At 49.8% G+C, this 57,671-nt stretch carries 47 protein-coding genes and 1 pseudogene (1 of these 48 running past the window's edge); 26 read left to right on the forward strand and 22 right to left on the reverse strand.

The window, feature by feature from the left end; translation table 11 throughout:
* Positions 1–506: 506 nt before the first annotated feature.
* Positions 507–827: an ATP-dependent Clp protease adapter ClpS gene (clpS, locus tag BZG80_RS03995; protein WP_021022427.1), complete on the forward strand. Its 321-nt coding sequence runs from the start codon at positions 507–509 to the stop codon at positions 825–827.
* A 45-nt stretch (positions 828–872) separates the two neighbouring features.
* Entirely contained in the window at positions 873–3,128 is a 2,256-nt protein-coding gene (gene clpA / locus BZG80_RS04000; RefSeq protein ID WP_077575859.1) for an ATP-dependent Clp protease ATP-binding subunit ClpA, read from the forward strand.
* A gap of 94 nt (positions 3,129–3,222) precedes the next feature.
* Here clpA and infA read toward each other — a convergent pair whose 3' ends face one another.
* The 7 genes from infA to ald all read right to left on the reverse strand — a co-directional run bounded on the left by infA (position 3,223) and on the right by ald (position 10,783).
* Positions 3,223–3,441 (reverse strand): translation initiation factor IF-1, encoded by a 219-nt coding sequence (infA, locus tag BZG80_RS04005; protein WP_021022425.1) that lies wholly within the window; start codon positions 3,439–3,441, stop codon positions 3,223–3,225.
* A 129-nt stretch (positions 3,442–3,570) separates the two neighbouring features.
* Complete coding sequence (locus tag BZG80_RS04010; RefSeq protein WP_077678790.1) at positions 3,571–4,296, reverse strand: arginyltransferase; 726 nt, start codon at positions 4,294–4,296, stop codon at positions 3,571–3,573.
* A complete protein-coding gene (gene aat, locus BZG80_RS04015) occupies positions 4,293–5,006 on the reverse strand; it encodes a leucyl/phenylalanyl-tRNA--protein transferase (RefSeq protein WP_077678791.1) in 714 nt (237 codons plus the stop codon). The genes BZG80_RS04010 and aat overlap by 4 nt, the downstream gene beginning before the upstream one ends.
* 15 nt (positions 5,007–5,021) lie before the next feature.
* Complete coding sequence (gene cydC, locus BZG80_RS04020) at positions 5,022–6,740, reverse strand: heme ABC transporter ATP-binding protein/permease CydC (protein ID WP_077678792.1); 1,719 nt, start codon at positions 6,738–6,740, stop codon at positions 5,022–5,024.
* Positions 6,733–8,502, reverse strand: coding sequence for a heme ABC transporter permease/ATP-binding protein CydD (gene cydD, locus BZG80_RS04025; protein WP_021022422.1), 1,770 nt, complete (start codon positions 8,500–8,502; stop codon positions 6,733–6,735). The genes cydC and cydD overlap by 8 nt, the downstream gene beginning before the upstream one ends.
* Before the next feature lie 77 nt (positions 8,503–8,579).
* The gene (gene trxB, locus BZG80_RS04030) at positions 8,580–9,539 is read right to left on the reverse strand and encodes a thioredoxin-disulfide reductase (protein WP_077460191.1); all 960 of its coding nucleotides are present in this window, start codon (positions 9,537–9,539) and stop codon (positions 8,580–8,582) included.
* A 119-nt stretch (positions 9,540–9,658) separates the two neighbouring features.
* Positions 9,659–10,783: an alanine dehydrogenase gene (gene ald, locus BZG80_RS04035; protein ID WP_021022420.1), complete on the reverse strand. Its 1,125-nt coding sequence runs from the start codon at positions 10,781–10,783 to the stop codon at positions 9,659–9,661.
* Between the two features lie 166 nt (positions 10,784–10,949).
* Here ald and lrp point away from each other — a divergent pair, with 166 nt between their 5' ends.
* From lrp to serS, 5 genes are all read left to right on the forward strand, one after another.
* A complete protein-coding gene (gene lrp / locus BZG80_RS04040) occupies positions 10,950–11,444 on the forward strand; it encodes a leucine-responsive transcriptional regulator Lrp (RefSeq protein ID WP_077460192.1) in 495 nt (164 codons plus the stop codon).
* Between the two features lie 224 nt (positions 11,445–11,668).
* Entirely contained in the window at positions 11,669–14,527 is a 2,859-nt protein-coding gene (locus BZG80_RS04045; RefSeq protein WP_077678809.1) for a DNA translocase FtsK, read from the forward strand.
* Positions 14,528–14,543: 16 nt separating this feature from the next.
* On the forward strand, positions 14,544–15,173 hold the full coding sequence (gene lolA, locus BZG80_RS04050; protein WP_021022417.1) for an outer membrane lipoprotein chaperone LolA: 630 nt from the start codon (positions 14,544–14,546) through the stop codon (positions 15,171–15,173).
* A gap of 71 nt (positions 15,174–15,244) precedes the next feature.
* On the forward strand, positions 15,245–16,507 hold the full coding sequence (locus BZG80_RS04055) for a replication-associated recombination protein A (RefSeq protein WP_077678810.1): 1,263 nt from the start codon (positions 15,245–15,247) through the stop codon (positions 16,505–16,507).
* Between the two features lie 187 nt (positions 16,508–16,694).
* Positions 16,695–17,981: a serine--tRNA ligase gene (gene serS, locus BZG80_RS04060; RefSeq protein WP_077460193.1), complete on the forward strand. Its 1,287-nt coding sequence runs from the start codon at positions 16,695–16,697 to the stop codon at positions 17,979–17,981.
* Positions 17,982–18,106: 125 nt separating this feature from the next.
* Here serS and BZG80_RS04065 read toward each other — a convergent pair whose 3' ends face one another.
* Both BZG80_RS04065 and metG read right to left on the reverse strand, forming a co-directional pair.
* Complete coding sequence (locus BZG80_RS04065) at positions 18,107–18,961, reverse strand: hypothetical protein (RefSeq protein ID WP_077678793.1); 855 nt, start codon at positions 18,959–18,961, stop codon at positions 18,107–18,109.
* Between the two features lie 243 nt (positions 18,962–19,204).
* Positions 19,205–21,241 (reverse strand): methionine--tRNA ligase, encoded by a 2,037-nt coding sequence (metG, locus tag BZG80_RS04070; protein ID WP_021022413.1) that lies wholly within the window; start codon positions 21,239–21,241, stop codon positions 19,205–19,207.
* Positions 21,242–21,399: 158 nt separating this feature from the next.
* On the opposite strand from metG, the gene apbC reads away from it, so the two are divergent.
* The 5 genes from apbC (at position 21,400) to BZG80_RS04095 (ending at position 27,418) form a co-directional block, all read left to right on the forward strand.
* Positions 21,400–22,512: an iron-sulfur cluster carrier protein ApbC gene (gene apbC, locus BZG80_RS04075; RefSeq protein WP_077678794.1), complete on the forward strand. Its 1,113-nt coding sequence runs from the start codon at positions 21,400–21,402 to the stop codon at positions 22,510–22,512.
* A 141-nt stretch (positions 22,513–22,653) separates the two neighbouring features.
* Positions 22,654–23,298 carry a uridine kinase gene (gene udk, locus BZG80_RS04080; protein ID WP_077460248.1) on the forward strand — a complete coding sequence of 215 codons (645 nt, stop codon included), beginning with the start codon at positions 22,654–22,656 and terminating at the stop codon, positions 23,296–23,298.
* Between the two features lie 149 nt (positions 23,299–23,447).
* Entirely contained in the window at positions 23,448–24,035 is a 588-nt protein-coding gene (gene dcd, locus BZG80_RS04085; RefSeq protein WP_021022410.1) for a dCTP deaminase, read from the forward strand.
* A 99-nt stretch (positions 24,036–24,134) separates the two neighbouring features.
* The gene (locus BZG80_RS04090) at positions 24,135–26,303 is read left to right on the forward strand and encodes an AsmA family protein (protein WP_077678795.1); all 2,169 of its coding nucleotides are present in this window, start codon (positions 24,135–24,137) and stop codon (positions 26,301–26,303) included.
* A 53-nt stretch (positions 26,304–26,356) separates the two neighbouring features.
* Positions 26,357–27,418: a metal-dependent hydrolase gene (locus BZG80_RS04095; RefSeq protein WP_077678796.1), complete on the forward strand. Its 1,062-nt coding sequence runs from the start codon at positions 26,357–26,359 to the stop codon at positions 27,416–27,418.
* A gap of 57 nt (positions 27,419–27,475) precedes the next feature.
* On the opposite strand, the gene cobO is transcribed toward BZG80_RS04095, so the two are convergent.
* Positions 27,476–28,066, reverse strand: coding sequence for a cob(I)yrinic acid a,c-diamide adenosyltransferase (cobO, locus tag BZG80_RS04100; protein ID WP_077460199.1), 591 nt, complete (start codon positions 28,064–28,066; stop codon positions 27,476–27,478).
* Between the two features lie 154 nt (positions 28,067–28,220).
* Here cobO and BZG80_RS04105 point away from each other — a divergent pair, with 154 nt between their 5' ends.
* Entirely contained in the window at positions 28,221–28,709 is a 489-nt protein-coding gene (locus BZG80_RS04105) for a low molecular weight protein-tyrosine-phosphatase (RefSeq protein ID WP_077647408.1), read from the forward strand.
* 131 nt (positions 28,710–28,840) lie between these two features.
* Here BZG80_RS04105 and BZG80_RS04110 read toward each other — a convergent pair whose 3' ends face one another.
* Entirely contained in the window at positions 28,841–29,599 is a 759-nt protein-coding gene (locus BZG80_RS04110; RefSeq protein ID WP_077575847.1) for a DNA repair protein, read from the reverse strand.
* A gap of 366 nt (positions 29,600–29,965) precedes the next feature.
* Here BZG80_RS04110 and cysB point away from each other — a divergent pair, with 366 nt between their 5' ends.
* The 3 genes from cysB (at position 29,966) to BZG80_RS04125 (ending at position 33,152) form a co-directional block, all read left to right on the forward strand.
* On the forward strand, positions 29,966–30,940 hold the full coding sequence (gene cysB / locus BZG80_RS04115; protein ID WP_021022404.1) for an HTH-type transcriptional regulator CysB: 975 nt from the start codon (positions 29,966–29,968) through the stop codon (positions 30,938–30,940).
* Positions 30,941–31,012: 72 nt separating this feature from the next.
* Positions 31,013–32,302: a methyltransferase gene (locus BZG80_RS04120; RefSeq protein ID WP_158011525.1), complete on the forward strand. Its 1,290-nt coding sequence runs from the start codon at positions 31,013–31,015 to the stop codon at positions 32,300–32,302.
* Between the two features lie 124 nt (positions 32,303–32,426).
* Positions 32,427–33,152, forward strand: a complete 726-nt coding sequence (locus tag BZG80_RS04125) for a sulfite exporter TauE/SafE family protein (RefSeq protein ID WP_077460202.1) — start codon at positions 32,427–32,429, stop codon at positions 33,150–33,152.
* Positions 33,153–33,214: 62 nt separating this feature from the next.
* On the opposite strand, the gene tyrP is transcribed toward BZG80_RS04125, so the two are convergent.
* Positions 33,215–34,387: a tyrosine transporter TyrP gene (tyrP, locus tag BZG80_RS04130; RefSeq protein ID WP_077678798.1), complete on the reverse strand. Its 1,173-nt coding sequence runs from the start codon at positions 34,385–34,387 to the stop codon at positions 33,215–33,217.
* 225 nt (positions 34,388–34,612) lie between these two features.
* Here tyrP and BZG80_RS04135 point away from each other — a divergent pair, with 225 nt between their 5' ends.
* Complete coding sequence (locus tag BZG80_RS04135; protein WP_236719548.1) at positions 34,613–35,866, forward strand: CinA family nicotinamide mononucleotide deamidase-related protein; 1,254 nt, start codon at positions 34,613–34,615, stop codon at positions 35,864–35,866.
* Positions 35,867–35,913: 47 nt separating this feature from the next.
* On the opposite strand, the gene yfaE is transcribed toward BZG80_RS04135, so the two are convergent.
* From yfaE to ubiG, 5 genes are all read right to left on the reverse strand, one after another.
* Entirely contained in the window at positions 35,914–36,204 is a 291-nt protein-coding gene (gene yfaE, locus BZG80_RS04140; protein WP_021022400.1) for a class I ribonucleotide reductase maintenance protein YfaE, read from the reverse strand.
* Positions 36,201–37,334, reverse strand: coding sequence for a class Ia ribonucleoside-diphosphate reductase subunit beta (gene nrdB / locus BZG80_RS04145; RefSeq protein WP_077678799.1), 1,134 nt, complete (start codon positions 37,332–37,334; stop codon positions 36,201–36,203). Before nrdB ends, yfaE begins: the two co-directional genes overlap by 4 nt.
* A gap of 53 nt (positions 37,335–37,387) precedes the next feature.
* A complete protein-coding gene (gene nrdA, locus BZG80_RS04150) occupies positions 37,388–39,676 on the reverse strand; it encodes a class 1a ribonucleoside-diphosphate reductase subunit alpha (protein ID WP_077460203.1) in 2,289 nt (762 codons plus the stop codon).
* 395 nt (positions 39,677–40,071) lie between these two features.
* Complete coding sequence (gph, locus tag BZG80_RS04155) at positions 40,072–40,728, reverse strand: phosphoglycolate phosphatase (RefSeq protein WP_077678800.1); 657 nt, start codon at positions 40,726–40,728, stop codon at positions 40,072–40,074.
* A 25-nt stretch (positions 40,729–40,753) separates the two neighbouring features.
* On the reverse strand, positions 40,754–41,464 hold the full coding sequence (gene ubiG, locus BZG80_RS04160; RefSeq protein ID WP_021022396.1) for a bifunctional 2-polyprenyl-6-hydroxyphenol methylase/3-demethylubiquinol 3-O-methyltransferase UbiG: 711 nt from the start codon (positions 41,462–41,464) through the stop codon (positions 40,754–40,756).
* A 310-nt stretch (positions 41,465–41,774) separates the two neighbouring features.
* Between ubiG and gyrA the strand changes: the two genes are divergently transcribed.
* From gyrA to pyrF, 9 genes are all read left to right on the forward strand, one after another.
* Positions 41,775–44,453, forward strand: coding sequence for a DNA topoisomerase (ATP-hydrolyzing) subunit A (gyrA, locus tag BZG80_RS04165; protein WP_077646067.1), 2,679 nt, complete (start codon positions 41,775–41,777; stop codon positions 44,451–44,453).
* Positions 44,454–44,717: 264 nt separating this feature from the next.
* Positions 44,718–45,800: a 3-phosphoserine/phosphohydroxythreonine transaminase gene (gene serC, locus BZG80_RS04170; RefSeq protein ID WP_077575840.1), complete on the forward strand. Its 1,083-nt coding sequence runs from the start codon at positions 44,718–44,720 to the stop codon at positions 45,798–45,800.
* 158 nt (positions 45,801–45,958) lie between these two features.
* Complete coding sequence (aroA, locus tag BZG80_RS04175) at positions 45,959–47,242, forward strand: 3-phosphoshikimate 1-carboxyvinyltransferase (protein ID WP_077678801.1); 1,284 nt, start codon at positions 45,959–45,961, stop codon at positions 47,240–47,242.
* A 222-nt stretch (positions 47,243–47,464) separates the two neighbouring features.
* On the forward strand, positions 47,465–48,148 hold the full coding sequence (gene cmk, locus BZG80_RS04180) for a (d)CMP kinase (RefSeq protein WP_077460208.1): 684 nt from the start codon (positions 47,465–47,467) through the stop codon (positions 48,146–48,148).
* A 103-nt stretch (positions 48,149–48,251) separates the two neighbouring features.
* On the forward strand, positions 48,252–49,922 hold the full coding sequence (gene rpsA / locus BZG80_RS04185) for a 30S ribosomal protein S1 (protein ID WP_021022391.1): 1,671 nt from the start codon (positions 48,252–48,254) through the stop codon (positions 49,920–49,922).
* Positions 49,923–49,994: 72 nt separating this feature from the next.
* A complete protein-coding gene (ihfB, locus tag BZG80_RS04190) occupies positions 49,995–50,279 on the forward strand; it encodes an integration host factor subunit beta (RefSeq protein WP_021022390.1) in 285 nt (94 codons plus the stop codon).
* A 299-nt stretch (positions 50,280–50,578) separates the two neighbouring features.
* Positions 50,579–50,866: a LapA family protein gene (locus BZG80_RS04195; protein ID WP_021022389.1), complete on the forward strand. Its 288-nt coding sequence runs from the start codon at positions 50,579–50,581 to the stop codon at positions 50,864–50,866.
* 3 nt (positions 50,867–50,869) lie between these two features.
* Positions 50,870–52,039: a lipopolysaccharide assembly protein LapB gene (gene lapB, locus BZG80_RS04200; RefSeq protein ID WP_021022388.1), complete on the forward strand. Its 1,170-nt coding sequence runs from the start codon at positions 50,870–50,872 to the stop codon at positions 52,037–52,039.
* Between the two features lie 87 nt (positions 52,040–52,126).
* Entirely contained in the window at positions 52,127–52,825 is a 699-nt protein-coding gene (gene pyrF, locus BZG80_RS04205) for an orotidine-5'-phosphate decarboxylase (RefSeq protein WP_077678802.1), read from the forward strand.
* A gap of 159 nt (positions 52,826–52,984) precedes the next feature.
* On the opposite strand, the pseudogene BZG80_RS04210 reads toward pyrF, so the two are convergent.
* The 5 genes and pseudogenes from BZG80_RS04210 to sapA form a co-directional block, all read right to left on the reverse strand.
* Positions 52,985–53,686, reverse strand: a pseudogene (locus BZG80_RS04210) (peptide ABC transporter ATP-binding protein); the annotation flags it as partial.
* Positions 53,687–53,783: 97 nt separating this feature from the next.
* Entirely contained in the window at positions 53,784–54,791 is a 1,008-nt protein-coding gene (locus tag BZG80_RS04215) for a peptide ABC transporter ATP-binding protein (protein WP_021022385.1), read from the reverse strand.
* Positions 54,791–55,678, reverse strand: a complete 888-nt coding sequence (gene sapC, locus BZG80_RS04220) for a putrescine export ABC transporter permease SapC (protein WP_021022384.1) — start codon at positions 55,676–55,678, stop codon at positions 54,791–54,793. The genes BZG80_RS04215 and sapC overlap by 1 nt, the downstream gene beginning before the upstream one ends.
* Entirely contained in the window at positions 55,665–56,627 is a 963-nt protein-coding gene (locus tag BZG80_RS04225; RefSeq protein ID WP_021022383.1) for an ABC transporter permease, read from the reverse strand. Before BZG80_RS04225 ends, sapC begins: the two co-directional genes overlap by 14 nt.
* A 3-nt stretch (positions 56,628–56,630) precedes the next feature.
* Positions 56,631–57,671 carry the 3' portion of an ABC transporter substrate-binding protein SapA gene (gene sapA / locus BZG80_RS04230; RefSeq protein WP_077575836.1) on the reverse strand. 579 nt of this gene lie beyond the right edge of the window, so the window shows 1,041 of its 1,620 coding nt (coding positions 580–1,620); the start codon falls outside the window, past its right edge — the gene reads right to left on this strand; it ends in the stop codon at positions 56,631–56,633.

The raw sequence follows: 57,671 nt of genomic DNA on the forward strand, positions 1-57,671 counted from the left end.
ATAATATTTTGTTTGAGAATTATAATATTTTGTTTGAGAATTTTGTTTTTTTGTTGTGATTTGACGTTGTTTGCCGGCGCGGTATCGAGTTTACGAATGCGTGTTAGCGCCAAATGCGTAAACATGAAGGTTTATTGAATAATTGTAAGAAGAAAGAACACAGGATAAGCGAACATATGATCCTGCTTGCGTGGTGATAGCCCATCGGGTAGGTGTATGTCTGCCTTTTTTTTTGTGCACGCATACAGGCACCCGGTTGGTAACACATTTTCATGGGCTTTGGCATAGTCAGTGAACGAATTTGCGTGTTTCACCCTATATATATGTGCAACGATAAAGCACTACCATGATTAACAATTGCTCAGACAAACGATGTTCGCATTGAAAAGGTTGCTGGAATACAATCTGTAGCTTAACTTTAAAGACAGGTGGACGGGATTCGTGGATGGCAGTGCTGCCCCGCCACACAATGAGCCTTGATACCCTAACAATGCATTGAAGTGGTTATGAGTAATTGGAATCAATGGGGTTTGCCTGACGCAGAGCTTGAGGCGTCAGAAAAAACTAAGTTACAACCGCCATCGATGTACAAGGTGGTGCTCAACAATGATGACTACACTCCCATGGAGTTTGTTATCGAAGTGCTCCAGACGTTTTTTGCCATGGATGTGGACAAAGCGACACAAGTCATGCTGGCGGTGCACTATGAAGGAAAAGCGGTCTGCGGTGTGTTTACTGCCGAGGTCGCTGAAACGAAAGTGGCACAGGTAATGATGTATGCCAAAGAGCATGGCCATCCGCTACTGTGCACGATGGAGAAAGCGTAAGCTGCTTCATCACGCTTTAGCGCGGTTTTTGAGGGAGGTGCCTTTATGCTTAACAAAGAACTTGAAGCAAGTTTGAACGGCGCGTTTGCACGTGCGCGTGAAAAACGCCACGAATTTATGACGGTGGAGCACCTGCTTCTCGCGTTAATCGAAAATGCGGCGGCGCATGAAGCGCTGGTGGCATGCCGAGCTGATCTGGAGGCGCTACGCAAAGAACTCGACGCGTTTATTGAACAAACCACACCGCTGATCCCGGCGGATGATGAGTCGCGAGAAACACAACCCACGTTGAGCTTCCAGCGCGTCTTGCAACGGGCCGTGTTCCATGTTCAGTCATCGGGGCGCAGCGAAGTCAGTGGTGCGAACGTGCTTGTCGCTATCTTCAGTGAGCAAGAGTCGCATGCGGCTTATTTGTTGAAGAAAAATGATGTCAGCCGCTTAGACGTGGTGAACTATATCTCCCACGGCACCACCAAAGACGACAGTGAAGATCTTCCCAGTAGCGATATGGGGACAGAAGAAGCGGGCGCCGACCCAGGTGAAGATCGCTTAGAAAACTTTGCTACCAACCTAAACCAGTTGGCGCGCGTCGGTGGCATAGATCCCTTGATTGGTCGTGACAAAGAGCTTGAGCGAACCATTCAGGTGCTGTGCCGTCGTCGCAAGAACAATCCATTGCTGGTGGGGGAAGCCGGCGTGGGAAAAACAGCGATTGCCGAAGGGCTGGCGTGGCGCATTGTCGAAGGCCAAGTGCCCGATGTCATTAAAGACTGCGTCATCTATTCGCTAGATATTGGCTCGCTCTTGGCGGGGACCAAGTATCGCGGTGATTTCGAGAAACGCTTTAAATCAATTTTAAAGCAGCTTGAGAAAGAAGATCATGCCGTACTTTTCATTGATGAGATCCACACTATCATTGGCGCGGGTGCGGCAAGTGGCGGCCAAGTCGATGCTGCAAACTTGATCAAGCCGCTACTGAGCAGCGGTAAGTTACGTTGTATTGGTTCGACAACCTACCAAGAGTACGGCTCTATCTTTGAGAAAGAGCGTGCATTGGCGCGTCGCTTCCAAAAAATTGATGTGTTGGAGCCGTCTATCGACGATACCACCAAGATCTTGATGGGCTTGAAACCGAAATACGAAGCTCATCATGAAGTGCGGTATACCAACAAAGCGATTCGTGCGGCGGTTGAGTTGTCGGCAAAATACATCAATGAGCGCCACCTTCCTGACAAGGCGATTGACGTGATTGATGAAGCGGGCGCGCGATGCCGAATGGCACCTGCGAGTAAGCGTAAAAAAACCGTCAACGTGCCTGATGTTGAAACCATGATTGCAAAAATGGCACGGATCCCGGAGAAGTCGATATCTTCTTCCGATAAAGATGTGCTGCAGTCGCTAGACGACAAACTTAAGATGTTGGTGTTTGGGCAAGATACTGCGATCACGGCATTGTCAGAGGCGATTAAACTCAGTCGTGCCGGCTTGGGTGATGATAACAAACCCGTGGGGTCGTTCTTGTTTGCTGGGCCAACAGGTGTGGGCAAAACAGAGGTGACCGTGCAGCTTGCGCGTGCCATGGGCATTGAACTCCAACGTTTTGATATGTCCGAATACATGGAGCGTCACACCGTCAGCCGCTTGATTGGTGCACCACCAGGTTATGTTGGCTACGATCAAGGCGGCCTGCTGACGGATGCGGTGATTAAGCATCCTTACAGTGTGGTGCTGCTTGATGAGATCGAGAAAGCGCATCCTGACGTGTTTAACTTGTTACTCCAAGTCATGGATAATGGCACACTGACTGACAACAATGGCCGCAAAGCCGATTTCCGTAATGTTATCTTGGTGATGACAACCAACGCCGGGGTGGCGGAAACGGTACGTAAGTCCATCGGTTTGATTCAGCAGGATCACAGCCATGATGCAATGTCGGAAATTAAAAAGGTATTTTCACCTGAGTTCCGTAATCGTCTCGACAATATCATCTGGTTCAATCACTTGGATGAGCAGGTCATTTTGCAAGTGGTGGATAAATTTATTGTTGAGCTGCAAGCGCAACTGGATGCTAAAGGTGTTTCACTCGAAGTGACATCGGAAGCCAAACAGTGGTTGGCAGAAGAGGGCTACGATAAGTCGATGGGTGCGCGACCGATGGGGCGTGTGATTCAAGATAATCTGAAAAAACCATTAGCGAACGAACTGCTCTTTGGTTGTTTGGTCAATGGAGGAACGGTTCGAGTGGTATTGAAAAATAACCGCTTGGACTTCCAGTTCAGTGATCAAATGGAGCCCGCGTAACGGCAGTTGCTCACGTAAGTGTTCATTAAAGCAAGCGTTCACCAAAAGCAAAACCCGGCCTGAGAGCCGGGTTTTTTTGACCGCGTTCGGAGGATTAACGCGAACGGAAAACGATGCGACCTTTCGACAAATCGTAAGGGGTCATTTCAACAGTGACTTTGTCGCCGGTCAGGATGCGGATGTAGTGCTTACGCATCTTGCCTGAAATGTGGGCAGTCACCACGTGACCGTTTTCTAGTTCTACGCGGAACATAGTGTTAGGCAGCGTATCCAATACGGTGCCTTGCATTTCAATTACGTCTTCTTTTGCCATTGAATCCTCTTAGGCTTATTCTGATAGCCAATTTTTTGACCGACAGATAATGCCTCTATTCTGAAAGTCTGTAAAGTTCGGGTGCGAATTTTACCCTGTTGGGGCGCACCTTGCTAGAAAAAATAGCGACTATTGTGGAATAACTGGCCAGGAAAAGGCCCGCCACTGCTGATTAATAAAGCGTTGGTGGGGATAATAGTCCGCTTTATAGCGCATCGCGGCGCAGGCATCGATTTGGTAGCCCAAATACAGCCAAGGTAACTGCATCGATTTTGCTAGCTGGAGTTGCGCTTGAATACTCACACGTCCTAATGAAAATCGGTGCTGGGGGTCAAAAAACGTATATAAGGCACTAAGGCCGTCATCCACCACATCGATCACTGCCACGGCGATCAAGCGTGAACGCTGTTCTTCATTTTGATACAGATGAATAAAGCGCGGGGTTAGCCAATCACTATGGATAAAATCTAAGAAGTCTTGCCGTTTGGCCGGGTACATGTTGCCCTCTGAGTGACGGGCGGTAATATAGCGGTCATACAACTCGAACCAGTGGTCATCTAACTGGTCACTGACGTGCATAGTGAGGCGCTTGAGCTGGCTGCGATGCCGCTTTTGACTTTTTGATGGGCGGTAATGGTCGACATCGACTCTCAACGCTTGGCAAGCCTGACAAGAAGGGCAATGAGGACGGTAGATGAGATGACCGCTTCGCCGAAAGCCTGCCGCTAACAGCGCGCCATAATGTTCGCGTTGATGGTATTCTGGAGACATCACCACCGCGAGTTGCTCAGTTTGATCAGTAAGATACTGGCAATCAGCGCCCGGTGTGACACCAACTTGGATTCCAACACTCATGTTATTCTCCAATCGGCAAGACGTTGCGGTGGGTAGCCATCAGCAATAGGGCGGTCACGATGTGCGTGAAGCGCGTCGATAAACGTATGACGTGACCAAGGTTGCGCACCTAATGACGCTAAATGGGGTGTCATCATTTGGCAATCAATATATTGCCCTCCTTGGTGAGCAAAATATTGGCTGAATTGCCACAGCGCGAATTTAGACCCATTCGTTGTGCTTGAAAACATGGACTCACCGCAGAAAATGGCCCCCACCGACACACCGTATAATCCGCCGACTAATGTATTGCCTTGCCATACTTCCACGCTGTGGGCATCACCTTGATGATGAAGCTGGCAATAGGCCGCTTGCATTTCGTGCGTGATCCAAGTTTGCTCCGGCCCTCGAATCTCGGCACAGATAGCAATAACGCGCTCAAAGGCCTGATTCAAGGTAACCGTCATTCCGGACTTTCTCGCTGCTTTTTGTAAGCTTCTGCTGGCGTGAAACTCGGTTGGCTGAATGATGGCCCGCTCACTGGGTGACCACCATAACAGCGGGTCATCTTCACCAAACCACGGGAAAATCCCATTGCGATACGCAGACATTAGCCGAGCAGGGCTAAGATCCCCCCCGATGGCAAGCAAGCCATCGGGATGATCTAGCGCCTCGGTGACGGGAGGAAAACGAACGTCATCTTGCGCTAAAGGAGGCAAATAGAGGGTCATCGTGTGCTCTCTGATTTACAGCCGATGCATCAATTGTGCATAGCGTCCATTGGCATCGATCAATGACTGATGCGTCCCTTGTTCAACAATCTGACCGGCATCCATTAAGCAGACAGTGTCCATCTGCTCCAAGCCAACAAGACGATGGGTAATGAGCACCACTGTTTTATCTTGGCAATGGGTTTTCAATAAAGACAGGATTTCGGCTTCAGTTTGCACATCTAAGCCTTCTGTCGGTTCATCTAAGAGCATAATCGGGGCCGAATGCAATAAACCACGCGCGATACCTAAACGACGGCGCTCACCGCCTGATAACTGGCGTCCACCATCGCCTAGCCAGGTGTCTAAGCCTTGCCCTTCTAATAGGCGCGCTAACCCGACCTGCGTCAATGCCTGAGATAATGCCGAGTCTGAGGCATTTGGACGGACGAGAATGAGATTATCGCGGAGTGAGCCGTTAAAGAGATCAACCCGTTGCGTCACCACAGACATAGCATCACGTAACCTAGACTCATCCCACTCGCTCAACGGAACACCATCGAGTGTAATTTGCCCCTGAGTCGGATCCCATGCACGCGTCAGCAAGCTCATAAGGGTCGACTTACCACAACCTGTACGACCTAATAGCGCGACGGTTTGCCCTGCTGTGATGTCCAGCGAGACCCTTGATACCGCCTCTTGTGCCGCCCCAGGGTATTGATAGCTCACCTTATTCAAGCCAATTGATCCTGTTACCGGTCCTTTGTGGCCATCGAGAGGGAAAGGAACACTGGGTGGGCGTTCTGTGATGGCGTTGAGCCGTTTTGCGGCCGTGAGCGTTTTGCCTAAATATTGGAAAGCTGCCGTAATCGGCATCATCAGCTCAAAGCTTGCCATGGTCGTAAACGCTACCATGGCGATGAGGGGGCCTGGTGCACGATCGCCAACGCCATCGGCTGCCAGCCAAATCATCAAGACTAACGTGAGTCCGGTGGCTGCGATTAGCACGGCGTTAGCCCATCCTGTGATACGGGCCATATTCGCTTGCGCGTTGAGCATCGCTTGTTCGCTGTCGTCAATGCGCGCACGATATCGCTCACGAGCGCCAAATAAGGCTAATTCTGCATGGCCTTGCAGCCAATCTAGCAGGGCAACGCGGGTTGCGGCATTTTGTTCTAGTTGATCTCGGCCCTGATCCTTGCCCAGACGATAGAAAACGATCGGTAGACTGACAAGCAGTACCAGCAAACTCAGACCCAAGGCAATACCAAGCGTCGGATCAAACCAGCCCAAGAATAAGCTCACGGCTAATACGCCCAGTACACCCACAATCATGGGGCTAATAAGGCGTAGATAAACATGATCCATGGCGTCGACATCCGCCACCATGCGGTTAAGCAAATCACCATCACGCATATTCAGACGATGGTCGGGGACTAACGGCGCCAATTTACGGAAAAACGACACGCGGAGATCAGCAAGCAACTTGAAAGTAGCGTTATGGCTGACCACACGTTCCGCCCAGCGACCAAAGGTGCGCCCAATAGAAAACCCACGCACGCCCGCGGCTGGCAACATATAGTTAAAGGTGGCGATGCCTGCGATACCGGCCACTGCCGCTGCGGCAATGAACCAGCCAGAGAGAGTGAGCAAGCCAATGGCGGCAAATAAAGTGGCAAACGCGAGGACAATGCCCAAACTTAAGCCAAACCAATGACGTTTATACAAGCGTAGATACGGCAGGAGTTCACGCATCAAGATTTCTCCTATCGGCTGAAGCCAGCATCTCTGCCAGCGGCCCTGTGTGCGCTAATTGATGATACTGGCCTTGTTGAACCAGCTTTCCGTCGGCCATCAACCAGACTTGATCACTGTTAGCCAGTGCATCTAGACGGTGAGAGACCTGGATGCAGGTTTTAGCTTGAGTGGCAGCGTGTAAGCTTTCAATGACCAGCTTTTCACTGTGTGCATCCAGGCTCGCAGTCGGTTCATCTAGCACCCATAACGCACCGTCTTGCAACAAGGCGCGTGCGACAGCGACACGCTGCGCTTGGCCGACGGATAAGCCGCCATTGCGATCACCGACGGCGTGCGCAAGGCCATTTTTTAACCGCATCACGAATTCATCCACATAGGCTTGTGTCATCACCTGGTTAATCGTTTCTGGACTCGCATCGGGGTTGGCGAGCGCGATATTATCGCGAATACTGCCATGGAACAGTTGTGGATTTTGCCCTACCCAGCTAATGGCTTGTCGCCAATGCGAAAGTGCCAGCTCACTGCGTTCACAGCCATTAATGGTCAAGCTACCTCGGTAGGGAAGAAAGCCGAGTAACGCATTGAGTAAGCTAGATTTTCCGGCGCCACTCACGCCAACCAGTGCGATATGTTCACCGGGCTTAATATGAAAACTCATGGGACCGGCGAGTACCTGGCCATCTGGGCTGAGCACTTCGAGATCCTCGGCAGTGATGGTGACCGTGGCCAAGTCGGGAGTTGCTTCTCCTTGCGTGCCTGTATCAGGCTCAGCGTTTAAAAATGTGACAATCGATTCAGCAGCCCCAATCGCTTGCGCTTTGGCATGATAAAAGGTACCGAGATCGCGAAGCGGTTGGTAAAACTCCGGTGCCAACACCAGCACAAACAAGCCGGTAAAGAGCGAAATAGGCGCTCCGTAATGACCAAAGTCAAGCTCACCGATAAAACTAAAACCAAAATACACCGCCACAACCGCAATCGAAATCGCCGTAAAAAACTCAAGCACCGCAGAAGATAGGAACGCGAGACGTAATACTTCCATCGTTCGTTGACGGAACGTATGTGACGCCAGGTGTAACTGATCGGCTTCGGCATCAACGCGATTAAATAGTTTTAGTGTGGGTAGGCCACGTAAACGATCGTAAAAATAGCCGGATAAACGCTGCAGTGCTTTAAAATTCTTGCGGTTAGCATCGGCAGCTTTCATCCCGACCAGTGCCATAAACAGGGGAACCAGCGGTGCTGTGATTAAAAAGATCAGCCCAGATGCCCAATTGATTGGAAACACGACGACTAAAATCACTAAGGGGATCAAGACTGCGATCGCCATTTGGGGTAAGTAACGAGCGAAAAAGTCCTGTAACTCCTCAACCTGCTCAAGGATCAGGCTTGCCCAGCTCCCCGCGGGTCGCCCTTGAATACTCACAGGTCCAAGCGCATGAAGTCGGTTGAGTATTAACTGGCGGATGTGTTGCCGAATGACCTCACCACAGCGATAGCCAGTTTGTTCTTTGGCCCAACTACACCCAGCACGGGCTAAAACAACGCCGACCAATGTGAGAAAACTTGGCAGTAAGGCGTATTTATCGGTTTGCTCAATAATCAGTTGATGCAGCAGGTGGGCAAGAAGTGCTGCTTGGGCAATCAAAAGCACACCAGAGAGGAGTGCAATGCTAATCGTCGCAACTAACCAGGGTTTGGCTAACGTGCTCTGCGACTTGAGCCATTGGGTTAGCGCCCGCTGTTTAGATTTATCCATATCATCTTATTATTCTATCAAAGCCTGCCAACAGGCTGGGCAGGCCATCGAATGATAGCCTGCATGAGCGCGAGAAATTACTGATTCGCGAGTGCGTCGAGATAACGCTCGGCATCTAGAGCCGCCATACAGCCGGTCCCTGCAGAGGTAATCGCTTGACGGTATACGTGGTCCATGACATCACCAGCCGCAAATACGCCTTCGACGCTTGTCTGGGTTGCATTGCCACTTAGGCCTGATTCAACCTGGATATAGCCGTTTTCCATTTTCAGCTGGTCAGCAAAGATGTCTGTGTTAGGTTTATGGCCAATCGCAACAAAAACACCCATTACATCAAGGGTTTCGGTCTCATCGCTTTGTGTGTCTTTTAAGCGCGCTTGTGTCACGCCCATTTCATCGCCCAACACTTCATCCAATACCCGGTTAGTGTGCAGGACAATATTACCGTTCTTCACTTTGTCCATCATACGATCGACCAGAATTTTCTCAGCACGGAAGGTATCGCGACGATGGACAACATGCACTTCAGAGGCGATGTTAGAAAGGTATAACGCCTCTTCGACTGCTGTATTACCGCCACCAATTACCGCCACTTTTTGGTTGCGATAGAAAAAGCCATCACAGGTCGCACAGGCGGATACGCCACGTCCCTTGAACGCGTCTTCAGATGGTAAGCCAAGGTATTGCGCAGATGCCCCCGTTGAAATAATCAAGGCATCGCAAGTGAACTCGCCGTTGTCGCCTTTTAGGCGGAAAGGGCGTGAGGATAAATCCACGTCATTGATGTGATCAAAAATAATCTCGGTATCGAATTTTTCTGCGTGGGCTTTCATGCGATCCATTAATGCGGGACCGGTCAGTCCTTCCGGATCGCCAGGCCAGTTTTCAACATCCGTGGTGGTGGTCAGCTGACCCCCTTGTTGCATGCCTGTTACCATAACAGGGTTTAAATTGGCACGAGCCGCGTAAACAGCCGCGGTGTAGCCCGCTGGGCCTGAACCAAGAATCAATAGGTTCGCATGCTTAATGTTACTCATTCACGTCTCCGAGCAGGAAAGAGGTTCGTTTTTTTGAATGGAGTGATTGTAGGTAAATTGGAAGGCTAAAGAAAGGGCACCGTGATGGTGCCCTCTATTTCTATCATTGATATTGCCGATTAATGGGCTGACTTCAGCGCATCCAGGGCATCAACGTATGGAAGATCAAAGCCTTCGGCCACTTCTTTGATGGTAACGTGGCCACTGATCACGTTAAGACCGTTACGCAAGTGCTCATCTTGAACTAAAGCATCGCGATATCCCTTGTTCGCCAGCTTCACAATGTAGGGCAGTGTTGCGTTATTTAAGGCAACCGTCGAGGTGCGCGCGACAGCGCCAGGCATGTTTGCCACACAGTAGTGGACAACATCATCAACGATGTAGGTTGGGTCAGCGTGGGTCGTTGCATGTGAGGTCGCGAAACAGCCACCTTGGTCGATAGCGACATCGACAACCGCAGCGCCTGGTTTCATTCGCTTGATATGGTCTTCGTTGACCAGTTTCGGTGCAGCAGCACCTGGGATAAGGACAGCACCGATAACCAAATCAGCGTTAAGTACGTGCTGGTCTAATGTTTCCTCGGTTGAGTAGACGACTTTGGCGCGGCCTTGGAATTCTTCGTCCAAGCGACGCAATGTATCGACATTTTTATCCAAAATAGTGACGTCAGCTCGGAGGCCAACCGCCATGCGCGCGGCGTTTGAGCCAACCACGCCACCGCCAAGTACGACGATTTTAGCGGGTTCGACACCAGGAACACCACTGAGCAGCATGCCCGAACCGCCGTGTGATTTTTCTAACGCTTGTGCACCTGCTTGAATAGACATACGGCCGGCGACTTCAGACATTGGCGCTAATAGTGGCAATCGACCTTTAGAATCTGTTACCGTTTCATAGGCAATGCAGATAGCTTTACTTTTAATTAAGTCTTCTGTTTGCGGAAAATCTGGTGCAAGATGCAAATAGGTGAACAAAATCTGTCCTTCGCGCAGCATGGCACGCTCGACAGCTTGCGGTTCTTTGACCTTGACGATCATGTCTGCTTTCGCAAATACGTCAGCGGCGGCAGGGAGAATGGATGCCCCAGCGGCTTTATAGTCATCGTCAGAGAAACCAATACCGTTACCTGCATTGGTTTCAACATAGACCGAGTGGCCGTGAGAAATAAGCTCACGGACACTTGCTGGAACCATACCCACGCGGTACTCATGGTTCTTGATTTCTTTTGGAACGCCAATGATCATGCTGTCACCTCTTGTTTATTTAGTGTTATCGGCTGGCTTGTTATTGAAATTGTCAATTTTCAGGCTAGTATAAAGGCAATAAACCAGCATTTGATGCTAAAGATTGTTTAGATGTTATTTAATTTGGTATATCTTTTTGCAAGGAAGTAACAAGGTGGAATAAAAAATGGTAGATACCAAAAACAAGCCCTCCAAGGAATTGGACCGTATTGACCGCAACATCCTAAATGAGCTCCAAAAGGATGGGCGAGTCTCCAACGTTGAGTTATCAAAACGTGTCGGTCTCTCTCCAACCCCCTGCCTAGAACGTGTGCGACGTTTAGAGCGTCAGGGCTATATTCTTGGCTACACGGCACAGCTTAATCCCCAGTATTTAGATGCATCACTGCTCGTTTTTGTGGAAATCACACTAAATCGTGGCGCACCTGACGTGTTTGAGCAATTTAATAAAGCGGTGCAGACACTAGAAGACATCCAAGAATGTTCGTTAGTGTCCGGTGATTTTGATTACCTACTAAAGACACGAGTAGCTGACATGTCGGCTTATCGCAAGTTATTGGGTGAAACCTTGCTACGTTTGCCCGGCGTGAATGACACACGCACTTACGTGGTAATGGAAGAGGTAAAACAAAGTAATCATCTGGTGATCCACACGCGTTAAGTGTTGGCCATAGGGTGAAGCAAAACATAACCAAAGCCGGGCATTGCGCTCGGCTTATTTTTTGTACGCCATGATTTAAAGAATGTGATATCTCGGTAAAGATTGAACGTAAACACGCATCATGCCTGCCGTCACGGCATGAATGTGATAAAGTCAGGGCAATCAGAGCAAGCCTCCATTCAGGGTGAGGAATGCGATTAACGAATAATATTAAACAGGTAATGATGGAGTTTTCTTTACGTCGAGAGCCGAAAACGGCTCAGCCGAAAGCGCGTTTAGATGGCGGTCAACGTTTAAAAGAGTGTGGATTCATCTTGGTCCTCGCCGCTGCTGTGTTTACCATGGTGGCATTGTTATCTTTTAATCCGGCTGATCCTTCGTGGTCGCAAACCGCGTGGCATGGTGACGTTCATAATGCGGCTGGCGCGATGGGTGCATGGATAGCAGACAGCTTTTTCTTCTCGTTTGGGATCTTGGCGTATCCATTACCCCCTGCCGCTATTCTTGGCGGTTGGGTTTTTTTGCGGCGGCGTGGTGATAATGAACCCATTAATTACACCATTATTGGCGCACGTCTATTGGGGCTTCTGGTCCTTTTCCTGACCAGTTGTTCGTTGGCTGATCTCAATTTTGATGACTTTTGGCATTTTTCATCCGGTGGCGTGATGGGAGATGTCACCAATAGCCTTGCTTTGCCCTTGTTTAATGTCTTAGGGACCACCTTGGTCATGTTGTTTGGCTGGGCGGCCGGTTTCACCTTATTCACGGGAATTTCATGGCTCACGATCGTGGATCACCTCGGCGCGGTGACGCTAAATGGTATCACCTGGCTGGTTAATCGCGTGCGTGGCGATACCCCGACACAACTTGGTGCGCCTGGCTCATCGGCCCCCGAGCGCACAGACGTGACGCAATCGCGTGAGACTTGTGAACCGATGGAGCTGAGTGATTTACGTAGATTGACGCCGACATCGCCTGAGAAAGCGTCCGTTTCTGAGAAAAAATCGGTCGCTGAAAAAACGACAGAGACGGAAAAGGAAACCGTTGTTCACAGCGCGCACGAGAGTGAAAGGTCGATCATCTTTGGTGGACATGCCACCGCTGAGCAAGCCGGTTCGACGCAGTCCGAATCCGCGCTGTCAGAGAGTGCGGATGAACCGGCATTGGGACAATGGCAAACCGCTGTTGCTGATGATGAGCCCTCTTCGTCGGTATTCAGCGCAGACACCGACTCAGACCCGCAAGCCCAAACACCGACTCCGCATGATCGTGAGTCGGTCGCAGCTTACGTGTCGACAGATTCAGAGCATTCAGAGACAAAGCTCTCAGAGACAAAGCATTCAGAGCCAGAGCACTTAGAGACAAAGCTCTCAGAAACAAAGCACTCAGAGTACGCTGATACCACCTATGGCAATCAAGATGGACTCTCGGAGCTAGAGCGCGCGGAGCAGGCAAGCAAGTTGGCCGATGATGACGAGGATCCTTTCCAAGAAACGATTCGCCAAGCACAAAAATCCCAACAGCAAGCGGCCGGGCTCGACCATCCTTTTTTAGTGAAAGATGAGCCCAATTTGCCTAAACCGGCAGAACCTTTCCCAACCCTCGATCTGTTGGATCCTGCGCGCCATACCGCGCAACAAGCCACGCGCGAAGAGCTAGAGCAAATTGCGCGCTTGGTTGAGGCGCGCTTGGAAGATTTTAAAGTGCAAGCACGCGTGGTGGGCGTGTATCCAGGGCCGGTGATCACGCGTTTTGAGCTTGATTTGGCGCCGGGCGTTAAGGTCTCACGAATTTCAGGTTTGTCTAAAGACTTAGCGCGTGCGCTATCAACCACCGCGGTGCGCGTGGTCGAGGTGATCCCAGGTAAACCTTATATTGGCCTTGAACTGCCGAACGAGCATCGCGAAACGGTGTTTATGTCAGAAGTGATTGGCAGTGAGCGATTTAAAAACAGCCAATCGCCGATCTCCGTAGTCTTGGGAAATGACATTGCCGGCGAAGCCATTATTACCGATCTTGGCAAAGCACCGCATATGCTGGTGGCAGGGACGACAGGGTCGGGTAAATCTGTGGGCGTGAACGTGATGCTGGTTAGTATGCTCTATAAGGCGTCTCCTGAAGATGTGCGCTTTATCATGATCGACCCTAAAATGCTGGAGTTATCGGTCTATGAGGGCATTCCGCATTTGTTGTCAGAAGTTGTCACCGATATGAAGGATGCGGGGAATGCGCTGCGTTGGTGCGTGGGTGAGATGGAACGACGTTACAAGCTGATGTCAGCCCTTGGCGTGCGCAACCTTAAAGGTTTTAACGAAAAGGTCAAAGCAGCAGAAGCCGCGAATAATCCGATCCCTGACCCACTATGGAAATCGGGCGACAGTATGGATGAATCGGCGCCTAAACTGGAAAAACTGCCCTATATCGTGGTGGTGGTAGATGAATTTTCCGATCTCATGATGGTGGTTGGTAAAAAAGTCGAAGAGTTGATCGCACGATTAGCACAAAAAGCACGGGCCGCGGGTATTCACCTTGTGTTAGCCACCCAACGTCCTTCTGTTGATGTGATTACGGGGCTGATTAAAGCCAATATTCCAACGCGTATGGCGTTTACTGTCTCGACCAAAACAGACTCGCGCACCATCCTTGACCAAGGCGGCGCTGAGTCGTTGCTGGGAATGGGGGATATGCTCTTTATGCCGAATGGTTCCAACCATCCGATTCGCGTGCATGGTGCCTTTGTCAGTGATGAAGAAGTGCATCGGGTGGTTAATAATTGGAAAGCGCGAGGCAAGCCGCAATATATCGATGAAATCACCCAAGGCGATCAAGGTGCAGATAGCTTATTACCTGGTGAAGCGCCGACCGGCGGCGATGGCGAAGAGCTGGACCAGTTGTTTGACCAAGTGGTTGAATTTGTGACCGAAAGTCGTCGTGGTTCCGTGTCTGGTGTCCAGCGTCGATTTAAAATTGGTTATAACCGTGCGGCGCGTATTGTGGAACAACTCGAAGCACACGGTGTCGTAAGTTCACCAGGCCATAACGGTAATCGCGAAGTAATCGCACCGCCGCCACCGAAAGATTGATCGAATGGAAGGTTCAATGACTCGATTTGCTGCTGTCCGCCACCTGTTGGCGGTGATATCTCTCTTGGTTGTTGTCAGCGCGCAAGCGCAAACAGAGGCGCAACAACATTTAATCGAAAGACTGAATAAGGTTGATGCGTTCAGCGCACAGTTTGAACAAAAGGTCCAAAGCCCAGAGGGTGACGAGATTCATCAAGCGAAAGGGACCTTGGCTATCCAACGCCCTAATTTGTTTAACTGGACCACCACGTCGCCGGACGAAACCATCATGATTTCTGATGGTGAAACCTTGTGGTACTACAGCCCCTTTGTTGAACAAGTAACTGCCATGTGGTTAGAAGAGGCAACAGCACAAACGCCCTTCGTGCTATTGACCCGTAACCAACCGAGTGATTGGCAGGATTACCAAATCACCCAGGAAGGCAATACCTTCACGCTCACGCCAAAAACCACCGGCACCATTGGTCAGTTTGATGTCACGGTCAAGCCCGATGGTACCTTGACTGGCTTTAGAGTCGTTGAGCAAGATGGGCAACAGAGTCAGTTCGCACTGAGCCAATTTAGCCGACAAACGCCAGACGCGGACTTGTTTTCGTTTACCCCGCCTGAGTCGGTCATGGTCGACGATCAACGCCAGTCACGTTAACCGCATCGGAGGATGCTTTGCCTACCTTGCCGCTCGATTTCGCTGAGGACTTCCGCCCACTGGCCGCGCGTATGCGGCCCGTCACCTTGGACCAATATATTGGCCAGCGCCATCTGCTTGGCGAAGGCAAACCGCTTCGCCGTGCCATTGAATCGGGGACGCTTCATTCCATGATTTTTTGGGGACCGCCGGGCACAGGCAAGACCACACTGGCCGATATTGCTGCGCGTCAAGCCAACGCCGAGCTGGAACAAATTTCTGCGGTGACCTCCGGAGTGAAAGAGATCCGAGAAGCGATTGGACGTGCAGAGCAAAACAAGCAAGCCGGTGTACGCACTGTCTTATTCGTTGATGAGGTACATCGCTTTAACAAAAGTCAGCAAGACGCTTTTCTGCCTCATGTCGAGTCGGGGACCGTCACCTTTATTGGCGCCACGACGGAAAATCCATCGTTTGAGCTTAACAATGCCTTATTATCGCGCGCCCGCGTCTACCGACTGACAAGCCTGGATGATCGCGATCTTGAAGCCGTGATTGATCAAGCGCTTGCCGACTCGCAACGCGGGTTAGGCGAGCAGGCACTCACTTTCGATAAAGGCGTTAAAGCGGCGTTAACCGCGGCGTGCAGTGGCGATGCGCGCATGGCGTTGAATCTTCTGGAAATGCTGGCAGATATGGCCGATGGCCAAGTGACGCTGTCGATGCTTAAAGACGTTGCCGGTGAAAAAGTGGCACAATTCGATAAGCAAGGGGATGCTTGGTACGATTTGATTTCTGCGTTTCATAAATCCGTCCGTGGCTCGAGTCCTGATGGCGCCCTGTATTGGTACGCACGCATTGTCAGTGCCGGTGGCGATCCCCTTTATGTGGCGCGCCGCTTATTAGCTATCGCCTCGGAGGATATTGGCAATGCGGATCCACGTGCCATGCAGGTGGCATTGAATGCGTGGGATTGCTTTACTCGCGTAGGACCGGCAGAAGGCGAGCGTGCGATTGCTCAAGCCGCTGTATATTTAGCCAGCGCGCCCAAAAGCAATGCTGTTTACACCGCATGGAAACAAGCGTTGCGAGACGCTAAAGAAACCGCCAACGCGCCTGTTCCCATGCACTTGCGCAATGCGCCGACCGCATTGATGGAAGATATGGGGCATGGGAAGGGCTATCGATATGCCCATGATGAGCCCAATGCTTATGCGGCAGGAGAGCGCTATCTACCGTCCGAACTTGGCGATACTCGCTATTATCAGCCCGTTAATCGTGGGCTAGAAATTAAAATCGCCGAAAAGCTCGCCTTTCTGGCCGAGCAGGATGCAAAAAGCCCGCAAAAGCGCTAGGCAAGTTTACCCTTTTTGGGTAAGGTTTAGAGTGCAGCGACGCCATGAAGACGCAGTCTCCTCGTCGTGGTGACATCCACCGTCACCCTTTACCAATCGCGTAATACAATACGCAGTATCGACGCTTGTTTTCAAACGTGATGACAAGTGATAACCAACTAATCAACCCGAAAAGCACAGGATTAGCATGCTGGATTCCAAATTACTTCGAACTGAGCTGGAAGAAACCGCTCAACAACTCGCTCGTCGTGGCTTTACGCTTGACGTTGACGCTATGCGTGAACTCGAGGAACAACGTAAGGCGCTGCAAATTCGCACCGAACAACTGCAAGCAGAGCGTAATTCCCGATCGAAGTCCATTGGCCAGGCTAAAGCAAAGGGTGAAGACATTGCGCCATTGCTAGAAGAAGTGTCAAACCTTGGTGATGAGTTGGACGCAGCGAAAACAGAGCTCGCGGCGCTGCAGCAAAAAGTCAACGACGTGGTGATGAGCGTGCCTAACTTACCGGCGGAAGACGTCCCAAGTGGTAAAGATGAGTCTGAGAACCAGGAGATCATGCGCTGGGGTGAACCGCGTCAGTTTGATTTTGAGGTCAAAGATCATGTTGATTTAGGTGAGCTGTCCGGTGGTCTCGACTTTGCCAGTGCGGTAAAACTATCTGGCTCTCGCTTTATCGTGATGAAAGGGCAGATGGCGCGCATGCATCGTGCTTTAACCCAGTTTATGCTCGATTTACATACCAACGAACACGGCTATACCGAAATGTATGTGCCGTACTTAGTCAATGCCGACAGTCTCTATGGCACCGGCCAATTGCCTAAGTTTGGTGACGATTTGTTTAACACCAAGCCGGCCACCGAAGAGGGGATCGGCATGTCGTTAATCCCAACCGCGGAAGTACCTCTGACTAACATGGTACGCGATGAGATCATCGATGAAGCGGATCTGCCGCTGTGCATGACCGCACACACACCGTGTTTCCGTTCAGAAGCCGGCTCCTACGGACGTGATACGCGTGGACTGATTCGTATGCATCAGTTTGATAAAGTCGAGCTGGTGAAAGTGGTGAAGCCTGAAGATTCTATGGCAGCACTCGAATCACTTACCGCCGATGCCGAAAAAGTATTGCAGTTGCTGAACCTGCCTTACCGAAAAGTACTGTTATGCACCGGTGACATGGGCTTTGGCGCGGCCAAAACCTATGACCTAGAAGTTTGGTTGCCTGCGCAAGATACCTATCGTGAAATTTCATCATGCTCAAATACCTTGGACTTCCAAGCGCGTCGTATGCAGGCGCGTTTCCGCCGTAAAGGTGAGAAGAAGCCTGAGCTGTTGCACACGCTCAATGGGTCTGGCTTAGCTGTGGGTCGTACCTTGGTGGCCATTTTGGAAAACTATCAGCAAGCGGATGGTCGTATCGAAATCCCTGAGGTATTACGTCCGTATATGGGTGGACAAACGCATATAGGCTAATGGGCTCACCGTGTGCTTAATAACCATGAAGCCGGCACGATTGTCGGCTTTTTTTATGCTTGCATAAACGTGGGGATTATCGGTTAAGCACTGTCTGTTACGCGCTGTTTGTTTAGCGATATCTGTTAAGCGCTATTTCGCGGCTCATGCAAGGGCGATAAGGTATTAAAAATATCGTCCTGTGGTGCAGGAAAGCCTGCTAATAGGTCGGCAAGACAATTATCGAGCACGGTGAGTATCACTGCATTGACGCGCTGAGATAGTGCGAGGCGACTGGCCAGTGGTGTCTTATCAGCTAACGGTTTCTCAGTTGCCAACGATTTCTCAGTTGCTAACGGTGCCTCAGTCGCTAAGGCCCGCTCAGCGTCGTTACTGAGTTGGGAGATAAGGCGATCAATCTCTGTGTTTAGCGAATCCTCTAGGTTAAGGTGCTGGAGCTGGCATAAGCGTTTCACTAAAATTTGCTGTTGCAGGTTTAATGACTGGCTCGCGTTTGGCGTCGCTTTGTGTAACTGAATACTGGCGTAAGAATATCGCTGACGTGCTTGTAATAATTCTAAAACGGCATACCACACGTGTTGATAATGCGACAAGCTGGCTTCGTCATTGTGGGCTATTAGGAAGGGTGGCACCGCCTCGTCAACAAGATAAATAATATGTTGTAACGCGCGGTTTTTCATCCGTGCTTGTGTGACTTCATCGTATTGCGGTAGCGCATGTAAATGATGAAATAAAAGCCGATACATCGGTTTTTGTGCCTGAGGCGCTAAGTGGTGCAATTGACGAATTTGACTGAGTAAATGTTGGTAGTCACTGGAAGCAATATGTGTTTGAGCGGCCAGCTCACGTGCGTGCTGCAGCAGCGCACGTAATTCATGTAGCTGATGTAACGGCCAATCTGGGCGTTGACGGTAAAGTACGACGGCGACGACGATCGCTATTCCGAGCGCCAGTGCGCCTACCATGACTAACCATCCCATATGCTCTCCTTGCGATCGCGACTCTCCGTCATCAAGCTCAGCATGAACTGTGCCAAAGATGAGAAGTGGGTCACATCCTATTAAAGCGGCGTTAAGGGCATCAAGATCAGATAAAAACGCACTATGATGGCGCTTGAGCGCACTCAAACGGTGCAAACTATCAAACGGTGCAAACTAAGAGAGGCGCAGGCAAAAAAAAAGAGCCCTTGTTGGGCCCTTTGATGTTTTAGCTATCGCGCTGTTTTACATGACGCGCATGCCAGGTTGAGCCCCTTCATGCGGCTCTAAAATCCAGATTTCTTTGCCACCCGGACCCGCCGCGAGGATCATGCCCTCTGACATGCCGAATTTCATCTTGCGAGGCTTTAAGTTGGCGACCATGACGGTGTGCTTACCCACGAGATCTTCCGGCTTGTAGGCCGATTTGATCCCAGAGAACACCTGACGCGTTTCACCGCCAATATCGAGCTTAAACTTCAGCAGTTTGTCCGCTTTTGGCACCGCCTCACACTCAACAATTTTAGCGATACGCAGATCGACCTTAGCAAAGTCACCAAATTCGATTTCATCGGCAATCGGCTCGTCCGCTAACGGCCCTTGTGCTTTGGCCTTTTCTGCTTGTTCAGCGGCTGCATCTTCCTTGCTCGCGGCGATCATGGCGTCGACGGCTTTCGGATCGATACGGTTAAACAGTGCCTTGAACTTGCTAATGCGATGGCCGGTCAGTGGCGTCGCAATGCTTTCCCACGTCAAGGTATCATTCAAAAAGCCTTCCGTGCGCTCTGCCAGCTTAGGCATCACAGGTTTGAGGTACGTCATCAGCACACGGAATAGGTTAATCCCCACAGAGCAAATCGCTTGTAGTTCGGCGTCTTTTCCTTCTTCTTTAGCGATCACCCATGGCGCCTTTTCGTCCACGTATTGGTTGGCTTTGTCGGCCAAGCCAATAATTTCGCGGATGGCGCGGTTAAACTCTCGGGCTTCGTAAAGCTCACCAATGTATTCAGCTTTGTCGATGAACGATTGATAAAGCTCGGGTTCGGCGCACGTATCAGAGAGCTGACCATCAAAGCGCTTAGTGATAAAGCCAGCGTTACGTGATGCCAGGTTGACGACCTTGTTGACAACATCCGTATTCACACGCTGAATAAAATCATCCAGGCTTAAATCCAGATCATCAATGCGGCTATTGAGCTTGGCCGCGTAATAATACCGCAGGCATTCTGGATCAAGATGGTTCAAATAGGTACTGGCTTTGATAAATGTCCCTTTTGACTTGGACATTTTCGCGCCATTGACCGTGACATAGCCGTGCACGAAGACGTTGTTAGGCTTACGGAAGCCAGCACCGTCTAGCATGGCAGGCCAGAACAGGCTATGGAAATAAACAATATCTTTGCCGATGAAATGGTATAGCTCGGTGTCGCTATTAGCCTTCCAGTATTCATCAAAGTCGATGTCACCGCGTTTGTCACAATAGTTTTTAAACGACCCCATATAGCCGATCGGTGCATCGAGCCAAACGTAGAAAAACTTGCCGGGTTGGTCGGGAATCTCAAAACCAAAGTAGGGCGCATCGCGGGAGATATCCCACTGCTGAAGACCGGTTTCGAACCACTCATTCATCTTGTTAGCGATTTCGCTTTGCAGCGAACCAGACTTGATCCACTCGTTAAGCATTTGCTCGAACTGTGGTAAATCGAAGAAAAAGTGCTCTGAATCACGCATCACCGGCGTGGCACCGCTGACTGCGGAACGAGGATTGATCAATTCAGCCGGCGTATAGGTTTCACCACAGTTATCACAGTTATCGCCGTATTGATCGTCGGCGTGACACTTCGGACATTCGCCTTTGACAAAGCGATCCGGCAAGAACATTTCTTTTTCCGGATCAAACAGCTGAGATATCGTGCGGCTGGTGATATAACCTTTATCACGAAGTTGCGTATAAATAAATGACGCTAATTCGCGGTTTTCATCACTGTGGGTGCTGTGGTAATTATCGAAGCTGATATCAAAGCCATCAAAATCTGCCTGGTGCTCTTGTTGCACGCCGGCGATCATGGCTTCTGGCTCGACACCCATTTGCTGCGCTTTTAACATGATAGGTGTGCCGTGAGCATCGTCAGCACAAATAAAGTGAGTGGTGTTGCCACGCAGGCGTTGATAGCGAACCCATACATCTGCCTGAATATGCTCGAGCATGTGGCCCAAATGAATCGAGCCGTTCGCATAAGGCAGCGCACAGGTCACCAGAATTTTCCGTGGGTTTGCAGCCATAATCTTGTTTATTCGCTCTTATGATATGAATGGAATGATTGCGGAAATCTTACCTGATACGATATGCCTTGCCTAGTGTAAGGCCGGGTCCTCGCGCGTTTATCCGTTAAAGACGCACACGAGCGGCTAACATATTTCAATCAACGGGATGGTGCTGGATGTTTTTTGGGTCCAAAAAGAAAAAAACAAAAAAAGAAGACACAGCTGCTTCGCTCTCAAACCTTGATGATGCGATCGCGTTACTTAATCAATTCTCACACCCGCAGTTGGTCGAGCAGTGGGCAAGCCAAACGGGGTGGGTGAGAACCGCAGATCATGGCTTTAGGGTCACGTTCCCCTTTGCGGCGCACTCTATCGCTGAAGCGCTTAAAGATTGGCTCAGTGCGCAGTCTGATGCCCTTGCCAACCAATTTGAACTGATGCAACGGGTAGCACCGTTAAAAACGGGCGAAAAAACGCCGGTGAAAGGGGTGAAAAACCTGATTGTTGTGAGCTCAGCGAAAGGTGGCGTCGGTAAATCGACCACCGCTGTAAACCTAGCGCTTGCGTTGCACGCGGAGGGCGCTGCAGTCGGCATTGTTGATGCGGATGTGTATGGGCCGTCTTTACCTATCATGTTGGGCGCCAAAGATAGTGAGCCACAAACCCATGATGGCAAGTTAATGGAGCCTGTGACGCGCCATGGTATCGCCTCAAATTCGATCGGTTATCTGGTGCCCGCAGAGAACGCGACTGTTTGGCGAGGTCCTATGGCCTCAAAAGCGTTTGCACAGCTGATCAACGAAACACGGTGGCCCGAGCTGGACTATTTAGTCGTCGATATGCCGCCTGGTACCGGTGACATCCAACTGAGTTTGGCGCAACAGTTTCCGGTGACAGGCGCGATTGTGGTGACAACGCCACAAGATTTAGCATTAGCCGATGCGGTGAAAGGGGTGGCGATGTTTGAAAAAGTTCACGTTCCCGTGTTGGGCGTGGTAGAAAACATGAGTTATCACATTTGCTCGCAATGCGGCCATCATGAAGCCATTTTTGGCTCAGGGGGCGCCGATAAAATGGCGCAAGAGCAGGGGACGCCAGTGCTTGCACAGGTACCGCTTCATGTTGCGATTCGGGAAGATATTGATGCCGGTGTGCCAAGCATGGTCGCGCGCCCTAACAGTGAGCATGCGGCGGTTTATCGACAGATGGCAGCGACGGTCGCCAGTCAGCTCTACTGGCAAGGTGAAACACGTCCTGAACAGATTAGCGTACAAACTGTGTCGCCCTGATTGCGCAACCGGCCGTGATTTATCGGCTAAAGCGGCCGGATGCACAGACAAGCGCGATTTTCTCTGGCGACAGCTGCTTCAACTCCCTATAATCAGGCGGTTTATGTTGATTCCGCCAAGCTTCCCCTGGGTATTCATATTATGAGTGACAACAACCACCACTGCGTTATTATCGGTATTGCAGGTGCCTCTGCTTCCGGTAAAAGCCTGATCGCCAGCACCATTTATAAGGAATTAAAGGAAAAAGTCGGTGATCATCAAATCGGCGTGATTACAGAAGATAGATATTATCGTGATCAGAGCCACCTCAGCATGGAAGAGCGCGTAAAAACCAATTATGACCACCCTCAGGCACTGGATCACGATCTTTTGTGTGAGCATCTTGAAGCATTGGTCGCCGGTCAGCCGGCTGATGTGCCGGTTTATAGTTACTCCGAGCACACCCGTATGGGAGAAACCACGACGATGACGCCCAAAAAAGTGATCATCCTCGAAGGTATTCTGCTTCTCACCGATCCCCGTCTTCGCAATTTGATCCACGCCAGCGTCTTTATGGACACGCCACTTGATATTTGTTTACTGCGTCGGATGAAACGTGACGTTGCCGAGCGCGGTCGTACCATGGATTCGGTGATGGAGCAGTATCAAAAGACGGTCCGCCCTATGTTTATGCAGTTTATTGAGCCGTCGAAGCAATATGCCGATATCATTGTCCCGCGCGGGGGTAAAAACCGCATTGCGATTGATGTACTAAAAGCGCATATCGCGCGTTTACTTAAAGCGTAAGGCATGATCTCCCATCACATGATGGGTCAATGACTGTCTCTCTGGGTAATCAGTCGTGGTTTAATCCATAATGTGTGCGCGAATATATCGAATGAGTGCGGTGCACAAAGCAAGACACCGCGTGAGTAAATAACCGTGAGGAATGTTAGATGCGACTGTGCGACAGGCATATCAAAGAACACCTTGATGATGGCCGCATCAAAATTGATCCCCGTCCTGCCGCAGACGCGATTTCGGGCGTGACTGCGGATGTGACTCTGGGTAACCAGTTCCGTGTGTTTAACGATCATGGGGCCGCTTATATTGATTTATCGGGGCCGAAACAAGAAGTGAACGCCCAGCTTGAGCGTGTTATGAGTGATGAAATAGAAATCGCTGACGGTGATCCTTTTTATCTTCATCCGGGTCAATTGGCCTTGGCAGTCACGCATGAGGCTGTGACATTACCCGATAATATTGTCGGTTGGCTCGATGGCCGTTCATCGTTGGCGCGGTTGGGTTTGATGGTCCATGTCACGGCACACCGAATAGATCCGGGCTGGTCAGGGCGAATTGTTCTAGAGTTTTATAATAATGGGCGTCTACCGTTAGCGCTACGTCCCGGCATGCCGATCGGCGCCTTAAGCTTTGAGCCCATGTCAGGGTCAGCGGACCAGCCTTATAATAAACGGGACAATGCCAAGTACAAAAATCAGCAAGGGGCAGTGGCCTCTCGTATTAGCCAAGACAAGGCTTAATGAGTGAAATGCGCCTGAGGGCGCATTTTTTTTCTCACCAGGAACTCGACGGTTAAATCGTGGTCGATAACGCGTCTGACACACAAGGAGCATCTTGCAATGATAAAAAAAATCGTCCTTATTCTCGCAGCATTTGTCGTGGTGTTGATTGGCGCCGTCGCGACTTTAATTGCCACGGTAAACCCCAATCAATTTAAACCCTTGCTGGTGGAACAAGTCGCAGAGCAAACGGGCTATAAGGTCGTTATCGGTGGCGACATCGAGTGGCAGTTCTGGCCGAGTTTGGGCTTTTCCATTGCTGAGGTGGCGATCAAAAACCGACCTGGTTTTGATGAGCCTGATTTACTCCGTTTGTCGCGCGCGCAATTATCCGTTGATGTGTTGCCATTGATGTCTCAGACATTACAAGTGGGTGAAATTGTCTTACAAGACCCGCATGTATTTATCCAAACGTTGGCGAACGGCGATAGCAATGTGACGCCAGCTCAAACAGTGACGCCAACTCAACCAAAAAACGTTGGCGCGTCGGCAGAGCGACAGACAAGTTCGACGTCGTCAGAGCCGGCTAGCCAGCAAGATACAGTGAGTGGGGCGTGGCAAGTTTCCTTACAAGGTCTACGCGTCACCAATGCCAGTGTCGTGATTAAAGATGATCAGGTGGGTACGCAAACGGCCTTACGAGATGTTGATCTCCAAGTGGGCAATATAGCAACCGATATATGGACGCCACTGACCGTATCACTGCGTGGCGAACAGGATGGTGCGACCTTCAGCGCGCAAGGGCAGGGTGAACTGAAGCTTGCCGCGGATCCACAACAAAGTCAGTTACGAGAACTTGCGCTAAATGTATCGGCACAACAAGGCGAGATGACCATCAATGAAGCCAATATTACCCTCGATCGTGTCGCCTTGGGTCAAGCGGCTCAGCTCGGCTTTAATATCAATGCGCAGACGTCAGAGCTAAAGGTTGAAACCTCTGGAAACGCACAAGTTACTGTGGCAGAAAGCCAAGACAAGGTCACAGTGCAGGGGTTGGACATGCTCACTCAGCTCTCGGGTGACGCATTACCCGGCGAGTCGCTGACTCAAGAGCTGGCGGCAGATATCGTCTTCGATGCCAAGCAGCAAACGTTAGATATCACTGAGATGACCAGCCGTCTTAATACTGACGAGGTGGTCATAGACGGTAAAGTGGCCATCAAGCTGGCAGATATCCCGCAAATTCGTTTTGCACTCAATACCAATCACATCGATCTCGATACCTTGTTACCGACAGACAATGCAGCGCCTCGTCAATCTGCAAACGAAAGTCAGTCTGGGTCCAATGATGAATCCAGCCCCAGTACGCAAACTGGGTCACTTAGCCAAGAAGAGCCTGATCTGAGAGTGTTGAAGACGCTGGATATTGCCGGCTCACTGGCGATGAAAGGGCTTACCGTGAGTAACGTTACCTTAGGACAAACACGCGCCACGGTTGCTATCAACCGTGGCAAAGTCGACGTGTCCGAGCTGATCACGCAAGCCTATGAAGGCAGGGTAGTTGTGCAAGGGATGTTAGATACCACTCAAACCCCCGCGCGCTATCAAGTGAGTAAAAAAGCACGCAACATTGCCATCTTGCCGTTATTGGAGGATGTCGCACAGGTTGATCTGCTTGAAGGCAAAGGCAATGTGGATATTAACCTCCAAGGTCAAGGTTTATCGCCTTATGCTCTCCGTCAGGCGATTCAGGGCAGTGCCGCGATTTTCTTTGAGGATGGCGCGATCAACGGCATTAACTTGGCACAAATGCTGAGAGAAGCAAAAGCGACGTTGAAAGGAGAAGCGACCAGCAACGCTGCCAACGATGTGCGCAAAACCGACTTTAGTGCGCTCACCGCCAGTTTTACCATCGGAAATGGCATGGCACGTACCAACGATTTGCTACTAGAAGCCCCAGCGCTGCGAGTCAGAAGTGAGGGGCAAACTGATTTGCTGAAAGAAACGTTAGATTTTGATGTGTTCACGTCTGTGGTTGAAACCAGCAAGGGTCAAGGCGGCAAAGATATTGATGAACTTCGTGATGTGACCATCCCAGTGACGGTGGCCGGTACCTGGCAATCGCCGAGTTATCAATTAGATATCAAGCAGCTACTCAGCAGCAACAAAGTCTTGGAAGAAAAGGCACGCAAAGAAGCACAGCGTGGGATTAAAAAGTTACTGGGTGATAAAGCGGATGATGACAAGGTAAAAGAGGCAACCGATAAACTGCTTAATTTATTCCAGTGATCGGTTTACAACTTTTTACGCTAATAAATCAAAACCTTGTTAAAGGATAAGCGATGGATTCTATTACCCAGGCGGCACTGGGCGCGGCGGTTGCTGGGTTAGTCTCGGGCAAGCGCTGTTCTCCAAAAGTGCTTTTGGCCGGTGCTGCATTGGGCACCTTACCTGACTTAGATGTGCTGATTGATTATGGCGATCCGGTGGCGAATACGGTCAACCACCGTGGATTCAGTCACTCATTATTTGTGCTGCCTTGGGTTGGTGCAATCATCGGATGGTGCGGGTGGCGATGGCGTCGTCAATGGCCGCTGTGGCAAGTCATGACGCTGGTGATCGCGGTGCTCGTGACACACCCGTTGTTGGATGCGATGACGGTTTATGGTACCAAGCTTTTTTGGCCGTTAGACGTGCCTTCGGTAGCAGTCGCCAGCCTGTTTATTATTGACCCACTTTATACGGTGCCCTTATTGGTCAGTGTTATCGCCGCGTGTATTTGGCGACATCGGGGCGCCAAAGCATGTGGTATCGGGTTGGCAGTCTCTACGCTCTACCTGGCCAGTTCGGTCTATCAGCTTGAAAAGATTGAAGTACGTGTTGCAACCCAAACCCAAGGAACCGACTTGGCAGGGCGGCCGCATATTATTATGCCCACCCCGTTTAACACGCTGCTGTGGCGAGTGGTGATTATCGGCGACGACCACTACTGGGAAGGACTCGCGTCACGCTTAGACAAAGATAAGAATATTCAATGGATCACGCGTCCTCGCGGACAATGGCCACTAGCGGGCTCGGAAACATTAATGGCACTTCGCACGTTTTCGCGTGATTTTATTCGCTTTGAAAATCGGAATGGGCAGCAGGTGGTGACCGACTTACGTTTTGGCGTAGCAAACTATCAACCCTTTCAGTTTTTGCTTGCCGAGCAAGACGCCGAAGGGCAGTGGCAGCCAGTTATGCCTAAGCAGCTTGAGCCAGGGCCGCTACGAGACAGCGCCTTGCCAACCCTCTGGCAGCGATTGCTGGGTGATCAATCGATTGATGCGCGTTTGTGTCGCCAGTCTTGCCAAGAGGATGCCGTGGACAAGACGCAGTCGATATCGTTAAACGCGAAGCCCTGAGAAAAGCGGCGCTCAGGTTAACGTCAGCCACGGCTTTCTTTGTTTTTACTCGGTAGCTTACCAGTCAATGCCTTGGCGCGCTTTCACGCCGGCGTCGAAGGCATGCTTAACGTTTCTGACTTCCGAGACGGTATCTGCTATCTCAACTAAGCGGCGGTGTGCGCCACGCCCAGTGATGATAACGGATTGTTCGCTAGGGCGTTGTTGCAGCGCATCAATGACTTCATCGAGGCTGATATAGTCGTACGTGATCATGTAGGTGATCTCATCCAGTACCACTAAATCGTAGCGGTCATCCGCAAGCATCGCCTGACACGCTGCCCATATTTGCTGAGCGGCTTGGGTGTCTGCGGTTTTGTCCTGCGTATCCCAGGTAAAACCGGTACTCATCACGTGAAAGTCGACACCATGTTGGCTCAGTAAATCCCGCTCTCCACAAGCCCACGTGCCCTTGATGTACTGAGCTACGCCACACTTTAGCCCATGGCCGGCGGCCCGCGCCACTGTGCCAAACGCGGATGTCGATTTACCTTTACCATTACCCGTTATGATCAGGAGGAGCCCTTTTTCTTGTTGCGCGGCTTCAATTCGAGCATCAACTTTTTCTTTTAACTTTTGCTGACGCTGTTTGTGTCCTTGTTCTGACATACGATTTCTAACCCCAAATAAACGTTACACCATAGTAAAGCGACGTCATGCTTCATGCTACCCATAACAACGCAAAGGCAAGCAGATTGAAGCGACTAGGCATCCGAGTGTCGACTTGATAGAGTAAAACTTTACCAATAAGGAGACTCTATCGATGACACCCCCAAAAAATGTGCCGAGTCTATTGGTGGTTTGCTTAGGCAATATTTGTCGTTCACCGACGGCAGAAGCGGTATTACGCGCCCGTGCCCAGACGAGAGGGATCATGGTGAACATTGATTCTGCGGGGACAGCAGGTTATCACCAAGGTAATCCGCCAGATAAGCGGAGCCAACAGGCAGGTCAAGCGAGAGGGTACTCGTTTGCCGGTATTCGAGCCCGTCAAGTGCGGCAGGAAGATTTTGCGGATTTCGATATGATCTTAGCGGCCGATGAAAATAACTTGGCCGACCTGCACGCACAATGCCCGGCTGATTACCAAAACAAACTGTCTCTGTTTCTCAGTTGGGGAGAGCAGACGGAGGGTGCGATCCCTGATCCTTATTACGGCGGCGACGATGGATTTGAGCACGTACTGGACTTATTGGAGCAAGCGGCAGACGGTGTGTTAGACCATATTGTTGCAAAGACCAACGCGCAATAGAAGCAGTTAAGACCACAGCCAGTTAAGACCACAGCCAGTTAAGACCACAGCCAGTTAAAACACGCATGGACACGCGGGGCATGAAAAAAGGCGCTGTCATCAAGCGCCTTTTGGATTTGTGATGAGAGACGCTACCATTTTTTCTTGGGGGCAAACAGCTCGTCCAATTCGCTTTTTTCTTCTTCTTGCTCGGACTGCAATTTCTCATGACCACTGTTTAGCGTATGAGTGATGTCGCTGTGCATTTTTTCAAGATGCTGTTTCATCTCTGACGAGTATTCATCGGTCTTTGGACTGACGACATCGATCGCTTTTTTCAGTAATTGCTGCGCCGTGCCCATTTGACCTTTATTTTTCGCATCGTTGGCACGTTTAATCACGTTCTCAATATTTATCTTGAGCTGCATTTGCTCTAGTCGCGCGTTTTCCGACACAAAAGCTTGCGTTGCCAAGCGGCCTTTCGAATGCTCGGCTTTAACCACTGAGCGCAAGCGCTTGACGAGTTTGAGCATCGATATTGCCTCTCGGTCGTTATGAGGCACTTTAAACGATGTCGAGTCTCGGTTGGAGTAGCTTTGTTTGACCTGATCGATTTGAGCCTGGGTCGCACTAATTCGTTGCTTAATTGACTTATCCGATGGATCGACCTCGTACATGGCTTTCAAGGAATCCAAGATCTTTTTGTTCAAGCACGCCAGTAACGTCCCGCTATAGGGTAGATTATGCGCATTGCCAATCAGCTCTTCTGTCGCATCGATGACGGCAATGTGCTTCGCCATTTCTTGGCGCTTGTGAGACTCGATTTGCTTTCGTTGTTGAGCCAATATGTTGTAGCCGACAATCAGGCCGAGCAATATGACACAAAGGCCAGCTATCAAGGCAATATTCATAATTTAGCGTCGATGTTCCTTGCAATAAACTCAACTGGTTAAGATACACCATCTCGACTGACAGAGATAGCATCAATCGAAAGGTGAAAGCTGCATGAGTGATCCGCCTCTAACTCTGAGCGTTGCGGCCTCGTCGAATGCGCCTTTATGAGTGTGGCCCATGATCTCGCGATCTGCGATAAAGTTGTTGCAATAAAATACTATTTGCGATCGAGTCGGTTAGAATGACAGGGTAAATTGCTTAGTGAATGTGCAATCGCTAACGTTTATATAACCAAAGCCTATTAAATAGTCGAATTTGGGTATATAAATGAGTGATATAAAACCATGCTGCCACTTAACCCACGAGGCTGACGCGTCTGCACTATGAAATTACAACAGCTTAGATATATCGTTGAAGTCGTTAACCACAACCTTAACGTATCTGCGACGGCGGAAAGTTTGTATACCTCTCAACCTGGGATTAGCAAACAAGTCAGGCTGTTGGAAGATGAGCTAGGCGTACAAATATTCGAACGAAGTGGTAAGCATTTAACGCAAGTAACACCAGCCGGTGAGGCGATTGTCGAGATCTCACAAAGCATTTTATCACGAGTAGAAAGCATCAAAGCGGTCGCTAGTGAGCATACTCATCCTGAAATGGGGAACCTCAATATATCGACCACCCATACGCAAGCGCGTTATGCATTACCCGACGTGATCAAAGCCTTTACCAAGCGGTACCCGAAAGTGTCCTTGCATATGCACCAGGGGACACCGACGCAAATATCCAGTTCAGTGGCAAAGGGGACGTCTGACTTTGCCATTGCAACCGAAGCATTTCATCTCTACGAAGATTTGGTGATGCTGCCTTGTTATCACTGGAACCGCTCGATCATTGTCACGCCCGATCATCCTTTAGCACAAAAAACGGATCTCAGTATTGAGGATCTCGCGGCCTATCCGCTCGTAACGTATGTGTTTGGGTTTACAGGGCGATCTGAGCTGGATGAAGCCTTCCATCGCGCTAACCGCACACCGAAAATTGTATTCACAGCAACGGATGCGGATGTGATTAAAACCTATGTGAAGTTAGGCCTAGGTGTGGGCGTGATCGCGAGCATGGCCATGGATAGTCATGCTGATGCAGATTTGGTTGCCATCGATGCGAGTCATATTTTCGGTGCGAGCACCACCAAGATAGGCTTCCGTAAAGGAACCTTTCTTCGTAGTTATATGTATGACTTTATTGAGCGTTTTGCGCCGCATTTGACCCGAAATGTGATTGACCAAGCGGTTGCACTGCGTACCAATGAAGAAATTGATGCTATGTTCAAGGACATTCCGCTTCCGGTTCGATAAACTGTTTAAAACGACGAGGCTGCTGAGGCAGCCTTTTTTGATCACGCACTCATCAATACCTTCATGCCAATCATGTCATCTTTATCGTTCAGCGACCAATTTAATCAGTTAACCAATCTGTTGATACAGCACCAAAATCTGTGGCGACCGATGCCGATGGCGCATACTCAGCTTCCTTGGCAAGACGGCGGGCCGCTTTGCCAATGGCTCGCCACGTTGGATAATACGCAACTCGCGGCGTTAAACGCGGATCCAGACGCTGTGATAAAAAAACTCGCGACCTGGTGGCCAGCGTTAAACCAGTTACCTGCGTTAGTCTCAGTACCGATGGCGCAACATACTGATATTGAAATTGATTCGCGCTTGAATGTTGGTGTGCCGGGACGCAAATGGGCGCAAATACAGGCGTATTTAGGCGCGATGCCGCAAACAGATAAGACGGCGTGTTATTTAGAGTGGTGCGCTGGAAAAGGATACTTAGGACGCGGTGTCGCGGCGATCACAGGTAAACCAGTAGAAAGCGTAGAATGGCAATCGGAACTGTGCGAACAGGGACAAATTTTCGCGGATCAAAAGGCGCTCCCGATGCAGTTTTACTCGTTAGATGCAATGAGTGAGGCGGCAACAGTCGTCATTGCCGGTTGTGAGCACGGGCTGGCGTTGCACGCGTGTGGCGACTTACACGTAAAGCTTCTTCAAAAGGCGGTCGCAACGGGTATGCGTGCACTAACGGTTTCACCTTGTTGTTATCATTTAATTCGCGGAGATAGGTATCAACCTTTATCCGCACAGGCGCAGGAAGCCGCCCTGACGCTTTCAAAAGCAGATTTAAAGCTCGCGGTTCAAGAGTCCGTCACTGGCGGGCAGCGGGTGCGCCGTCAACGCGAGCAGGAGGTCACTTATCGGTTGGGCTTTGATGAATGGCAACGTGACTATCAACAATCTGAGCACTATTTACCGCTACCCGCACTCAAAAAGTCACAGCTTACCCAAGGATTCGCTGCCTTTTGCCGCTGGGGGGCCGCGCAAAAAGGGCTTACATTCCCCGGCGACTTTGATCAGACTCACTACTTGGCTCGAGGCGAAGCAAGGTTTCTCGTGCTGGAGAAAATCAATCTAATTAAAAGTGCATTTCGGCGCGCCATGGAGCTGTGGCTAGTGTTTGATCGTGTTTTATATCTTCAACAACATGGATACCGTGTCACGCTAACCCAGTTTTGTGAACGCGAACTCACGCCAAGAAACCTCCTTATTCATGCAGAGCGTACTCATGGCGACCATGTTCATGGCGACCATATTCATGGCGACCATATTCATGGCGACCATATTCACATAAAAAAGAAACGACGTAATAACAATTAAGCACGTGCATAACGTGTTACGCCTAGTTGACAATATCTAGCGCGCCAAAGCCGGATGGTACTCGCTGCCGCGACTGAAAATGGGTACACTGGCGGTAAATAGTTTAATGTTAAGAAACTTTATTATGCCAGATATTGGTGTGTCGATTGCGGTGGCTCTGATCTTAGGGTTAGGGTGCTTTGTGCAGAGTTTGATTGGTTTTGGAATGGCGATCGTAGCGGCGCCGCTTTTATTGATGATTGATCCGAAATTGGTACCAACGACAATTTCGATGGTGGGGCTGACATTAGCCAGTATTAACGCTTGGCAATATCGTCATCAGTTGTCTTTTCGTGATTTGAGTTGGGCGTACTTCGGCCGAGTGCCAGGCACCGCAGTTGCGGGCGGGATCATGTTGGTAGTCACAACACAAATGCTTGAAATTATTATAGGTGCTGCCGTCTTGCTCGCTGTGTTTGCCAGTGTGATGCGCTTTAATATTGCCCCCAACCGGCGTAACTTTTTTATCGCTGGGTTTACGTCGGGAGTCATGGGAACAACGACCAGTATCGGTGGTCCACCGATGGCGCTTGTGTTACAGCATGCAGAGGTGAATAAAATGCGCGCCTGTTTGGCAGGCTACTTTGTTGTGAGCTGCATTTTGTCTTTAATCGCCTTGAGCGCGACCGATTATCTAACCTGGTGGCATGTTAAACAAGCGGCATTTGCCGTTCCTGCCGTATTGCTGGCGACCTGGTTGGCTTACCGTATTGCGCCACGTGTTAAACCGCAATTTGTTCGCCGAGCGATGCTAATACTCTGTACATTGGCGGGGATAAGTACATTGGCGCGCGGACTTATCGGTGCTTAAAGGTCGCACCCCATTAGCGTGGGGGCGACCGATGGTGTGAATCAAGGTCGGCCCTCGGTGTGTTATCCGATAAATTGCGCTGCGACAACCGTGATACCGCCGACCATTGCCAGGCTCAATCCAAGATTACCGCCAATGACTTGATAGTGCTCGTCAGTTGAGACCGTCTGGCGTGCCTTACGCACCATCAAAACCGGGAGTACCACGGCAAGAATGACGAGTGCGATCGCGGCGTATCCTAACGCTGTGATAAAACCCTGCGGATAATACAGCGCAAAGACCAACGGTGGGAGGTAGGTAATAGCCGCTGTTTGTAAGCGCCCACGCACGCTATCTTGGCGGTTAAAGCTGTCGGAGATAAAGTCAAACAAGCCTAAACTGACGCCGAGAAAAGACGTAGCTAGTGCTAAATCGGCGAACAGTGAGATGCTTGAAGCGATATAGTCTTGTTGAACCACTGATTGGATAATTGCCACAAACTGGGACAGTTCACCGTTTTGTACCAAGGTAGACTGTGCCACCGTACCGAGGCTGGCTACTTGCCAAAAGATATACAAGGCCAACGGAAGGGTTGAGCCAACAATCATGACCTTTCTTAGCGAAGGTAAGTCGATCCCGACGTATCGCACAATAGAAGGAATACTGCCGTGGAAGCCAAAAGACGTGAAAATGACCGGTAACGCGGCAACCAGCAAACCTCGTTCAACGGGCATTTCGACTAAGTTGATGCTAGAGACATGAGGCGTCAGTAGGGTTAAGGCCAAGATTAAGAATAATAACTTAATGGTGAATAACCCGCGGTTAATTAAATCCACTTTACTGGTGCCCAATGTCACCACAAGACCGAAAACCAGCGTAAATAAAACGGCGCCTGCCGCAGGTGGTAGCTCAATGGCCGACCATTGCGCCAGCTTTTCATTTAATTGGCTGCCCCCGCCTGCAATGTATGCGGCACAAAGTGAGTAGAATAAAAAGAGCATCGCAAACGACGCCAGCCATTTTCCTTTATTCCCCAAAAACTGTTTCGCTAAACTGTGCAATRTCGCGTCGGCCTCTGCGAACTGATGCACTTCTAACATCAGTAAGGCGGTGTAGGTCATTAAGGCCCACATCGCACCCATGAGTGCCATCGATGCGCCAAACCCGATGCCGGCAGAGGCAAGAGGCAACGCCAGCATACCGGCGCCAATGGTTGTGCCCGCAATAATGAGCGAACTTCCGAGTACTTTATTCATATTATGTTTAACCAATGTTAATAAATAGTTAATTGTTGTGTTCGCACAAAAGATAACCTGAATTTATTCGTATTGTGCATCGTCTAGACAGATAAAAAAACGGCTTTGTGTAATGTTACAGGTACGGTGTTGTAAAATAAAGTGTACGATAAGGGTGGGGTAGTGCATTGTGCCGTCTAATGTCATAATCAAGGTCGGATGATCGCGACAACAAGGAGCGGCAAGGTGGACAAACAACAACATGAAACCCCATTGCCACGGATCGCAATGCTCTCGACAGGTGAAGAGGTATTGCTGGGTGATATTACCGATACCAACGCCGCCTGGCTTTCAAGAGTATTATTTGAAAACGGGCTGGCGATGTCTCGTCGTGTGACTATCGGCGATGAACTTGATGATATGGCGATTGAGCTTGTACGCCTGTCACAAACGGAAGAGGTCGTGATCGTAAATGGCGGATTAGGACCGACCACGGATGATTTAACCACGGCGGCCATGGCTGCTGCGATGGGGGTAGAGTTAACCCTCAATGAAGCGTGGTTAGACGAGTTAAAACAGCGGTTTGAGCGTCGAGGCCGGCCGATGGCCCAAAGTAACCTCAAGCAGGCGATGCTGCCAGAAGGCGCAAGGTTAATTGATAACCCCAAAGGCACTGCTTGTGGCTTTCACTGTGAGCTCAACGGATGTCACTTTTACTTTACGCCCGGAGTGCCTTCTGAGTTTTTCTCAATGGTTGAACAGCAAATTCTTCCTGAGTTGTTACACAATTACCCAGCCAAAGCGCGATCGTGTTACCGTTTATTTACATTTGGGCTGTCAGAGTCGGGGATAAGCGATGTGATGGCATCGTTAGTGCTTCCCAATAGTGCAACACTCGGGTATCGCTCCAGCTTGCCGTTTATTGAAGTTAAGTTGTTCATCGAGGCGGATCATGTTGAAAAAGATGCGGTTCTGGACGCGTTACGGCATCGTCTTGCGGACTATGTCGTGTCCTTTTCTGAGCCGATGACGGCGGCATTGGCTGCGGATATTAATCACCATGGTGTAGTGTTAAAAGTTGCGGAACAATTCACTGGTGGTTGGCTGGCGAGCACTTTAAACGGTCAGGCGGCACATCTGGTTGAGCAGGGTTGGGTAATGTCGAATGCGCATGTGCCAGAGCAAGCGGTCGCTAATCCCTTAGCCGCGTCATTAGCAATGGCAAGTGCGACGACGTCGCCAGGACAGCGTCAAATCGGACTTGCCTGCGGGCCTGAACTTCACGGCCAGATATGTGTGGCGATTTCTACCCCAGAAGGTGAATGGGGGCAGCGGCTTAGTTTTAAGCGACACCTTTCAAATGACGATGCACGTTGTTACATGGCGACGGTCTTATTAGACATGCTACGGCGTTATCTTAGTGGAGAAGCCGTTATTGCGGATTATGCATCCTTAACTCGCCACGACGACATTTTTATCGATGCACAGACACTGGCGTAGAGAAAGTTACAGAAAAGAAGAACACGCCACGAGGCAGTGACTGTCGGTCACGCCTCGTTCACTTGTTTTTTAATGCATGCCGGTTGGTAGTCAAAGACAATTGAGACGTTAGTTTGTGGGGCACTTTGGCAGGCAAGGATTTCCCCGGGCATCACGAAAGCCATGGCATCGTGTTGAGTGACCGAACCTTGATTAAGTTTACAGCGACACGCACCACACAGACCACTTCGGCACTGATATTCAGGCTGAATGCCAGCATTTTCGAGCTGTTCAAGCAAGTTTTGGTGGGTGTTGCCACCCACCTCCACGCCATTCACGTCGATAGTGATACGGGTCATAGTTCAAAATCACCGAAGTCTTCAACGCTGACTTCATTGTCAATCTGTCCCACCAAGTAGGAGCTAATCTCCGCTTCTTGTGGGGCAACTTGCACGTTATCCGATGACAACCATGCATTAATCCAAGGAATGGGGTTTTGGGTTGCATCGTCGTACGCGGGGGCGAGGCCAACAGCGGACATACGCAGGTTGGTAATGTATTCCACGTATTGACACAAGATGTCTTTGTTCAACCCAATCATGGAGCCATCACGGAATAGATACTCGGCCCAATCCTTCTCTTGCTCGGCGGCTTTTTTAAACAGATCAAAGCATTCTTGCTCGCATTCTTTTGCGATCTTAGCCATTTCAGGATCGTCCTGACCGCTCCGCAGAATATTGAGCATATGTTGTGTGCCGGTCAGGTGCAGCGCTTCGTCACGCGCGATAAATTTAATGATCTTGGCGTTACCTTCCATTAATTCGCGCTCGGCAAACGCAAACGAACAGGCAAAGCTGACGTAGAAGCGAATTGCTTCAAGTGCATTCACTGACATTAAACACAAATACAACTGACGTTTTAGGGCACGCAAGCTCACGGTGACGGTATGACCGTTAATGGTGTGTGTGCCTTCACCAAGCTGATGATAGTAGTTGCTTAGTTGAATAAGATCGTCGTAATACTGCGCAATATCTTCGGCGCGCTTTTGAATGTGTTCATTCATCACAATGTCGTCAAAGACAACCGCTGGATCAGCGACAATATTACGAATGATATGCGTGTAAGAGCGCGAATGAATGGTTTCTGAGAAACTCCACGTTTCAATCCAGGTCTCTAGCTCCGGAATGGACACCAATGGAAGCAATGCCACATTTGGGCTACGACCTTGGATAGAATCCAATAATGTTTGATACTTCAAGTTACTGATGAAAATATGTTTTTCATGTTCAGGTAGCTTGTTGTAGTCAATACGGTCGCTTGATACATCGACTTCTTCTGGGCGCCAAAAGAAAGACAGCTGCTTTTCGATCAGCTTTTCAAAAATCTCATATTTTTGCTGGTCATAACGGGCAACGTTGACCGATTGGCCCAAGAACATCGGTTCTTTAAGCGGATCGTTGTTAATTTTAGAAAACGTACTGTAAGCCATGAATCTTATTAACCTCTAGAAAAGGGCCCGGGTGGGGCCCTTCGCATATTGTGTTAGATCTTACATGCGCCGCCGGCACAATCATCATCGGCAGCTTGTGCCGCGCTTGAGTCGGATTGACCGTCCGTCGCGCCATCACGGGTGTTGTGATAATACAGGGTTTTTACCCCTAATTTATAAGCTGTGAGCAGATCTTTAAGCAGTTGGTTCATAGGAACTTTACCGCTTGCATGTCGGCTCGGATCATAATTGGTGTTGGCAGAAATCGCTTGGTCAACGAATTTTTGCATGATCCCCACTAACTGTAAGTAACCCTCATTGCTACCAATGTTCCAGAGCAGTTCGTAGTTATTTTTATATTTATCATACTCCGGTACCACCTGCTTCAAGATGCCATCTTTTGATGCTTTGACCGAGACAAAACCACGCGGTGGCTCAATGCCATTGGTGGCATTTGAGATTTGCGAAGACGTCTCAGACGGCATCAGCGCTGTCAGGGTCGAGTTACGCAAACCATGGGTTTGAATATCCTTACGTAGGGTTTCCCAATCCAGATGAAGCGGTTCGTCGCAAATCGCGTCTAAATCTTTTTTATACGTATCAATAGGGAGAATGCCCTGTGCATAGGTGGTTTCATTAAAGGCTGGACACGCGCCTTTCTCTTTCGCCAGCTCTACCGATGCACGCAATAAGTGGTATTGGATGGCTTCAAAGGTACGATGCGTAAGGCCATTCGCACTGCCATCCGAATAACGCACGCCATGTTTAGCCAGGTGGTATGCGAAGTTAATGACACCCACACCGAGCGTACGACGGTTCATGGTCGCTTTACGTGCGGCGGGCAATGGATAGTCTTGGTAATCCAACAACGCATCCAGTGCACGAATGGTCAATTCAGCTAGCTCACCCAACTCATCGAGTGATTCAAGCGCACCCAGGTTAAAGGCCGAGAGGGTACACAGTGCAATTTCACCGTTCTCGTCTTCAACATTATTCAGTGGCTTAGTGGGGAGGGCAATCTCCAGACACAGGTTCGACTGACGAATCGGCGCAACAGATGGATCAAACGGGCTATGCGTATTGCAATGGTCCACATTTTGAATATAAATACGGCCTGTTGACGCACGCTCTTGCATCATCAGTGAGAACAAATCCACGGCTTTAACGGTTTCACGCTGGATTGATTCATCTGCTTCGTACTGGGTATACAGACGCTCAAATTCTTCTTGGTTTTCAAAGAATGCGTCATAGAGCCCTGGCACATCTGATGGTGAGAACAACGAAATGTTGCCACCTTTAAGCAAACGGGTGTACATCAGCTTGTTAATTTGTACCCCGTAGTCCATATGGCGGACACGGTTCTCTTCGACGCCTCGGTTATTTTTCAATACCAGCAGCGATTCAACTTCACGGTGCCACATCGGGTAGAACAAAGTCGCTGCACCACCACGTACGCCACCTTGTGAGCAACATTTCACCGCGGTTTGGAAATACTTATAAAAAGGAATACAGCCGGTGTGGAAAGCTTCACCGCCACGAATAGGGCTACCCAGTGCACGAATGCGGCCTGCGTTAATGCCAATCCCTGCGCGCTGTGACACGTAGCGAACAATGGCACTGGACGTCGCATTGATTGAATCCAAGCTGTCGTCACACTCAATCAGCACGCAAGAGCTAAACTGGCGTGTTGGTGTCCGTACGCCTGACATAATCGGCGTTGGCAGCGAAATTTTAAACTGCGACGCGGCATTGTAGAAGCGGCGAATATAGTCAAGACGCGTTTCTTTGGGATAAGAGGCAAACAAACAGGCAGCGACCATCATGTACAAGAACTGCGCGCTCTCGTAAATCTCACCGGTGACACGGTTTTGTACCAGGTATTTACCTTCCAGCTGTTTGACGGCCGCGTACGAGAAGTTCATATCACGCCAGTGATCGAGATAGCCATCCAGGGTCTCGAGCTCTTCGAGGCTGTAGTCTTCCAAAATGTGTTTATCGTATTTGCCTTTCTCAACCATGCCTTTTACATGATCAACCAGCTTAGGTGGCTCGAATTGGCCATAGGCTTTTTTACGTAAATGGAAGACAGCCAAACGCGCCGCGAGATATTGATAATCCGGGCTTTCTTCAGAGATAAGGTCGGCAGCGGCTTTGATGATTGTCTCGTGGATATCTTCAGTGCGCATGCCATCGTAAAACTGGATGTGAGAGCGCATCTCAACCAGAGAAACGGAAACGTTTGAGAGGCCTTCGGCAGCCCAAGTCACAACGCGATGGATTTTGTCGAGGTTTAAGTTTTCTTTGCGTCCATCACGCTTTAATACGGTAATTTCTTGGTTCATTTGTATGCTTTCCCAATATTTCCTTGCCAAACTGCTCTTTTTGCAAGTTCTTATAAAATGCTGATGATTTTTTGGTCGGCCTCTATGCGGACGTTGCGTCGTTCATACACTATATATAGGGGTCGGCGTGTAAGTCGGTTACAAGATAGTGATATAGGCGCACTTTTGCAAGCCAATCTGACGGCCTTAGGGTGTGGATATCTTGGGGATGTTATCCTTAAAGTTAGTAACTACCAACCTACTGGCTCAAGGCCGCCAAGATTAATGAAAATTTCAATCACTGAAAGGCAAAAATTAGCAATAAAAAAAATTTATTTTGGTTGATCTTAGTCATGATCAGTGATCGGTTTTAACTGATTGAAAAGTCAGCAAACCCCACAAAATGTGGGGTGTGACTAGGATCCAAGAAAGGCGCTAAGCTGTGTTGGTGTGGTAAAAATATGATCTGCTTCCCAATTGCTAATCAGTGCCGGATCACCCACATATCCCCAGCCAGCAACAATCGACTTCATATTCGCTGCATGAGCCGCCCGAGTATCATTTTCGATATCTCCGACGTAGAAGCAGCACTCTGGCGCACAATCAAGCGTTTTGGCCGCTTCTAAAAGAGGTAATGGATGCGGCTTAGCGTGCGCATAAGTATCGGCACCCACAATTACTTGTGCCGCTTGCAGACGCGGAAAGTGGTCGAGTAACTGATGAGTGAGCCCTTCAGGCTTATTGGTCACAATGCCCCAGCGCATCGATAAATGCGCCAATTTATCCAGCAGTGCATCAATACCTGGATACACCTGCGTCCCTTGGCAAATCGCTTGGCCATAATGATAAAGAAAGCGCGCACGTAAGGCGATAGGATCTTGATGTTTTGCTTGCTCGCCAAATCCGGCCGTGAGCAGCCCTCGCGCCCCAAAACTGGTGTGGGTGTATATTTGCTCCGCGGTCAAAGGCGGCAGGTCAAATTCGGCTAAAACACGATTCGCAGCTTCACCCATATCGGGCGCAGTATCGAGCAGGGTGCCATCAAGATCAAAGAGGATGGTCGACGGAGTCATGCCAGCTTGCTTCCTTTTCAGTCGGTTAGGGGGCCTGAGTATGAACGAGATAATTCACATCGACATTGGTATTCGACAGCTTATAGGTGTCGAAAAACGGATTATAGTGCAACCCAGTCATATCTTGGGCATTAAGCGAGGTGTTATCAATCATTGTCATCAGCTCTGAGGGCCGAATAAATTTATGATGCTCGTGGGTGCCTTTCGGGACTAACTTCAGAATGTGCTCGGCACCGACAATCGCAAATAGCCAGGATTTTGTATTGCGATTTAAGGTTGAGAAAAAGACATGGCCACCCGGTTTAACCATTTGGGCACAGGCGTGAATGACAGAGGCGGGCTCAGGGACATGCTCTAGCATCTCCATACATGTCACTACATCGTATTGCTGGACAAAGCTACTGGCGTGTTCTTCGGCTGTTGATTGGATGTATTGAACATCGACGCCCGCTTCAAGCGCGTGGAGTCGGGCAACGGTGAGTGGTTCTTTACCCATATCTAAGCCGGTGACGTCGGCGCCTTCTTGCGCCATGCTTTCTGCAAGGATCCCGCCACCGCAGCCGACATCGAGCACCTTCTTACCAAATAGTCCACCGGCTTTGGCCATCACATAGTCAAGACGCAGAGGATTGATTTGGTGTAGAGGCTTAAACTCACCCTCTAAATCCCACCAACGTGATGCCATGTCTTCAAACTTTTGAATTTCTGCCGGATCGACATTTGATACCTGAGTCATAACTACAGCTTCCTTATCGGTTTTGCTGCATTATAGCGAAATCCAACACGATAAAAAGAAGCCTATCTATCAGCGCGACGTGATACATCAGGCCAGCGCGCTCAGACACCTTGTGGGCTTATATTCTTAAAAATGCATAGCCAGATACGGAAGTGGTGGGTTTTTATCCGTATAGACGCATTCAGAGCGTCTACTAACGAGATCCGTGATACATCTTGGCCATATTCACGTGTCTCGTAGAAGGCTTTGTGTTATTCTCCGTGGTCACGTATTTGAATACGCAAACATTATTTTGAGGGATGTTGGCTCCATGAGCGATCTTGCTAAAGAGATCACGCCAGTCAATATCGAAGAGGAGCTGAAAAGCTCATACCTCGACTATGCAATGTCCGTCATTGTTGGCCGAGCTCTTCCTGACGTGCGTGATGGCCTAAAGCCAGTACACCGCCGCGTATTATTCGCGATGAACGTACTAGGCAACGACTGGAACAAGCCATATAAGAAATCGGCCCGTGTGGTCGGTGATGTGATCGGTAAGTATCACCCACACGGTGATAGTGCGGTTTACGACACCATTGTGCGAATGGCGCAGTCATTCTCGCTACGCTACAGGTTGGTAGATGGTCAAGGTAACTTCGGTTCTATTGACGGCGATTCTGCGGCGGCGATGCGTTACACCGAAGTGCGCATGGCAAAAATTGCCCATGAACTGCTCGCCGATCTTGATAAAGAAACCGTGGATTATGTGCCAAACTACGATGGCACCGAACAAATCCCGGATGTGTTGCCAACACGCGTACCTAACCTGCTCGTCAACGGTGGGTCAGGCATTGCGGTCGGGATGGCAACCAACATCCCACCTCACAACTTAACCGAAGTGGTTAATGGTTGTCTGGCTTACATCGATAACGAAGATATTACCATCGACGAGTTGATGGACTACATCCCAGGCCCTGACTTTCCAACCGCGGCAATGATCAATGGCCGTAAAGGGATTGAAGACGCTTACAAAACGGGCCGTGGTAAAGTTTACTTACGTGCCAAAGCGGATATCGAAACAGAAAAAAATGGTAAAGAGACCATCGTTGTTAACGAGATCCCTTACCAAGTCAACAAAGCGCGTTTGATTGAAAAAATCGCCGAGTTGGTAAAAGACAAAAAAATCGATGGTATTTCTGCACTGCGTGATGAGTCGGATAAAGACGGCATGCGGATTGTCATCGAATGTCGCCGCGATGCGGTTGCGGAAGTGGTTCTAAACAACCTTTACGCGCAAACGCAATTGCAGACATCGTTCGGTATCAACATGGTGGCGCTGGACAACAACCAGCCGAAGCTTTTCAATTTGAAAGAAATGTTGAAATGCTTTGTCAATCACCGCCGCGAAGTGGTTACACGTCGAACGGTTTACGAATTACGTAAAGCACGCGATCGTGCCCATATCCTGGAAGGGCTCGCGGTCGCGCTTGCTAACATCGATGAAGTGATTGAACTGATTCGTCAAGCACCAACACCTGCTGTTGCCAAGCAAGAGTTACAAGACCAAGGTTGGAAACTCGGTGGCGTATCGGCAATGCTTGAAGCGGTTGGGGGCGAAAATGCCCGTCCAGAGTGGCTTGCGGCAGAATTTGGTGCCCGCGACGATGGGTCTTATTATCTCACTGAGCAACAAGCGCAAGCGATCTTGGATCTGCGTTTGCACAAGCTTACTGGGCTTGAGCACGAAAAGATCCTAGACGAGTACAAAGGGCTTCTAGAGCAAATCGCGGAGCTATTACACATCTTAGCGAGCACTGAGCGCTTGATGGAGGTCATCCGTGAAGAGCTGGAAGCGGTGCGTGATAGCTATGGTGATAAACGTCTAACTGAGATCACTGCGGCAAGTGCCGACATTGATATCGAAGATCTGATCAACCAAGAAGATGTGGTAGTGACGTGGTCACACGACGGGTACGTCAAGTACCAAGCGTTGAGTGACTATGACGCGCAACGTCGTGGTGGTAAAGGCAAATCGGCGACGCGCATGAAAGATGAAGACTTCATCGAGCGTCTATTGGTGGCAAATACCCACGACACCATCTTATGCTTCTCCACCCGTGGCCGCATGTACTGGCTGAAAGTTTATCAATTGCCGCATGCGTCACGTAATGCCCGTGGTAAGCCGATTGTTAACTTACTCCCGCTTGAAGACGGTGAGCGAATTACCGCTATTCTACCGGTGCGTGAGTACGAGGAAGACAAATATGTCTTTATGGCAACCGCACACGGCACGGTGAAGAAAACGCCGTTGACTGACTTTAGTCGTCCACGTAGCGCCGGTATTATTGCGGTGAACTTACGTGACAACGATAGCCTGATTGGCGCGCAGCTCACCGACGATAGCAGCGAAGTCATGTTGTTCTCGCAATTCGGTAAAGTCGTGCGGTTTGTCGCCTCAAATGACACCGTGCGTGCAATGGGTCGTACCGCTGCAGGGGTGCGAGGTATTCGATTGGCCGAGAATGACCAAGTTGTCTCGCTGATTATCCCGCAAGCCGGCGCTGAGATCCTAACCGTCACCGAAAATGGCTTTGGTAAACGTACCGCTTTGGATGAATATCCGACCAAGAGTCGTGCAACCAAAGGGGTGGTATCGATCAAAGTCTCCGAGCGTAACGGTGATGTCGTGAGTGCCATTCAGGTGTGTGAAGGCGACGAGCTGATGATGATCACCAATGCGGGCACACTAGTACGTACTCGCGCCGAAGAAGTGAGCCAAGTGGGTCGAAATACCCAAGGTGTTCGCCTGATCCGCGTCAGCGATGACGAGAAAGTGGTTGGCCTACAGCGTATTGAAGAGCCTGATGAAGAAGAAATGGAAGCGCTGGCGAATGAAGCTGCTGCGACCCATAAATCAGAGGGTGTCGACACGTCGGACGAGGATGTTTCATCGACGGTGAATGATGATCAAGACGACGCGCCAGCGTCGGATGAGGATTCAAACACCTAATCGTGACTCGGTGTAAGATTAAAAAGGGTGCAGTGAACTGCGCCCTTTTTTATTGCCTATTGATTGGGTAGCGCTAAAAATATCCAGGCGTGCCAAGAAATCAGGGTGGAATGTGCCTTGGTGCTTTCAAAATGTGCGTGAAACGTGTTAAATCAATCACACGCCTTTTAAAACGAACGGCTTAAAACGTCTTTTTAAAACAACGAGTAGTCTTGCCGTCCAACGGACGCGGGAGATGACAAAAAGCAGGAGCCCCTCCCCAACATGGATAACGTCTATAACTTCTCAGCTGGCCCGGCGATGCTGCCGCGTGAGGTCATGCTTAAAGCCCAAAAAGAATTCATGAACTGGCAAGGCCTTGGCACGTCAGTAATGGAAGTTTCGCATCGCAGTGAGGCATTTTTATCTTTAGCTCGCCAGTCTGAGCAGGATCTGCGAGAACTGCTGGTTATTCCAGAGAATTATCACATTCTATTTTGCCAAGGTGGCGCACGTGCGCAATTTGCCGCAGTACCCATGAACCTCATGGGCAACCATACCATTGCTGATTACGTTGATGGCGGTTATTGGGCCGAGAGTGCCGTCAAAGAAGCAAAGCGCTATTGCACACCGAATGTGATTAACGTTCGACGCGAGCGCGACGGTAAGCGAGCTATCTCGCCAGCCAAAGATTGGTTGCTCAGTAGTGACGCTGCGTATGTGCATTTTTGCCCGAATGAAACCATTGATGGCATTGAAATTAACGATCTGCCCGACACCCATAAGCCGATTGTCGCCGACATGTCATCGACCATTTTGTCACGTCCGATCGACGTGTCTCAATATGGTGTTATTTATGCGGGTGCACAGAAGAATATTGGCCCTGCTGGACTCACACTGGTTATCGTGCGTGATGACTTACTGGGCTTGGCAAAAGATGTATTGCCAAGTGTGCTCAATTACAAAGTATTGGCCGATAAAGACTCCATGTTTAACACACCACCGACCTTTGGCTGGTATCTTGCAGCTGAAGTGTTTAAGTGGTTAAAACAACAAGGTGGTATTGAAGCGGTGTACGCGCGTAACCAACAAAAAGCGGCGTTGCTATACGATGCCATAGACCAGTCAAGCTTGTACCGGAACCAGATTCATCCTGACAACCGATCATTGATGAATGTGCCGTTTCAACTGGCCAATAGTGAGCTGGATGAAACCTTCCTCGCGGAAGCGACAGCGCAAGGCCTACATGCACTCAAAGGCCACCGTGACGTGGGTGGGATGCGAGCGTCTATTTATAACGCGATGCCACTAGAAGGGGTGCAAGCCCTCGTGGACTTTATGCATGAGTTTGAGAAAACGCACGGCTGATTCAACGTGTCCAGGTGAGATTTATCGAAAAAGACCGCTTTTGTCGTGAAAGCGGTCTTTTTATTTCCCTTCTCGACACTTTGATAAAAATAATAATTGTGAGACCGCTTGTATTTTGGTTACTCTGGGGACACTAAGCATCACGGATATAAACCAGAATGGAGCAACTGACACTTTCCCCCATCTCTCATGTTAATGGTCAAATTAACCTACCTGGCTCGAAAAGCGTGTCTAATCGCGCCTTGCTGCTCGCCGCGTTAGCGTCAGGCACCACACGATTGACCAACCTACTCGATAGTGATGATATTCGGCATATGCTTAATGCATTTACCGCGTTAGGTGTGTCGTATCAACTGTCTTCGGATCGCACCGAATGTGTGGTAGAAGGGCTGGGACAAGCTTTTCAGGTCGACAGCCCGCTTGAGCTATTTTTGGGCAATGCCGGCACAGCGATGCGGCCTTTAACTGCGGCACTGTGCCTGGGTAAAGGCGAGGTGACCTTGACTGGCGAACCAAGAATGAAAGAACGCCCGATTGGTCACTTGGTCGACGCGCTCAATGCGATCGGCGCTGATGTCCGTTATCTCGAGGCCGAAGGTTACCCGCCATTGCGCATCAAAGGCACAGGGTTAGCTGGCGGTGATGTCAACATCGATGGCAGTATCTCCAGCCAATTTCTGACCGCGCTGCTGATGGCTGCTCCGTTTGCGCGCCAAGAAACGCGTATTACTATCAAAGGCGATTTGGTCTCTAAGCCTTACATTGATATTACCCTTGCTATCATGGCGCAATTTGGCGTCGAGGTGCAAAACGACAACTATCAGCGCTTTGTCGTGCCGGCTGGTCAGCACTATCGATCGCCTGGACATTTTATGGTTGAAGGCGATGCATCGTCTGCCTCTTATTTTCTTGCGGCCGCGGCAATCAAAGGCGGTGAAGTTAAGGTCACAGGCATTGGACGGAAAAGTGTGCAAGGTGATATCCAGTTTGCCGATGCGCTAGCCGCAATGGGCGCGGACATAGAGTGGGGCGACGATTACGTGTTAGCGCGCCGCAATACGCTACAAGGCGTGGATATGGATTTTAACCATATTCCCGATGCCGCGATGACCATTGGTGTCGCTGCGTTATTCGCAAACGGACCGACGCGCATTCGTAACGTGTATAATTGGCGAGTCAAAGAAACCGATCGACTTTATGCCATGGCAACGGAGTTGAAAAAACTCGGCGCTGTGGTCGAAGAAGGTGACGATTATCTGTATGTTGAGCCACCTAAGCAACTTAAGCATGCGGCAATCGACACGTATGACGATCATCGCATGGCGATGTGTTTTTCGCTGGTGGCACTCAGTGATACGCCCGTTACCATCAATGACCCGGGTTGCACCTCAAAAACCTTTCCTGATTACTTCGACAAGCTAGCGGCGATCAGCGCTGACTGATGATAAAGCGTGAGGGTTTTTTATTGCTGCTGATATTGAGTCAGCAGCAATGATTTCCTTGTCCATTTCTTCTATAATGTTCACCGAATTATACAACCGCCCGTTTTCGTTAAAGCGTGATGCAAGCAAAAGCCTGATGCGACTAACAAGCATCATGTGACTAACAAGCATGATGTGACAAAACGGGCGCGTTGAGCGATCGAGACCAACGTGGAGAGATTTATGCCGATACAGGCGCCTGTCATTACAGTAGATGGACCAAGCGGTGCAGGAAAAGGAACCCTATGTATGCGACTGGCTGAAAAGCTCGGTTGGCACCTGCTCGACTCAGGAGCTATCTATCGGGTACTGGCTCTCGCAGCGATTCATCATGACGTTGATACCGAATCTGAAGAAGCACTGGTGCCACTGGCCGCCAACTTAGACGTGCAGTTTTTAGCCGAAGGAGACTTGGTGAAAGTGATCCTGGAAGGCGAAGATGTGTCCGGGACCTTGCGGACCGAGCAGGTAGGCAACCAAGCCTCAAAAGTGGCTGCGTTACCCCGGGTTCGTGAAGCATTATTACGCCGCCAGCGCGCCTTTGTTGGTGAGCCGGGGTTGATTGCTGACGGACGTGATATGGGAACGGTCGTGTTCCCGAAAGCGGCGGCTAAAATCTTTTTGGATGCCAGTGCAGAAGAACGCGCGCGTCGCCGTCAGCACCAGTTGCAAGGTAAAGGGGTTAATGTTACCTTTGAGCAACTTTTAAGTGAAATTCAAGAGCGTGATGATCGCGATCGCAACCGTGCGGTGGCACCATTGCGCCCTGCGTCTGACGCCTTAGAGCTAGATTCTACTTCGTTATCGATTGACGAGGTGATCGAGCAGGCGTTAGCGTTTATTGAAAGCAAATTATCGGCTGCATAAGCAGTCTATAACCGTTAGCTGCAAGGATGATAGCTGACATATTTTACAACCCCATGCGGTAGGATACCCGTGGACGTTTATCAAATTGAAGATTTTAAATATAATGACTGAATCTTTTGCTCAACTCTTTGAAGAGTCTCTAAAAGAAATCGAAACTCGCCCAGGTTCTATTGTTAAGGGTACTGTTGTTGCTATCGAGAACGGTTTCGTTCTGGTTGACGCAGGCCTGAAATCTGAATCGTCCATTCCGGCTGACCAATTCAAGAACGCTGCTGGCGAACTTGAAATTGAAGTAGGCGGTGAAGTCGATGTAGCCCTGGACGCAGTGGAAGATGGTTTCGGTGAAACTCAGCTTTCTCGTGAGAAAGCTAAGCGTCACGAAGCTTGGATCCAGCTAGAAAAAGCGTACGAAGAAGCTGAAACCGTTAACGGTGTTATTAACGGTAAAGTGAAAGGTGGTTTCACCGTAGAACTGAACGGCATCCGTGCGTTCCTACCGGGTTCACTGGTTGACGTTCGTCCAGTACGTGACACTTCTCACCTGGAAGGCAAAGAGCTCGAGTTCAAAGTAATCAAGCTTGACCAGAAGCGCAACAACGTTGTTGTTTCTCGTCGTGCGGTTATCGAGTCAGAAAACAGCGTTGAGCGTGACGAGCTGCTAGCTTCTCTGCAAGAAGGCATGGAAGTTAAAGGTATCGTTAAGAACCTGACTGACTACGGTGCGTTCGTTGATCTGGGCGGCGTTGATGGCCTGCTTCACATCACTGATATGGCGTGGAAGCGCGTTAAGCACCCATCAGAAATCGTTAATGTTGGTGACGAAATCAACGTTAAAGTTCTGAAGTTTGATCGTGAGCGTACTCGTGTATCACTTGGTCTGAAACAACTGGGTGAAGATCCATGGGTAGCCATTGCTAACCGTTACCCAGAAGGTCACAAGCTGACTGGTCGTGTAACTAACCTAACTGACTACGGCTGCTTCGTTGAAATCGAAGAAGGCGTTGAAGGTCTGGTACACGTGTCTGAAATGGACTGGACCAACAAAAACATCCACCCATCTAAAGTGGTTAACGTGGGTGACGAAGTTGAAGTTATGGTTCTGGACATCGACGAAGAGCGTCGTCGTATCAGCCTAGGTCTGAAACAGTGTAAAGCCAACCCATGGCAGCAATTCGCTGAAACTCAGAACAAAGGCGACCGCGTTACTGGTAAGATCAAGTCAATCACTGACTTCGGTATCTTCATCGGTCTAGACGGCGGCATCGACGGTCTGGTTCACTTGTCTGACATTTCTTGGAACGCAACGGGCGAAGAAGCCGTTCGCGAATACAAGAAAGGCGACGAGATCTCAGCAGTGGTTCTTCAGGTTGACGCAGAGCGTGAGCGCATCTCACTCGGCATCAAGCAGATGGAAGAAGACCCATTCAACAACTACCTGGCAGCCAACAAAAAAGGTGCTATCGTTAATGGTACGGTAACTGCTGTTGACGCGAAAGGCGCAACGGTTGAGCTAGCAGAAGGTGTTGAAGGTTATCTGCGTGCTTCTGAAGCATCGCGTGACCGTGTTGAAGACGCGACGCAAGTGCTTTCAGTTGGTGACAGTGTTGAAGCGAAGTTCACCGGTGTTGACCGTAAGAACCGCGTTCTTAACCTGTCTGTCCGTCTGAAAGACGAAGCTGACGAGCAAGAAGCAGTAGCGAGCCTGAACAAAACCGAAGAAGGTTCTATCGGCAACGCTATGGCTGACGCGTTTAAAGCAGCGAAAAGCGAATAATGTATACGTTGAGGGGGAAATTTTCCCCCTCTGCACTTATACTGTTGAGAAACATACTAAAGCGGGGTGTTTATGACCAAATCTGAGTTGATTGAAAGACTCTGTAGTCAACAAACCCATCTATCTGCGAAGCAGGTAGAGGATGCCATCAAGGAAATCCTTGAGCATATGGCAAGCACACTAGAAAGCGGTGATCGTATCGAAATCCGTGGTTTTGGTAGTTTCTCACTACATTATCGCGCGCCTCGTGTGGGGCGTAATCCTAAAACAGGCGAAAAGGTCGAGTTAGACGGCAAGTACGTCCCTCACTTTAAACCTGGTAAGGAGCTTCGTGATCGCGTTAACATTTATGGTTAATCGATAGACGCTGAAAAAAACGGCATGCTGCAAGTATGCCGTTTTTTTATGTCCGCTGATCATAGCTTGCGTGACGAATTTCCTGCATAATCATACCTCCTGTGTAAGATCTTATACCTACGACGACACGTTGTTATTCGGATTAACCTTAGCCTGAATAAAGCGTAAGCTAGGGGAAGGGTAACGACGACGTTTGGTATTGAAATCAAGCGTCAATGTTCACAATGGCAGGTGCCTCGCACTTTGTCTATCTACCATAACTGATCGGGCATTCGGCCTTTCGCAATGAGGGAATACTTGTGAAAATACTCGGCATTCTGTTTCTGGTATTATGCTTTTTGATCGCCTTGGCGCTAGGAGCGCAAAACCAAGCTGTGGTCAATTTTAACTATTTAATCGCTCAGGGTGAGTTTCGTTTATCCGTCATCTTGGGTATTGTCTTTGTCATCGGGTTTGGCATTGGCTGGCTCGTTTGCGGCGCACTATATCTCAAAGCCCGAATGACGGCTCGAGGACTACGTAAACAGGTGGAAAAGCAACGCAAAGAACTTGATAAGTTGCGTACGGACCCGCTTAAGGAACAATAATTCATGCTAGAGCTGTTGTTTCTGTTACTCCCGATTGCCGCCGGTTACGGCTGGTACATGGGTAACAGGAATGCTCGTCATCGACGGCAAGAACAGTCCCATCATTTGTCTCGCCAATATGTGGCGGGGCTCAATTTGCTGCTGTCTGAGCAATCAGATAAAGCGGTCGACTTATTTATCGAGCTTTTGCAGGTCGATAACGAAACCATTGATACTCACCTGGCGTTGGGCAACCTTTTTCGCTCTCGGGGTGAAGTCGACCGGGCAATCCGAATTCATCAAAACCTAATCGCTCGGCCCAATCTCACCTTAGATCAGCGCAACCTCGCGATGCAGCAGCTGGCTAAAGATTATATGGTTGCCGGCTTTTTTGATCGCGCCGAGAAAATCTTTGCAGAGCTGGTTGATGAGCCCGATTATCGCGAATTTGCCCTGCAGCAATTACTTGCCATTTCGCAACAAACGCGAGAATGGGAGCAAGCAATCGATACCGCAGCGAAGCTGGTCAAAATGGGCAAACATAAGCTGCGTAAAGATATCGCACATTTCCACTGTGAGCTTGCGATGCAGCAACTCGCTGAGGGTGATGAGCACAAGGCACGGCAATTGTTACGTCGTGCTTTGTCTTACGATAAAAGCTGTGTCCGAGCGAGCTTAAAATTGGCAAGACTCGACATTCAGCATGAAGATTACAAAGGGGCGCTCAAACAGCTCGAGAACATCTTAGAGCAGGATGCTGATTTTGTCAGTGAAGCGCTACCTTTGCTTGCAGAAAGCTATCGCGCCTTGGGACGAGAGATGCAGTTGGTGCGTTTTTTAAAAGAATGTATTGAAAAGAATGCAGGCGTCAGCGCCGAGCTAATGCTCTCTGAAGTGATTGGCAGCAACGAGAATATCGCTATGGCGCAGAGTTTTCTTACGCGCCAACTTACGCGTAATCCGACCATGCGCGGCTTTTATAAGTTAATGGAATACCATGTTGAGCAAGCCGAGGAAGGGCGAGCAAAAGCAAGTTTGAACACCTTAAAAGGCTTGGTCGCTGAACAAATGAAAGTGAAGCCTCATTACCGATGTCGTAAATGTGGTTTTTCCACGCATGCGCTTTATTGGCAGTGCCCATCTTGCAAAAGCTGGGGCGCTATCAAGCCAATTCGAGGGCTTGATGGGGAGTAATGGCGATGCTTAGGCATCGCCGTTTTTTTATCGGTTAGTGCGGCATTATGCCGTTTATAAGCATTCAACGAGGAACGAGGAAACAACATGCACGACCCAAAAGTCATCGTGGCACTTGATTATGCAGATATGAACCAAGCGTTAGCCTTTGCGGATAAAATCGAGCCAGGTTCATGCCGTTTAAAAGTGGGCAAGGAAATGTTTACCTTGTTTGGCCCAGCGCTTGTCAAACAGCTTCATGCAGGCGGACACGACGTCTTTCTCGACCTCAAGTTTCATGATATCCCCAATACCTGTGCCCGTGCTGTAGCGGCTGCGGCAGAGCTAGGCGTGTGGATGGTCAATGTGCATGTATCAGGAGGCGAGCGCATGATGAGTGCAGCACGCGAGGCGCTTGAACCATATGGAGGCAACCGCCCATTGCTTATCGGTGTCACCGTGTTGACCAGCATGACGGATGCGGATTTACGCCAAATTGGGGTACAACGCTCACCACAAGCGCAGGTGCAGCATCTTGCCAAGCTGACGCAACAGTCGGGTTTGGATGGTGTGGTGTGTTCAGCACAAGAAGCCAGTTTGCTTAAAGCGCAGTGTGGTGACACCTTTAAGTTGGTGACTCCAGGGATCCGTCCGGCTGGCAGTGCCGCAGGCGATCAGCGCCGAATTATGACGCCAGAAGAAGCGGTAAATGCAGGTTCGAATTACCTTGTCATTGGTCGACCTGTCACCCAAGCTGCCGATCCAGCCGCTGTGTTACATACGATTAATCAATCCCTACGCACTTGATGTGCCAGCTATCTAAGTCTTACTAGAGAAGGCACTAACAGATAAGGCACTAACAGATAAAGCACCAACAGAGAAAGCATTCAAAGAGAAAGCATTAACAGAGAAGCATCAAGCAAGGAAAGCATGAGCGGCGGACAGAGCCGGCCGCTCATGCTTGTATTACGGTCGTGCACCTGAGGATTTGCGAGAGCGCCTGTCTAATACCGGAGCGGTAAAGTGGCTATCGATAAGCCTTTGGGTGAGGCTATGCTGTGGGTTAGCAAACAGTGAGGCGGTATCGCCCGATTCAACCACTTCGCCTTTTTGCATCACCATCAACTTATCCGTTACATGTTTAATCACGCCCATGTGTTGCGACACATAAACATAAGATAACCCCATTTCTTCTTGTAGCTCGAGAAGCAGGTTGATGATCTGCGATCGCATTGACATATCCAAGCCATTTAATGCCTCATCGGCAACAATCACACTGGGTTGCAAAATTAACGCCCTTGCAAGCGAAACACGTTGCTTTTGACCGGTAGCAAGCATTTGCGGATAAAAATAAGCGTGCTCCGGGATTAGCCCGACCCGTAATAAGGTGTCTTTAATCCGTTTCCCACGCTCTTGGGGTGTCATATTGGTATTTCGACGCAAAGGCCCTTCCAATATTTGTCCAATTTGGTTGCGTGGGTTCAGCGAGGTATTCGGATCTTGAAAGATCATCCGTATGAGCTTGCAGCGTGTTTGATAATCTTTATAGCGGAGCGGATCGCCATTAACGCGGATTTGTCCCGCGGTCGGTTCAATCACGCCAGCAATCATTCGTGCTAAGGTTGACTTACCTGAGCCATTTTCCCCGACAAATGCAATTGTCTCGCCGACATCCAATGAAAAGGACACCGGCTTCACCGCATGGGTGACGCGCTTTTTTAGCCAACCAGACCGGTGATGATAGTCTTTCGATAGCCCATCAATTTCAAGAAGAGCGGCCATGCTTGTTCTCCATGTTGAGCGGGAAATGACAGGCAAATTTATGGTTTTTCACTTTCTCGGTTCGCGGTACTTCTACGCATTTACGCTGCGCATAGGGGCAGCGCGGGCCAAGTCGGCAACCAATAGGTAAATGTTGTAATGGCGGTATTGAGCCAGGCAGAGTTTCTAGTTTGCTTTTATGCGGGATCTCGCGGCTAAAATCCGGCATGGTCCGTAATAATGCGTCTGTATATGGATGATGGGGTGTGGTGAGTATTTGCTCTCGGTTTCCCGACTCCACAGACTGGCCACAATACATCACGGTAATTCTATCCGCCCAACGCGTAACCAAAGTCAGATCATGACTAATCAACAAAATGGTCGTGTTCGACAGCTGATTGGTGCGGCTAAGCAGTCGGAAAATTTGTGCTTGCGTGATGGGATCCAAATCATTGGTTGGTTCATCGGCAATTAATAATCGAGGGCGGTTAGCGATCGCCATTGCAATCATCACCTTTTGACATTCGCCATCGGTGAGCTCGTAAGGATAGCTGTCCATCACCCGCCGATGATCTTTTATCCCAACCTTATGGAGTAGAGCGATGGAATGCTGTTTACGCCAGTTTAAACGCTGCCACCAACTGCCAGAAAACGACGCGGGAGGAATCGCTTCTTCAAGCTGATGGCCCACCACTTCAGAGGGGTCAAGACAGGTCGATGGCTCTTGAAAGATCATCGCAATATCTTTACCCACTACGTGGCGGCGCTCTCTGGCTGGTAGCTCCAGTAAATCAATATTGCCCAGCCTCAAACGGTCGGCGCTGACATGCCATTGATCTTTGGTCACACCGCAAATGGCCTTAGCGACCAAGCTTTTGCCTGAGCCCGATTCTCCTACCAGGCCACGAATTTCACCGTCATTAATGGTCAGGCTCATTCTATCAACCGCTTTCACCATCCCTTGAGGCGTTTCAATTTCGATGGTTAGGTGTCGAATATCTAATAACGGCATTATTCAGTTCCTGCGTTGATGGCTTGGCTGACGCCCTCACCGACAAGGTTAACAACCAACACGCTAAACGCAATGGCTATGCCGGGCAGGGTCACTGTCCAGGGAGCGGTAAAAATAAGCTCAATGGAATCACCGAGCATAGCGCCCCATTCGGGGGCTGGGGGTTGAGCCCCTAATCCTAGAAAACCCAGCGCGGCAACATCCAAGATCGCGACCGAGATTGCACGGGTTACTTCAGTACTCAATACGGTGACAATATTCGGCAAAATAGAATGGTGTAACAGATAGATATTATTCGCGCCATCCAAGCGTGCGGCGATGATGTAATCTTTCTCTATTTCATCGTGGACCGCGGTATACACCGCACGAATAATACGAGGGATCAGTGACAACCAAATCGCGAGCAATATCTGGGTTTCACCGACACCGAGAAAGGCGACCACAATGATCGCCAATAGCAGCGAAGGGATGGAAAGAATGCTGTCAAGAATGTGGTTTAACACACTGGACTTCAGGCCCTTGGTCATGCCTGCCAGCACACCAATAGCGATGCCGACCAACGACGCGGTTAATGCCGTTATCAGCGCCAATCCAAAGGTTAAGCGAGAGCCGGCAATTAAGCGCGATAGCATGTCGCGGCTCAAATCATCGGTGCCGAGAAAAAACTCAATCTGCCCAGACTGCACCCAAGAGGGCGGCATCAAAAGCTGACCCGTTTGATGTTGCGGGCTCCAAGGGGCGAGCAAGGGTGCAAAGAGGGTCACTAAGAGAAGCCCGGCTAGACACCAAAACCCAATCACAGCTAACTTATTGCGGCGAAAGGCAGTCCAAGTCCGCTCAAACTGAGTGGGAATATGCTGTTCAACGTAGACACTATTTGAGGGCATACCATTTCTTCCTTACCAGCGGATTCATAAACGCCCCTAGCACATCGGAGACAATATTAATCAATAAGACAAACCCACCAATCGCAAGCACGCCCGCCTGTACAGAGGTATAGTCTTTGACAAGGAGCGCATCGAGTAACCAACGCCCAATGCCTGGCCAGTTAAATACAGACTCGACAATAATCACAAAGGTCACCATGGTGGAAACCAATAATCCAAAATTGGGAATAATAGGCGGAATCGCGTTTTTCATTCCATGCCGAAGCACAATCTCGGTTTTCGATAGCCCTTTAGTGGCCGCGGCTTTAATGTAATTCTGACTCATCACATAGGCCATTGAGTTTCTGACCATCTTAATAATTTCAGTTGTCGGAACCACGGCAAGCGTCAGTGTCGGGAGAGCAAGATGACGCATAATATCGGTTGCGACTTTTCCCTGGAGCGGTAAATCCGAGAGCCATAAATCGACTAACGCAAACCCAGAAATATGCGGAATCTCATACAAAAGGTTGTAGCGGCCTGATACGGGGAACCATTGTAAGTCGAGTGAGAACACCATAATCAGTAAGATGGCTAACCAGAATGTCGGAATCGAAAATACCACGACAGCGAGGGATGAAATCACTTTATCAGTGGGGCCTTGGCTACGCAGCCCTGCGAGCGTGCCGAGCGGTACGCCGACCATCACGCTAATGACCAGCGCGGAAATACAGAGCTCTAAAGTCGCCGGTGCGACATGGGCAAGAATATTGACCACTGGCTCCCCGTTAGCCGCAAGCCCTAGGTTTCCATCAATGAGTTGGCGTAGATAATAAACCCACCCTAACCAATAGTCATATTGGTGCCATCCTGAATCAGGCGACAATAAAATGATGTTATAAGCGACCAAGGTGAGGATCACCAAGGTGATCAAAAATAAGTTGAAGCGTCGTAAGGTATAAATCAGCATGGTTTAGCGCTCCCGTGACACATCAGCAAAACTGTCTGCCCCAAAGGGGGTCATCGTGAGCCCGGTTAAATGTGCATCACGGACTTGGTGTTGAATACCATGGGCAAGTGGCACCACCGGCATCCGACGGTCAAGAATGGTTTGTGCGTCCTGGTATAAGGTTTTGCGCATGGCCATATTGTCTGTCGCAATTGCCTCATTTAAGGTTTGATCGAAAAAGCGGTTACACCAATTGGCGATATTCCACCCCGTGAACTTGGCATTGCAAGTCAGTAATGGGCGTAAAAAAGCATCAGGATCCCCATTATCGGCCACCCAACCGGTAAGCACCATACCGTGACTGTCATCGCCTTCCCGAATCGATGCGCGGTTAACGGTTTTTTCTGGAATGATATTTACGTCTATGCCAATTTCTCCCAGATCGGCCTGGATCAGTTCGGCGGTTTTACGCGGACTTGGATTAAACGCCGTGGGCTTTAATGGCACCGTTAAATCAACACTGAACCCATGGCGATACCCGGCTTTGGCGAGCAGAGCCGCTGCGAGCTTGGGATCATGTTGGCTTTGCTGATTAGGGTCATACGCCCAGGACATCGGTGGCAACAAGCTGGTGGCAGGCGTGCCTGTGCCATAATACACCGAGCTTAGTAAGGCGCCGCGATTAATCGCCAGATTGATCGCCTGACGAACCTCCACCTGCGAAAGCGCTGGATGGCGGGTGTTGAGCGCAATAAACGCCACGTTCATCCCCGTTTGAGATGATAAACGAAAGCGCGGATCATTCACCACGACGGGTAACTGACTGGCAACGGGAGAGGCGAGCACATCACATTCACCCGTCAGCATTTTTGCCAAGGTGCCCGTTCCTCGGGTTGAAATATCAAAGACCACCTGCTCCATCGGGGCGGGACCTTGCCAATATTGCCAGTGGCGGCGCAGACGAATTAATTCACGAGGCTGATACTCAGCCATAGCAAACGGGCCAGTGCCAACCGGGTAGGCGTCGATCTTTTCCGGTGTACCGGCGGCTAATAATTGGTTGGC

This window comes from Salinivibrio sp. MA440, assembly GCF_001996265.1.
Classification (GTDB): Bacteria; Pseudomonadota; Gammaproteobacteria; order Enterobacterales; family Vibrionaceae; genus Salinivibrio; species Salinivibrio costicola.

Bases quoted from the DNA above. Each gene is read 5' to 3' on its own strand.
- clpS (WP_021022427.1), top strand. From the start codon at position 507: ATGAGTAATTGGAATCAATGGGGTTTGCCTGACGCAGAGCTTGAGGCG.
- clpA (WP_077575859.1), top strand. From the start codon at position 873: ATGCTTAACAAAGAACTTGAAGCAAGTTTGAACGGCGCGTTTGCACGT.
- infA (WP_021022425.1), bottom strand. From the start codon at position 3,441: ATGGCAAAAGAAGACGTAATTGAAATGCAAGGCACCGTATTGGATACG.
- BZG80_RS04010 (WP_077678790.1), bottom strand. From the start codon at position 4,296: ATGAGTGTTGGAATCCAAGTTGGTGTCACACCGGGCGCTGATTGCCAG.
- aat (WP_077678791.1), bottom strand. From the start codon at position 5,006: ATGACCCTCTATTTGCCTCCTTTAGCGCAAGATGACGTTCGTTTTCCT.
- cydC (WP_077678792.1), bottom strand. From the start codon at position 6,740: ATGCGTGAACTCCTGCCGTATCTACGCTTGTATAAACGTCATTGGTTT.
- cydD (WP_021022422.1), bottom strand. From the start codon at position 8,502: ATGGATAAATCTAAACAGCGGGCGCTAACCCAATGGCTCAAGTCGCAG.
- trxB (WP_077460191.1), bottom strand. From the start codon at position 9,539: ATGAGTAACATTAAGCATGCGAACCTATTGATTCTTGGTTCAGGCCCA.
- ald (WP_021022420.1), bottom strand. From the start codon at position 10,783: ATGATCATTGGCGTTCCAAAAGAAATCAAGAACCATGAGTACCGCGTG.
- lrp (WP_077460192.1), top strand. From the start codon at position 10,950: ATGGTAGATACCAAAAACAAGCCCTCCAAGGAATTGGACCGTATTGAC.
- BZG80_RS04045 (WP_077678809.1), top strand. From the start codon at position 11,669: ATGGAGTTTTCTTTACGTCGAGAGCCGAAAACGGCTCAGCCGAAAGCG.
- lolA (WP_021022417.1), top strand. From the start codon at position 14,544: ATGACTCGATTTGCTGCTGTCCGCCACCTGTTGGCGGTGATATCTCTC.
- BZG80_RS04055 (WP_077678810.1), top strand. From the start codon at position 15,245: ATGCGGCCCGTCACCTTGGACCAATATATTGGCCAGCGCCATCTGCTT.
- serS (WP_077460193.1), top strand. From the start codon at position 16,695: ATGCTGGATTCCAAATTACTTCGAACTGAGCTGGAAGAAACCGCTCAA.
- BZG80_RS04065 (WP_077678793.1), bottom strand. From the start codon at position 18,961: ATGGGATGGTTAGTCATGGTAGGCGCACTGGCGCTCGGAATAGCGATC.
- metG (WP_021022413.1), bottom strand. From the start codon at position 21,241: ATGGCTGCAAACCCACGGAAAATTCTGGTGACCTGTGCGCTGCCTTAT.
- apbC (WP_077678794.1), top strand. From the start codon at position 21,400: ATGTTTTTTGGGTCCAAAAAGAAAAAAACAAAAAAAGAAGACACAGCT.
- udk (WP_077460248.1), top strand. From the start codon at position 22,654: ATGAGTGACAACAACCACCACTGCGTTATTATCGGTATTGCAGGTGCC.
- dcd (WP_021022410.1), top strand. From the start codon at position 23,448: ATGCGACTGTGCGACAGGCATATCAAAGAACACCTTGATGATGGCCGC.
- BZG80_RS04090 (WP_077678795.1), top strand. From the start codon at position 24,135: ATGATAAAAAAAATCGTCCTTATTCTCGCAGCATTTGTCGTGGTGTTG.
- BZG80_RS04095 (WP_077678796.1), top strand. From the start codon at position 26,357: ATGGATTCTATTACCCAGGCGGCACTGGGCGCGGCGGTTGCTGGGTTA.
- cobO (WP_077460199.1), bottom strand. From the start codon at position 28,066: ATGTCAGAACAAGGACACAAACAGCGTCAGCAAAAGTTAAAAGAAAAA.
- BZG80_RS04105 (WP_077647408.1), top strand. From the start codon at position 28,221: ATGACACCCCCAAAAAATGTGCCGAGTCTATTGGTGGTTTGCTTAGGC.
- BZG80_RS04110 (WP_077575847.1), bottom strand. From the start codon at position 29,599: ATGAATATTGCCTTGATAGCTGGCCTTTGTGTCATATTGCTCGGCCTG.
- cysB (WP_021022404.1), top strand. From the start codon at position 29,966: ATGAAATTACAACAGCTTAGATATATCGTTGAAGTCGTTAACCACAAC.
- BZG80_RS04120 (WP_158011525.1), top strand. From the start codon at position 31,013: ATGTCATCTTTATCGTTCAGCGACCAATTTAATCAGTTAACCAATCTG.
- BZG80_RS04125 (WP_077460202.1), top strand. From the start codon at position 32,427: ATGCCAGATATTGGTGTGTCGATTGCGGTGGCTCTGATCTTAGGGTTA.
- yfaE (WP_021022400.1), bottom strand. From the start codon at position 36,204: ATGACCCGTATCACTATCGACGTGAATGGCGTGGAGGTGGGTGGCAAC.
- nrdB (WP_077678799.1), bottom strand. From the start codon at position 37,334: ATGGCTTACAGTACGTTTTCTAAAATTAACAACGATCCGCTTAAAGAA.
- nrdA (WP_077460203.1), bottom strand. From the start codon at position 39,676: ATGAACCAAGAAATTACCGTATTAAAGCGTGATGGACGCAAAGAAAAC.
- gph (WP_077678800.1), bottom strand. From the start codon at position 40,728: ATGACTCCGTCGACCATCCTCTTTGATCTTGATGGCACCCTGCTCGAT.
- ubiG (WP_021022396.1), bottom strand. From the start codon at position 41,464: ATGACTCAGGTATCAAATGTCGATCCGGCAGAAATTCAAAAGTTTGAA.
- gyrA (WP_077646067.1), top strand. From the start codon at position 41,775: ATGAGCGATCTTGCTAAAGAGATCACGCCAGTCAATATCGAAGAGGAG.
- serC (WP_077575840.1), top strand. From the start codon at position 44,718: ATGGATAACGTCTATAACTTCTCAGCTGGCCCGGCGATGCTGCCGCGT.
- aroA (WP_077678801.1), top strand. From the start codon at position 45,959: ATGGAGCAACTGACACTTTCCCCCATCTCTCATGTTAATGGTCAAATT.
- cmk (WP_077460208.1), top strand. From the start codon at position 47,465: ATGCCGATACAGGCGCCTGTCATTACAGTAGATGGACCAAGCGGTGCA.
- rpsA (WP_021022391.1), top strand. From the start codon at position 48,252: ATGACTGAATCTTTTGCTCAACTCTTTGAAGAGTCTCTAAAAGAAATC.
- ihfB (WP_021022390.1), top strand. From the start codon at position 49,995: ATGACCAAATCTGAGTTGATTGAAAGACTCTGTAGTCAACAAACCCAT.
- lapB (WP_021022388.1), top strand. From the start codon at position 50,870: ATGCTAGAGCTGTTGTTTCTGTTACTCCCGATTGCCGCCGGTTACGGC.
- pyrF (WP_077678802.1), top strand. From the start codon at position 52,127: ATGCACGACCCAAAAGTCATCGTGGCACTTGATTATGCAGATATGAAC.
- BZG80_RS04215 (WP_021022385.1), bottom strand. From the start codon at position 54,791: ATGCCGTTATTAGATATTCGACACCTAACCATCGAAATTGAAACGCCT.
- sapC (WP_021022384.1), bottom strand. From the start codon at position 55,678: ATGCCCTCAAATAGTGTCTACGTTGAACAGCATATTCCCACTCAGTTT.
- BZG80_RS04225 (WP_021022383.1), bottom strand. From the start codon at position 56,627: ATGCTGATTTATACCTTACGACGCTTCAACTTATTTTTGATCACCTTG.